Here is a 57,671-nt window from a genome sequence, read left to right as displayed (position 1 = left end):
CGGCTATCCGCCGTCCCCCGGCAAGGCGCCGCAGCGCATCGACGTGTTTGACGAGACTGGCCGTCTGCAACTGATCTACTTCCACCGTATACGCGGCTTCGAGGCCCAGCATCCGGTCGGCGCCGAGCGCTTGATCAGCGGGCGTATCGAAAAATTCGGCCAGCATCTCCAGATGTCGCATCCGGATTACATAGTCGATGAAGCGCGCGCGGACGATATTCCCGCCTGCGAACCGGTCTATCCGGCCACGCTTGATCTGTCGTCGCGCATGATCCGAAAGTTCATCCAGACGGCGCTTACTACCCTGCCCGACCTGCCGGAATGGCATGATAAAGGTATATTAGACAAATACATATGGCCGACATTTGATCAGGCGCTCAAAGCGGCGCACACACCTCAAAGCGAACTTGATTTTTCTCTAGATTCCAAAATCCGGCAACGCCTGGCCTATGATGAAGCCCTGGCACACCAACTGGCGCTGAAAAGCCGGAAACTGCATCGCCAGAATACGCCGGCGCGTGTGGTTGATTTTTACCACCTCTCGGATCAGGCACTTGCCGCCCTGCCTTTTGCCCTGACCGGCGCGCAAGCGCGTGCCCTTCAGGATATCCGTGCGGATCTGCGTTCCGGCCACCGTATGAACCGGCTGGTCCAGGGCGATGTCGGTGCCGGCAAGACGCTGGTTGCGCTTCTGGCCATGATCGATCTGGCGGAAGGCGGCTTCCAGAGCGTGCTAATGGCCCCTACCGAAATCCTCGCCCGTCAGCACTACGAAAAAAGCCTGCCGATCCTGAATGATATCGGTATTACTTCAATTATCATGACAGGCCGCGACAAGGGACGGCTGCGTGAGGAAAAACGGGCTGTCGTCGCCAGCGGCGAAGCCATGATCGTCTTCGGGACCCACGCGGTCTTCCAGGAAGGCGTCGACTTTCAGTCCCTGCAATTGGCGGTCATCGACGAACAGCACCGCTTCGGCGTGGGACAAAGACAGAAGCTGTTCTCGAAGGGCGATTCCGTCCATTACCTGTCCATGTCGGCCACCCCGATCCCCCGCACCCTGGCCCTGACGCAGTATGGCGAAGCCGATCTCAGCATTCTCGATGAAAAGCCAGCGGGCCGCCAGCCGATCCATACGGCAGTCCTGCCGCGGCAGCGTCTGCCCGATGTCATTGCCCGCTTGCGCAGCGCCATCGATTCCGGTTCGCAAGCCTACTGGATTTGCCCTCTGGTCGAGGATACCGCCGAATCGGACCTCATCGCGGTCGAGCTTCGCCATCGGGAACTGGCCGAAGACCTGGGCATGGAAATCGGGCTCGTTCATGGCCGAATGCCTTCCGAAGAGAAGGATGCCGTCATCAACCGCTTTGCCGCCGGCGATATCCGCATTCTGTGCGCCACAACGGTGGTGGAGGTCGGCATCGATGTGCCTACGGCCTCTATCATCATCATCGAACAGGCCGAGCGCTTTGGACTGGCGCAACTCCACCAGTTACGCGGGCGAGTTGGGCGGGGGCGCGACAAGAGCGCCTGCATCCTGCTCTACGATACGCCCCTATCCAAAAACGCCCAGGCCCGGCTGGAACTGCTGCGCGACACCGAGGATGGCTTCAAAATCGCGGAAATGGACTGGAAGCTGCGCGGCGAAGGCGACATTCTGGGTGCCAAACAATCCGGCTTTCCCGATTATCGCTTCGTCGATCCGGTGGCCCATACTCACCTGATCGCCATGGCGGCGCGCGATGCGGTCTATATTCTGCAACACATGGAGTCTTTGCCGGAGGCGCGTCGCAGGGCGATAGAGGTTCTCAGGCAGTTGTTCGACTGGCGCGCAGACAGCCCCGACAAGCAGGATTAAGCCGGCGGCGGCGTGGCCTCGAACAATTGCCACCGCGCCTGAATATCTGCCTGAAGATCACCATAGAAGAGATTGTAAGCATTGACCTTTCTTTGGTCTTCCCACGTCCCGCCATCCTTGAAGGAGGGCGATTTGGGCTTGTCGACAAACAGCAGGCCACCGAGGCAATGCGCCGCCACTTTGCGGACGCTCAGTGCCGGTTCCGTGCCCCATTCTAGCCCCGTCGCATTCGTGGCGCCCTGGGAATGCCGCGCATCCACCTCGTCGTCGGAGGCGATGCCATTCAGGGGATTAACACAGACGCCTTTGCGCGATCCCATAGGCTGCAGGGTTTCCCCCTGCCAATAGACGGCCTTTTGCAATACCTGCAAGGCGACATCCGGCCGGCCCGAATTGATACTGACATAGCTGACAACGCAGCCGACCTGACGGCGCGACAAACAGGCCGGCGTCGGGGCAGTCACGCCAAACTGGCTTTCCGGCACCAGGGTCTCTAGGAAATAGGCCGCAACCAGTTGAGACTTCAGTTCAGGATCGTTCGCCACCACATCGCGGACCAGACGCGACGCCAGCACGCCGCCCTGTTCCAGTCCGACAATGACAAAGCCGCGGCCGCCGCGGCGCACCTTGAGAAACTCGGCAAAGGCCGCGCTTACATCACGATAGGCAAACTGACGTGCCTCACGCGAATCTTCCTTCAGGTTCAACTGGGTAAACAGACTACCCTGCCGGTATTTCGGCGCGTAGACATTGCCCATGATGGCGAAGGGTGCAGCATAGTTAGGTAGTTGCACGCGCTGCACCTCGGCCTTGATGGCATTGCTCGTGGTCGAGCCCAGCCACTGATCGCCGCCATTATAGCTGGTGCCATGAACGAAAAAGACATCCACCTTGCGGGGGTCCGCATAATAATGGGCTGGATTGAGATACCAGCTATCCGCCTTGGTATAGTTGGGCGCGGCTGGCGGACGATAGATCTGGAAAGGAATTTTGGGATCGAGATAGTTGCGATGAATGTCGTTCTGCAAATACAGGAAGGCCAGCGCCAGAAAGCCGCCGATAAGAAGGCCGATCAACAGGCTGAGCCTGCGTTTCTGTAAAATCTGTTTCCACATTCCGTTACAAACTTAAGGGGAGATGCCCCCAAAACAAAGGTCACATCCGTCAGGCCGGTTCACTTTTTGTGACCCCGGATAACAGATCAGTCCCTGCTAACTTTGTATAGTGCATTCGGCCAGCGCTTATGCACCCAAAACCATTCTTCCGGATTATCGCGCACGGCCCATTCGATAAAAGCGCTTATCTTGCATACAGTTGTTTCAATATCCTCAGATTTGTGTCCGGTGTTATTCACCTCAATCGGTTCATGCACCGTGACGTGAAACCGTGCCTTATGCAGCCGACGGATCGTCAGGGGCTGCAACACCGTGCCGAAACGCTGGGCCAGGCGCGTCGGGCCGGGTGCTGTTTCGGCGATATGTCCGAAGAAGGGCGTCGGCACGCCGCGGTTGAACTTCTGGTCGTTCATCAGGCCGACCGATTCGCCTTTTTGCAGGGCGATGAGCAATTCCTTGGCGCCATCCCCGCCCTTGGGCGCGAACATGGTCACGCCATAGGCTGCGCGCCCGGCCCGGATGCGGGCATCGACATAGGGATTATTGGCGGCACGATAGGTGATCATATAGGGCACTTTCGCCGCCAGGATCGCCGCGTTCATGACCTCCCAGTTCGACAGGTGACCGGAAATGAAGATCACCGGCTTGCCGCTGGCGGCAATGGCTTCCAGCTTCTCGAAGCCTTCAATCTCTATGCGCGACGGATCACGGACAATCCGGTCCATGATGGCAAATTCGCCGGCCATGGTGCGGCCGGTATTTTCCCATTGCCGCGTGATCAGACGCTGACGCACCGCTTCACCCATCTCCGGAAAGGCCAGTTCCAGGTTACGTTTCACCGTCTTCTGTACCGGCGTCAACGGTCCCAGGGTCTTGAACAGCCAGCCGCCGAAATCCGAGGCCGTATCCACCGGCAAGGCGCGGGTAAAAGCCGCGAAAGCGTCATAGAGTAAGGCCTCCAGCCGCCAGGCGACATCCTGCATAAAGGAGGGCTTGTCCGCCATCAGGCCGCGTCCTTCGCGGCTTTCTGCGCAGACAGAATCTTGCGCAGGCGGTTCAGCCGCGCTTCGGCCGCCAGATGGCTGCTGTAAAGGCCATCCCAACCGCCGGTAAAATGCGCGCGGAAAATGAAATAGCGGAGGAAAACAAACGGGTATTCAAACGGCAGCCGCAGCCGGATCGCCCAGGCCGGCTTTTTCAGCACCTTGGCCTGAAGATTGGTATAGGAATCGAGCTTGGCGCGAATATGTTCGTAAGAACGAGCCGAAAAATGCATGACCGCACCATGCAACTGCCCAACTGGCTCCGCCTTGGTGTCGACCGTATCGTGGACCAGGCTCTCACGGAAGCGCACAACCCGCCGGTCATACAGCCTGACATAATTATGGTAATCCGCCCACAGGCGCGGCTTGGTCTTGCCGGGATAGACATTCCTGATCCTGAACCTGTAGGCATTAAGTTTGGGGCCGGCGGCCATAAGCGCCTTGATTTCATTGAAAAGCGCCGGCGTGACCACCTCATCGGCATCCAGATTGAGAATCCAGTCGTATGATGCACAGTCTTCACTGTATCGCTTTTGCGGTCCGTAACCTGGCCAGTCGTGATGGATGACGCGGGCACCGAGCCTTTCGGCGACCGCCACCGTATCGTCGGTCGACCCGCTGTCAATGACCACCACTTCGCTTACCAAGCCCTGAACCGCACGAATACAATCGCCAATACGGTCGCCTTCGTTTCGGGCGATAATACAGCAGCTTAAGGGTGTTGGTTCAATTGCGTCCATGCTACCTCTTGTGCCCAAGACCTCCAGAACAGGCAAGCCTTCCTTTTCCCCATGACAGAAAAACACGCCCCGACCGCACCGGTTATCCTCTGGTTTCGCTTCGATCTGCGGCTGCACGACCATGCCGGTGTCCGCGCGGCCCTCGAAAGCGGTCGGCCTGTCCTGCCCCTTTATATATGGGATGAAGATGCGGGAACACGCCCCCTGGGGGCGGCCTCGAAATGGTGGCTGCACCGGTCGCTCGAATCCCTGGATTTGGACCTTCAGACACATGGCTCGCGGCTGATTATCGAGCGCGGCAACAGTCAGATTGTTCTGGCATCTCTTTCCAGAGAATATGACGTAAAAACAATATACTGTTCGCAGACATTTGATCCTAAAAATGAACAATATGATGAGGAACTGGCCGACGAACTGGCGACGGCGGGGATCGAGCTGAAACGTCTGAACACCGCCCTTCTATCTTCTCCCAATGCGCTTAGCACACAGGGCGGTACGCCTTTCCGCGTTTTCACCCCCTTCTACAAAACCCTGCTGGCATCCGGCGCCTGCGATATCGCCGCCCTGCCCAGCCTGCCGGACGTCGCCTGGCCGCAACCAACGACATGGCCAGGCTCACTCACCATTGCCGAACTGGGGCTGCAACCGCAGCAAACCCCATCCGGCAAGGACTGGTCACAGGGCTTCAGCCGCTTCAAGCCCGGAGAGGCCGGCGCACGCGGAGCTCTCAGGTATTTTCTTAAGAACCACCTGCAATCCTATGACACAAATCGGGATCGACCGGATCTGGATATAACCTCGCACCTGTCTCCCCATTTGCGATTCGGCGAAATCAGCCCGCAAAGGATACTGCTTGAAACCCAAAAGGCCGCCGATGCGGATCATCGTCTGCAGGCCGGTGCCGCCAAATTTCGCGCTGAACTGGCCTGGCGGGAATTTTCGTACGGCTTGCTCGCCCAACAACCCCGCCTGCATGAAATCAATTTCCGCCGCGACTTTGACCAGTTCGACTGGCGCCATGACGACACCCAATTTCGCGCCTGGTGCCGGGGCGAGACCGGCTACGAACTGGTCGATGCCGGCATGAGGGAACTCTGGCAGACCGGTTATATGCACAATCGCGTACGCATGGTGGCGGCCTCCTTTCTCGTCAAACATCTGCTGATCGACTGGCGCCGTGGCGAGCAATGGTTCTGGGACTGCCTGCTGGATGCGGATCCGGCCAATAATCCGGCAAGCTGGCAATGGGTCGCCGGTTCAGGCGCCGATGCCGCCCCCTATTTCCGCATTTTCAACCCGATCACCCAGGCCGAAAAATTTGATCCCAAAGCTGATTATCGCGGCCGCTATATACCGGGCTATACACACCTTTCCACAGGTGCAAATAACAGCAGGAAACAGGCAGAACTGTTTGATAAAACGGATAAGGCTTCAAACTATCCACAGCCCATCGTCGATCATACTCAAGCCCGCGAACGCGCTCTGGAGACTTACAAGAATCGCACTGCTTATGAGGAGCAAGAGTCGTGACCACACAGATTGAGCCGCGGGATTTGGCGAAACTGATGGAAGACGGTGCCGTCAAAATTCTGGATGGTAGCTGGGCTCTGGATGGCACCGACATGCGGGCGCTTTATAAGGCCGATCATATTCCCGGTGCGCAATTCTTTGATCTGGAGGCTATAAGCGATCACAGCACGCTCTTGCCGCACATGGCGCCCTCACCTGACCAGTTTTCTGCGGCCATCGGGAATATGGGTATTTCGGAAACCGATCACGTTGTCATCTACGACCGGCTGGGCCTGTTTTCAGCCGCGCGCGTATGGTGGACATTCCGGCTGATGGGACACGAAAAAGTGCAGGTTCTGCGTGGCGGACTACCGGCCTGGAAGGCAGCCGGTTTCCCTGTCACAGATCAGACTTCCATTCCTGACCCGATCACTTACGCAGCAAGCCACACGCCGGAAAACATCATAAATATAAATGACCTACAGAATATACTTAAGGCTGAAGACAGCCTGATCCTCGATGCGCGGCCAAAGGCGCGGTTTGAAGGCACGGCTCCCGAACCGCGCGCCGGGCTGCGGTCAGGGCATATGCCGGGCAGCCGCAGCCTGCCGTTTGGCGAACTGGTGCGCAACGGCGCCCTGAAACCGAAAGAGGAACTGCATGCGATTTTTCAGTTCTGTGGTGTCGGCGATACCGGGCCGATTGTGACGACGTGCGGCTCAGGCGTAACCGCGGCCATCATAAGTATGGCCCTGTTTGAGACGGGCCATACCTCTGCGCGACTCTATGACGGTTCCTGGGCAGAATGGGGCCAGGAAAGCCTGGACAATCCCGTCGTCACAGGTGCCTGACATGACAAAGGCATGGCGACTCCGACAGGGCTCGAACCTGTAACCGTCCGCTTAGAAGGCGGATGCTCTATCCAGTTGAGCTACGGAGCCTCAAACGCAGGAATGCGCTAGTGCGTCCAGCTTTGTCTGCGGCCGAAGGCAAAATTGTCGGCATAGGCCTTGATGATCTTCGGCGGCGCTTCCGGCTCGATGAGACGGAACGGAATGCCATGATGCTCGGCAAAGGCCATGGCCTGGTCCTTGGTTTCGAAGGTCAGGCGCACCTGGGCATCGGTATCGGCAGATGACGACCAGCCCATCAGCGGATCAGGCGTGCGAGCGGATTTCGGTTCAAACTCCAGTATCCAGTCATGGGTCTTGCCACGGCCGGATTGCATGGCGGTTTTGGCGGGTTTGAAAATACGCGCGAACATCATTGTCTCCTGGATACGCTGGGATTCGCTAATCCTCACGTATGTGTCTGTTACTACCAAATACAGCCAACGGTAAAGAGGAAAGGCAAGACATTTAAAAAGCCGGCCCCAGAAGGAGCCGGCTTTTTAAATGGTCGGGGCGAGAGGATTCGAACCTCCGGCCTCCTGCTCCCGAAGCAGGCGCGCTACCAGGCTGCGCTACGCCCCGACTAAATTTAACTCACCAACACAGGGCCCATTGCATGGTGCCGATGTGCTGGTCGGGGCGAGAGGATTCGAACCTCCGACCTGCTGCACCCAAAACAGCTGCGCTACCAGGCTGCGCTACACCCCGTTGCCCGGCCAGTAACCAAGGTCAGCGGCTGAGAGGCGCGCTTCATGCCATTTTCACCAGACCTCCGCAAGCCCTCCTGACATGAAAAATCGCCAAGTTGCTGACTTTTATTGATTTCACCTTGTAGCCCAGGGAAAAAGACGTGGATAACCGAGACCTCACGCTCTTACAGGCATAAAAAACGCGAACAGCATGACCTGTTCGCGCTTTTTGGAATACGACTTATGACAACAGATTATACAAATGCCCTGGGGTGAACCTCGGTAACCACAAGCCCTTTTGGGCCTTCGCCGAAGCGCACCATGATGGTATCGCCCTGCTGGACATCTTCCAGGCCGTAACGGCGCAAGGTCTCGATATGGATGAAGATATCGGTCGGGTCATCGCCGCGCACCACAAAGCCATAGCCCTTGGTGCGGTTAAACCACTTGATGGTTGCGGCCTCGAGGTCGCCCACGCGCACACTGTCATTGACAGCGCGCGAAGCCCGCGGAGCCTGAATATCCGAACGGATGGACGAAGATGCGCCCTCGGCGACAGCTTCCAGGTTATCAATCTCGATTACCTGCCAGCCCTTGGCCCGCTTGGCGATCTTGCAGGTAATCCGGGCGCCCTCATGCGCACTGTCACGCCCCATGTCGCGCAGGCTTGAAATGTGCAGCAGGACATCGCGCATACTTGTCAGCGAAGCATCCTGCGGGACAATGAAGCCATACCCTTTCGCGGCATCAAACCATTTCACATGACCTGAAATCGTTACTAATTCGTCGGCTTCAGTTTTGCTATTGTAATCAAACAAACTCATCTATCCTCACCCATGTCGCCATGAACTTATCAAGTGACACTCTTTATAATAACACGGATATCTCAATTTGGGAGGCAAAAAAGAGAATATATTCGCAAGAATTGAGAAAATACGCCAAAAAATCGCTTTAGGCGAGTGTAATTGTGATCACGCGAGCGCCTGAGACCGTTACCAATTGGTAATTATCTGTGGATAAGTCAGAAGGTGGCCATCAACCCTGGGCAAAAGAATACCGATGAGGGGAAAACCTGGCGGCTTGAATGGCAGTCCCTAGGGGAGTCGAACCCCTCTTTTCAGGTTGAAAACCTGACGTCCTAACCGATAGACGAAGGGACCGCGTTCAAGAGGTGCGCTAGGTAACCGTTCTTATTTCGGGATGCAAGCGCTATTTTCATTTTTTTCCTGGTGTCGGCATACTCACCGGAAATCAGGCCAGGGCTATGTCCTCGATTTCAAGCTGGACCCCTCGTCGCCCCATATAGTCATCGGCTTTCAACCGCCCCAGCACATGAATCAGCCCGACCGGCCGCAAAAGTGCATCTCCAATTGCCGTGCCCTCGGCGCGCCAGATGATGCCTTTCAGCTTCGCCCCGCTGTCATCGCTCAGCTCAAATCGGATATGGCCGCCCTTCATGGCCTGGGCGAAACCAACACGGACGCCGGCGAAGGCCAGTACTGGCTCCGGATTGCCCTGACCGAAGGGCGCCAATAAATCAAAACGGTCATAGAGCGCGCGCGATGCAGCCTTCAAGCTCAATATGGCATCGATCTCGACAGCCTCGATCTGGTCGGCCTCTGACACATGGGTCGTCACATAGTCATTGATGAACCGGCGAAGCTCGCCGATCCGCTCGCGCTCCACGCTCAGGCCCGCCGCCATGGCGTGCCCCCCACCGGAAAGCAGGATGTCGGCTTCGAAGGCCGCGCCAACCGCTTCGCCGAGATTAACGCCCGCCTGCGAACGCCCCGATCCCTTGCCCATGCCGCTGACCGGATCAATGCCTATTATAATGACCGGCTTGTGCCAGCGCTCGCGCAACCGGCCGGCCACGATGCCGATAACGCCGGGATGCCAGTCTTCGCGTGCCACTATAATGACCGGATCATCACTTGGCCACAGTCCCTGCGTTTCCGCGGTCTGCATGGCCTGGTCCAGCACCTCGGCCTCGATATCACGGCGGGTGCGATTCAGTTCATCCAGTTCGTGCGCCAGCGCGGCCGCTTCTTCAGGATCATCCGTCGAGAGCAGTCGGACGCCGAGGTCCGAGCGCCCGACCCGGCCGCCGGCATTGATCCGCGGACCGATGACAAAACCGGAATGGAAGGTGCTCATCAGATTGACCGCGGCGCTCTTGTCACCGGCCACTTCCATCAGGGCCTTGATGCCGGCGTTCTTTAACTGCGACATGACCTTGAGCCCTTGCGCCGCCAGGGCGCGGTTGAATCCAGTCAGGGCCGTAACGTCGCAGATCGCTCCCAGGGCCGACAGGTCAAGCCACTGCCGCAGATCAGGTTTCGGCCGGTCACTGAAAAGACCGCGCTTTTCGGCCTCGCGGTTCAGGCCAGCCAGAACCACGAAAACCACGCCCGCCGCCGCCAGATTTCCCTGCGCGGAGGTGCAACCAGGACGGTTCGGATTGACGACGGCCAGGGCGTGCGGCGGTTCTTCGCGCATCAGGTGGTGGTCAATCACCACCACATCGAGGCCGATACTGGCGGCATAATCAAGCGCCTTGTGCGCCATGGCGCCGCAATCGACCGTAACGACCAGGTCCGTGCCCTGGCGCTTGAGCGTATCGAAGGCGGCATTGGAAGGCCCATATCCCTCTGTCACGCGGTCGGGCACATAGACTTCCAACTCATGCCCCATATGTCGGAACCAGCGCACCAGTTGCGCCGCGCTGGTAGCGCCATCGACGTCATAATCAGCGAAAATACTGATCTTTGCCTTGCGCTCCAGGGCATCAAGCATGGCGCCAACCGCTCTATCCATATCCATGAAGGCGGACGGTTCCGGAAACAGCGCCTTTAGCGTCGGGAAGATAAAATCCTGCAGAGCTTCCGGCGTCACGCCGCGTCCGGCGGCGAAACGCGCCAGCGGCTCGACGAAATCGGCTTCTGCTACGTTCATCAGGCCCAGGCGATGGGTGATCTCACGCAGGGTTTCAGTCGTAACGCCCTTGGCCGCGATACGTTCGCGCCAGGCGCGACCGCTTAAGGACGCACTGACACCGAGATAGGGCGGGACTTTTTGAGCGGGCTTCAGCGGGGAATGGGCATCCATATCGAGTCATCTCTTTGGCAAGACTGGCAGACTAACAGACACACCCATCGGAGCAATGGCGCAATCATCCACGCGGTCACGAAAGCGAGAACACGCGGGGATAAGTCAGGCGCCGGTTGGCAAATCCCGCCACCTGCCATAGGCTAATGGCAGAATCGCACAAATTGGGGGCATAGGGTGGCGTCACATACAGAAACCGACCGGGTGGGATTTGGCCGGATGCTGGCCTTTATCGGTCCCTGCGTGCCCTTTGCTGCCCTGGGTTTGCCGCTTGTCGCCACCCTGCCGGAATATTACGGCACCCAACTCCAGCTCGGCGCGGTGGTCGGCACCGTCTTCTTTATTGTGCGTTGCTTCGATATTCTGGTCGATCCAGTCCTCGGTCACTGGATGGACCGCACGCGCACCAAACTGGGCCGTTTCAAGCTGTGGATGCTGATCTGCCTGCCGATCCTGTTCGTCAGCACCGGTTTTATCTTCCTGGCGCAGAAAGGCGTCGGGCCTGTCTATCTCGGCCTGTGGCTGTTCGTCCTTTATGTCGGCTTTTCCATTGCAGCGCTCAGCCAGGCCAGTTGGGGCACGGTCCTTTCCACCGATTACAACGAGCGCTCACGTATCTTCGCCTGGTGGCAGGTCGGCAATATCATCGGCATCCTGGCGGCGGCGGTCATTCCGGTGATCGTTCAGAAACTCGGCTATAGCTATATTTTCGGCGTCCAGTTGATGGGGGGCTTCATCATGCTCACCCTGCCTGTCAGCATCGGCATTGCCCTGTGGCTGGTCCCGGAAAAAATCTCCAACACAAATACGCACGACCTGAAGCTCAGCCATTATTTCGACATGTGGAAACGCCCCAATGTGCGCAGCATTCTGTATGCCGACCTGTTCATGGGACTGGCACCGGGCGTGATGGCCGCCCTTTTCTTCTACTTTTTCGAGGAAACCAAGGGTTTGACGCGCTTTGAGTGCAGTGTCGCCATGCTGCTCTATTTCGTAGCCGGCATCATAGGTGCGCCCATATGGGTTGTCGCCTCTAAAAAGATGAGCAAACACAAGGCACTGATCCTGTCTTCCGTGATCTTCGCCGTGCTTTACGGCGCCATGTATTTCGCACCTAAAGGTTATTTCATTATCTGCGCCGCCATGACCTTCGCCAACGGCATTCCTTATGCCGCCTCGCTCCTGCTGACCCGCGCCCTGATGGCCGATATCGGTGACGAGGTCATGCTGGAAACCGGCCACGATCATAAGGGCACGCTCATGGCTATTCTCTCGGCCACCACCAAGGTCGGCTACGCCATTTCCGCTCTGACCATCACCATTCTCGGTGTGCTGCACTTCAACGTAAAATCACCAAAGGACAGCCCGCCGGATGCCTTGATGTGGGTTGAAATCTTCTTTATCGGCCTGCCGGTCATCTTCCTGATCCTTGGCGCGGTCTCGATGATGCGCTATTCGCTGACTCCGCAGCGCCATGCCGAAATTATGGTGCAACTGAAAGCAAAGGAAATCCTGTGAGTGAAGGCATCGAAGGTCTGCTCGAAGTCATGCGCCGGCTGCGCGATCCGCAAACCGGCTGCCCGTGGGACAAGGAACAGACCTTCGCCACCATCGTACCCTATACCATTGAAGAATCCTACGAGGTGGCCGATGCCATCCAGCGCAATGACCTGCGCGATCTGAAGGAAGAACTGGGCGACCTGCTGTTTCAGGTGGTTTTCCATGCCCGCATCGCCGAGGAAATGGGCCTGTTTACTTTCGACGATGTCGCCGCCGGCATGAGTGAAAAGCTGATCCGCCGCCATCCGCACGTCTTTGGCGATGCCGGCGACCGCACGGCCGAAGAGCAAAATGCCGCCTGGGAAGTCATCAAGGCCGAGGAACGCAAGGCCAAGGAAAAACATGGCCTGCTCGATGATGTGCCGGTCGGCCTGCCCGCTCTCACCCGCGCCGCAAAGCTGACTAAACGCGCCGCCCGCGTCGGTTTCGACTGGCCTAGCGTCCATAAGGTGCTCGACAAGCTCGACGAAGAGACCGAGGAACTGAAGGCCGAGGTCGCCAAAGGCGATGTGCAGAAATCGCACGAAGAACTGGGGGATATCCTGTTCGTCCTGGCCAATCTGGCGCGCAAACTCGATGTCGAGCCCGAAAACGCCTTGCGGATGACCAATGCCAAGTTCGTCCGTCGCTTTGAGGTCATCGAGGCCGAACTGGCGAAACTCGGCAAGACGCCGGATCAGTCGGATCTCGCGGAAATGGACGCCCTGTGGAATGCCGCCAAGCTGGCCGAGCGTGAAAATTCCTGAGACCTTTGGCGGGAACCCCCTTCCCAGACGGCTGCGTAATACGCTGCTAAGCGTGTTGTTCTGCGGCGGGCTGTTTGTGGCCTGGTACCAGGTGGCCAGCCAGACGCCGATCCCGCCCGATACACACGTTACCTATCAACAGCAGGATCGGTTCCGACTGGATATCGATGCCAGTGGTCAGGTCATCCTGGCAGATCAAACCGGCGTCTATCGCTATAAAATCTCGTCCCTTGCGCTGCGCCGCATCTTGCGAACGTTTCATCGCGTCCAGTGGTTTGACCGCAATATCCTGGCCTATGGCGATGCCCGCTCACAGTGTGTATTGAGCCTGACAGAAGGCTACCGGAAGGCCGCCATTAGGTACAATTGTGAAACGCAAGCATCTGAAATTCTCATGCCTGTTCAGTCCCTTGAGATAACAACGCGCTTCCGGAGGGTGCTACAGGGCGACAAACCGACATTGCGCGATTTCAAGGTGACGGGTGACACAGGCCGGTCGTTTTAAAGATTAAACCAATGACTTGTCATTCGCACTTAATGTACATGCGGCCGCCTCTTAGTTTCAATCCACAAGTCATTTCCACACTCTCTTGCGAATCAAAAGATTAACGCGCATCACTTGCGAATTGCCCGCGAATTATGGTGCCGCGTATGAAAAAACCCGCAAAAGCGCCCCTGTCCAAAAGCGCCCGGAAACCCGCCAAACCCATCAGCAAAGCCGCCGTTCAAAAGGCGCACCGTTCGCTGTGCCCGATCAACCTGACCCTGGAAGCGGTGGGCGATCGCTGGTCCATGTTGATCGTGCGTGACCTGATGTTGCGCGGGCACAGCAGCTATCAGGGCTTCCTGCGCGCGGAAGAGAAGATCGCCACCAATATCCTGGCCGATCGCCTTCTGAAGTTGGAGCAAAATGGCCTGATCAGCAAATCGGCCGACCCCGCCGACAAGCGCCGGTTCATTTATGCCCTGACCGAGCGCGGCGCCGACCTGGCGCCGATCCTGGTTGAACTGGCACTGTATGGCCTGAAATATGAGCCGATGGCAAACATGGCCAAGGAGGTCATCCTGGACATGCAGAAGAACAAGCAGATCTTCGCCCAACGCCTGACACGCAATTTCACGCCGAGACCTGCGGAAAAGCCGGTAAAGAAAAAGGAAGACCCGGTCGAGGAAACCCTCAGCCTGTTCTGACGGCCTACTCCATGGCCGCCAACTGGTCGTGCTCCATCTCTTCCTGTGACAGCTTCTTTTTCGGCGCGGCGATCAGCAGCAGAAGCGGCATGGATAGCAGGCACAGAATGAACATCAACCAGAAATTATCGACATAGGCGATCATGCTGGCCTGGCGATTGACCTCGGCATTAAGCGCCTCCAGTCCAAGCTGGCTTTGCCCATAGGTGCTGCCCATCAACGGGCCATTACCGCTATTCAGGCTGTCGACAATACCGGCATGGGCCTTCTGTGTATTGGCCACCTGCAACGCCTGTACCATGGCGATACCGATACTAGAGCCGATATTGCGCACGAGGCTGTAGATCGCCGTGCCTTCCGGCCGCAGATTTGGCGCAAGCGTTGCGAAGGTGGCGGCCGATAGCGGCACGAACACCAGTCCCATGCCTATCCCCTGGATAATGCCGGGCCAGATAATGTCGTGCTGTGACAGGACGATCGTATAGGTACACATCCAGGCCAGGGAAATCGCGGTCAGGCCGAAACCGGCCGCCAGGATCAGGCGCAGATCGACCTTGCCGACCATTCGTCCGACCACCAGCATGGCCAGCATGGTGCCCAGCCCCGATGGTGCCGTAACGATACCAGCCGTCATGGCGGAATACTGCATCAGCCCCTGAAGCATGGAAGGCATCAGGGCGCGCGTGGCGAAGAGCACCATGCCGACGATGAAAATGAACAACAGGCCGGTGACGAAGTTGCGGTTATAGAGCAGCCGGTAATCGAGGAAGGTCTGGCCGGCCGGACGCGTGGCCGTATGGATGATGAAGCAGCCGAGGCTGATAAAGACGATGATCGCCTCGATCCAGGTTTCCGACGAAGAAAACCAGTCATTCGACTGGCCGCGGTCAAGCAGCATTTGCAGGGCGCCGATGGCCAGGCTGAGCGCCGCAAAGCCGAAGACATCGAAACGGATGCTGCGTTTTGCGATGGTGTGCGGAATGTATTTCCAGATGCCGAAAAAAGCCGCGGCGCCAATCGGCACATTTATGAAGAAGCACCAGCGCCAGTCATAGGCGTCGGTCAGCCAACCGCCAAGCGTCGGCCCCAGAATCGGCCCCACCATGACGCCCATTCCCCAGACCGCCATGGCCGAGCCATGCTTTTCGCGCGGATTGATATCGAGCAGGGTCGATTGCGACAGCGGCACAAGGGCAGCGCCGAATATGCCTTGCAGCAGACGCGCCAGAACGATTTCCGAGAGATTGCCGGCGATGCCGCACAGCATTGAAGCCACGGTAAAACCGGCAATCGAAACCAGAAAGACGTTCTTCAGGCCAAACCGATCGCTCAGCCAGCCGGTCAGCGGCGTGGCGATGGCGGCGGCCACGATGAACGAGGTCAGCACCCAGGTGATCTGGTCGGACGAGGCGTTGAGGCTGCCCTGCATGTGCGGCAAGGCCACATTGGCAATCGTGCCGTCGATCGCCTGGATGATCGTCGCCAGCATGATCGAAATGGTGATCATGGTGCGATTAATCGGCGCGCCGGAAGCGGGCGCAGCAGTAGCGGTACTCATCAGGAATTCTCTATAAGCGCTTGTAATTCTTCCAGAACAGACGTGGCAACGGCGATTTTTTCGGGATCGATCCTGCCGATTAGTTCGCGGCGCAAGTCGTCGCCCCTGGCGCGCACCTGTTCGTAGATGGCCTGTCCTTCTGCCGTTACGACCAGCAATTTGACCCGCCGGTCACTTTCGGATGGCAGGCGCTGCACCAGCCCGGTTTTTTCCAGGCGATCTATCGTGGAGACCATCGTGGCAGCCTCCACCTGAACCAGAGAGGCCAGTTCAGCCTGCGACAGCGGGGATTTTGCCTTGGCGATATAGGCAATGCTGAGCCAGCCGGCTTGGGACACGCCCAGATCCTTCAGGCGACGATCGAGCGCCAGCCGCCAGATGCGGGCGGTCGTATGCAGGGCATTGGAAAAGCGTTCTTCGGCAGACATGATAAGGCGGCTAATAGTTAGAAGGCTAACCATCTACGCCTGAGTTGTACCGAATGCAACCGCCTTTATCAGCCCCCAATCATTTTCTCATAACGCCCATAGGCTTGATCGCTCAGCTTGACACGCAGGTGGACGCGCCCCTCTTCATCTTCCTGGCGGCCAAGCACACGGCCATGCTGATAAAGAAAGGCGATCACGTCACCCTGATGTGGTTCAAGCGTGATATCCAGTTCCTCTCCCGCGGCATCGACCAGCAGGGCAACCTGGCTGAGCAACGCCGCAACGCCCTCGCCGGTTATGGCCGAAACCATCAGTGGCTTGTTACTGGCGCGATCGGTAACGGCGCGGGCATACAGGATGTCCTTGGTTTCATCATCCAGCAGGTCAATCTTGTTCCACACCTCGACCATGCGCGAGCGATCAAGATCCGGCAGGATATGCGCCATGACCTGCTCCACATCCGTCTTCTGCGCCTCGGTTTCCGGATTGGAGACATCGCGGACATGCAGAATCAGGTCGGCCTGTTCCACCTCTTCCAGGGTGGCGCGGAAGGCCGCCACCAGCTCGTGCGGCAGGTCGGATATAAAGCCGACCGTATCGCTCAGAATCGCCGAACGACCATTCGGCAGTTTTAGCGAACGCAGGGTCGTATCGAGCGTGGCGAACAACAGGTCTTTGGCGAAAACCTCTGATTTCGTGAGATTATTGAACAGGGTCGACTTGCCGGCATTGGTGTAGCCGACCAGCGCCACGATCGGATACGGCACCTTCTTGCGCTGGTTGCGGTGCAGGCCGCGCGTGCGTCGCACCTCTTCCAGTTCGGACTTCAACTGCTTGATTTTATCGGCGATCATACGCCGGTCGAGTTCGATCTGGGTTTCACCGGGGCCGCCGGTCGTGCCGGTGGCGCGCTGGCGTTCCAGGTGGGTCCAGGTGCGGACCAAACGCGAGCGTTCATACTCCAGTCGCGCCAGTTCGACCTGAAGCTTGCCTTCGCCGGTCCGCGCCCGGCGACCAAAAATTTCAAGGATCAGACCAGTACGATCGACCACCTTGACCTCAAGCTTCTTTTCGAGATTGCGCTGCTGAATCGGCGTCAAAGACCCATTGACGACGCAAAGTGAGGCTTCAGCTTCCTCGCACAGCACCTTGATTTCCGACACCTTTCCCTCACCGAACAGGGTGGCGGGGTTGAGCTTGCGCACCCGCACGCTCATAGTGCCTACAATCTCAAGATCGAGCGCCATGGCCAGGCCCACGGCTTCTTCAAGACGTGACTCTTCGTACCGGCGCGCGGGCGGAATGTCTCCGCCGGTGCGCACATGCACATCTATGTCGGGATCAACAACGACAGCGCGCACGATTTCCGGCGCGTTGTCATGAAAACGATCGCTCAAGCAACAAATCCCTGATGAATCTTAGTCGTCAAGGTCTTCTTCTTGCTCATAAAGCTGGACCGGCGCGGCCGGCATGATGGTCGAGATCGCGTGCTTATAGACCAGTTGCGATTGGCCATCGCGGCGCAGGAGGACGCAGAAATTGTCAAACCAGCTCACAATACCCTGAAGCTTGACGCCGTTGATCAGGAAGATGGTGAGGGGGGTCTTGGTCTTGCGGACACTGTTGAGGAACGTGTCTTGCAGATTTTGTTTTTTATCGTGGGACATTGTCGGCCCTTCTTGTTTAAAATTTGAGGGGCACAATACCCCTCACACAGACAATAAGTCTCTATTTATGCAAAGATTCCGGGTCTTTTCAACCACACGCCGATAAAATTATTTTACACACCTGCCGATGCGCGGGCCCGTTCGATATAGACTTCCCTTAGCGCACAAGCGATTGGCCCCGGTTTGCCGTCACCGATCTTGTGATCATCTATGGCAATAATCGGCATGACCAGACTGGTCGCCGCCGTGATGAAGACTTCCGAAGCCGCCTTGGCCTCAGCAAGCGTGAAGCTTTCCTCCCGCAGTTCAATTCCGCTTTCCGCAATCAGCGGCAGCAGATTGAGCCGTGTGACACCCGCCAGAATATTGGCGGTCAGGCTGCGGGTTTTGATCACCCCGTCAACCACGATATACACATTGGTCGAGCCGCCCTCTGTCACGAAGCCTTCAGCATCCACGAAAATAACCTCACCCGCGCCCTGCTCTTTCGCCACCTGTTTGGCCAGCACGTTAGGCAGGAGACCGACTGTCTTGATATCGCAGCGACCCCAGCGGATATCCGGCGCACTGATCGCCTTGATTCCCTGGGCGGCCTTGCGGGCGGCAGCCTCCCGATCGACCGGTCTGGCGGTAATCACAATCGACGGACGAACATCCACCGGGAACACATGGTCGCGGGGCGCCACACCCCGGCTTATCTGGAGATAGATCAGGCCTTCGCGGATACGATTGCGGCGCACCACCTCATTCAGCACCACCAGCAGCGAGGTACGCGGCATGGGCATGGCGATCTGCAATTCCGACAGCGAGCGCTCCAGCCGGTTCAAATGCCCGGCGAGGTCCGCCAACCGGCCGTCAAATACCGACCAGACCTCATAGACGGCATCGGCGAACTGGTAGCCGCGATCCTCGATGGAAACAGCGGCTTCACTGGCGCGCTCATAAACACCATTAACATAGGCAATTCTGGGCATTACAGCTTAAACCTCATCCTCGTCGCTGCGGATATGAGCCAGGCCCAGGCTCTTCAGTTTACGGTGCAGCGCCGAGCGTTCCATGCCGATAAAATTGGCTGTGCGCGAGATATTGCCACCAAAGCGCACAATCTGCGACGACAGATATTCACGCTCGAAGACCTCCCGCGCATCGCGCAAAGGCAGGGCGATGATGCGCTCCGGCCGGATGGCGCCGGCGGTTGCTGATTCCACCACTTCCGAAGGCAGCATGTGCGCCGTAATCGGCTCGTTCGGATTACCGGAGGCCAGGATCAGCAGGCGCTCTATATTGTTGCGCAACTGCCTGACATTGCCCGGCCATTCATGGACCTGGAGCGTCGCCATGGCGTCTTCGCTGAGGATGCGTTTCGGCAGCCCCTGCGCCGCGCTGATGCGGTCGATGAAATACTGCACCAGTTCGGCGATATCGCCGCGCCGTTCGCTCAGGCCCGGCACGCGCACCGGCACCACATTCAGGCGATGGAACAGGTCTTCGCGGAAACGCCCGGCGGCAATTTCGGAGGACAGATCCTTCGAGGTCGAGGAAATGACCCGCACATCGACCTGCACGTCCTGCGCGCCGCCGACACGGGTAAAACGTTGCTCGACCAGCACCCGCAGGATGCGGCTCTGGCTTTCCGGCGGCATGTCGGCCACCTCATCGAGGAACAGAGTGCCGCCATGGGCGCGCTCGAACACACCGATCTTGCGCGGACGGCCGCCCTCGCCTTCCTCGCCGAACAGTTCGACATCGAGGCGCTCCGGCGTCATGCCCGCCGCCGAAATCGGCACGAACTCGCACTTGGCGCGCGGGCTGACCTCGTGGATCATCCGCGCCACCAGCTCCTTGCCGGAGCCGGCCGGACCGGAAATCATGATGCGTGAATTTGCCGGCGCCACCTTGGCGATGGTCGATCGCAGCAATTGCGCCGCCGCGGAGTTACCGATCAGTCCGTCCGGCACGACGGCTTGGCTGCGCAGGCGCTTGTTTTCTCGGCGCAGACTGGTCAGTTCAAGCGCCCTCTGAACAACCATGATCAGGCGCTCGGTTTTAAAGGGCTTTTCGATAAAATCGAAGGCGCCCTTTTTTATGGCGGTCACGGCCGTTTCGATATTGCCATGGCCGGAAATCATGATGGCCGGAATATCGGGGTCCAGCTCATGGATGACACTGAGCAGTTCCAGACCATCCAGCCCGCCGCCCTGCATCCAGATATCAAGCACGCACAGGCTGGGCTTGCGCGCCTTGATCGCCCGCAAGGCCGAATTGGAATCGGCGGCCGTCCGGACCGAATAGCCCTCATCCTCCAGGATGCCCGCGATCAGTTCGCGGATATCGGCCTCGTCATCAACAACCAGAATATCAACGCCAGAAGAGACTTTCATCACTTACACCCTCATCATCTTGGGCCCGCTTGCCGGAGCCTCATTCGCAGCCGGGCTTTGTCCCGCCTGCATCCGCGGCAGACGCAGGACAGCCCGCGCGCCGCTTAAATGGACCGCGTCGTTGAGATAGAACTCGCCGCCGTGGTCTTCGAGAATACGCTTTACTATGGCCAGGCCGAGACCCGTTCCCTTTTCCCGTGTGGTGACATAGGGTTCGGTCAACCGATCGCGGTCCTTTTCCGGCAGGCCGATACCGTCATCCTCGACCTCGATGACCAGTTCACCCTCCTGCTGAGACATCTCGACCCGCAGGTGTCCGACAATCCCTTCGGTCGGATCGACCTCGTCAGTGCCGCGATCGCGCATCAGACGCGAAGAAATCGCCTCACCGCCGTTTTTCAGCACATTGCCGAGGGCCTGGCTGAGCATCCGTCCGTCACAGACAACCCGAAATTCCGGCAGCGGTTCGATAATTTCAATGCTGATGTCCGGGCGCGCCACGCGCTGGGCAAAAACCGCCGCGCGCACCATTTCCGCCGCATCCTCTTCGGAAAAATTGGGCGCCGGCATCCGGGCAAAGGACGAAAATTCATCTACCATTCGGCCGATATCGCCGACCTGCCGAACAATCGTATCGGTCAGGCGATCGAAGGTATCGATATCGGTTTCGATCTGCGGCCGGTACTTCTTGCGGATTCGCTCGGCCGAAAGCTGGATTGGCGTCAGCGGGTTCTTGATTTCGTGGGCGATCCGGCGGGCCACGTCCTTCCAGGCCGCGTTGCGCTGGGCCGCGATCAGGCGCGTGATGTCATCGAAGGTCAGAACCGCGCCGCCGGTTTCCAGCGCCGAAATACGAACACGGACACGGCGCGTCTCCCCCTTGCGAACCAGATCGACCTCCTGCTCCTCCACGCGATGCACCGACGCTTTGTCGATAAGCTCAGCAATTTCAGGGGCTAATTCACGGATGTTAACACCCAGCGCATCCTCGGAGGAAATGCTCAGGAAATGGGCGGCATGGCGGTTGATAGCCGAGACATGGCCAAGCACATCGATCCCGACGATACCGGCACTGATTTCCGACAGCACGGTCTCGATAAACCGCCGCCGGCTCTCAGCTTCCTCGCCCGCCGATTTGAGCGCCGCTTGCTGGCTTTGCAGGTCCGAGGTCATGCGGTTAAAGGCGCGCGACAATACGGCGATATCCTCGGACTGCTTGATGGTCATAACCCGCGCATTCAGGTCGCCACCGGCCACTTTGTCTGCCGCCTGCACCAGTCGCGCCACCGGCACGGCAATGCTTTCCGCCGCCGAGGTGCCGCCCCAGATGGCACCAATCAGCACCAGAAGAACCGCTTCAAGATAGGCCATGAAGAAGATGCCCTGGGCGCGTATCTTCTTGTTGGTCGTCTCGCGGTAATCATTGATCGCCTGGTTGGCGGTCTGGATCTTGGCATAGATACCGGGAGGCAGCGGTTTAATGCCGTAAAGCATGGCGCCATTATAATCATCGAGTGAATACAAAAGTCGGATCGCATCGGGGTTGCCGTAAGGATAGGCTTTCGGCCCCGTGGCGGCCACGTCCTGAATGACATCGGACGGTGGTGCCATGTAGACCGGCGCGGTCGGTGATTCCGCGCGCGCCAATACCTGCCCGGTGCGGTCGATGATATAGATCGCGGTCAGTTCGCCGCTCTCTTCCTCCAGAATCTTCTTCAACCCCAACGAAAAAGCCAGGCGATCGGGGAAAAGCGCCCGCCCCTCCGGGCTTTCCACGCGTGTCTGTACCGTTTTCATGGCCGTGCCAGAGGTCCGCATAGCCTCCTTCAGGTAGACACCGGCCAGGTCATAGCCGTTTTCAACAGAGGTCTGAACCCGGTCGGAAAACCAGGTGTCGATGCCCCGATTTAGGAAGGTAAAGGAGAGCGCCACAATGATGGCGGGCGTTACCGCCGCCAGGGAGAACAGGAACACAAAGCGCAGGTGCAGTCGCGCGCCAGCGTCCGCGCCCCGGCTGCGCGCGATGGTGATCACGCGGCGGACGACAAAGAATATCAAACCCAGCAAAAGCGCCAGGTTGAGGAATATCAGGATCAGCAGGTAATCAGCCGTATTGCCGACCGGTCCTTTGACCGTCAGGCCGGTGCCTGGGCTGGCAATGATCAGCCAGACGATGAATGCCGTCGTCAGCATGGACGCGCCATAACCCACCGCCAGGGCGAGCTTCTGCAAGCTCGTCGAGCGGAGCGTTTTCAGGCTGCGCACAAACATGTGCAGCCATCGCCGTCTTGCCGATGCATCCTTCAAGGCTATCGCTTTCATGCACAATAGAGTGACATTTGCGCACTACTGTGTCCGAATATCAACAGCAATGTTGCAAATATCACAATTATTTAATGCTGGATTCAGGCTGCCATCAGGGCGCGAACGGCCGCTTCAATGCCACCGGCATCCTCCATGCGGCACAGGCGCGCCTTGTCCTGGCGGCGGGCCAGCGGATCAGGATCGTGCGTCGAGGCTTCGACATAGGCGCCCAGATGCTTCTTGAACATGCGCAAGCCTAAGCTATCGCCATAAAACGCCATAGACGCCTGCATGTGTTCGATCAGCAGGTTCGCCCTTTCGTTCAAGGCTATCGTCGGCAGAGCCTCATCATTATTCAGCGCCTGGTTCAGATCGCGCGCGAACCAGGGCCGCCCGTAAATGCCGCGGCCGATCATAACGCCATCCGCACCGGATTGCGCCAGCGCCGTTTTCGCGCTCTCCAGATCGGTGATGTCGCCATTGACGATGACCGGGATGGCGACGGCCTGCTTCACCACAGCCACCGCCTGCCAGTTGGCCTCGCCCTTGTAGAATTGCTGGCGGGTGCGACCATGAACCGTCAGGGCGGCAATGCCCAGTTTTTCGGCACGCATGGCCAGTTCGGCGGCATTGTGGTTGTCGTCCCAGCCCAGGCGCATCTTGACGGTCACCGGTCTTGAAGTGGCCTGCAGCGCCGCCGCCATGATCCGCTCGGCCTGGTCGAGATCGCGCATCAGAGCCGAACCGCACAGCACGCCAGTGACTTCCTTGGCCGGACAGCCAAAATTGAGATCAATGATATGCGCGCCTGATTCCTCGGCCAGTTGCGCACCGCGTCCGATATGCGCCTGATCGCGCCCGACCAGTTGCACGATCTTCAGACCATCATGCTCGCCAAGCTGCGCCTTGCGGACAATATCGGGCCGGCCGCTCTCCAGATCAGCACACGCCACCATTTCAGTTGCGGCATAGGGCGCGCCGAGCTTGTGCGCCATCTGGCGAAATGGCAGGTCCGATACCCCGGTCATGGGCGCTATCAGGACGCGTCCAGACACGCTCACCTCGCCGATCTGAAGATTATTTGTGGTCATTGCGCTCCCATACACAGTTTCTGGCTGTTGCACCACTTCGGTTTCACGCTAAACAGGCGCTATGAACACGGACTCACGCCCCTTTCACGCCGTCATCGTCGCCGGTGGCTCAGGCAGCCGCTCCGGTGGTCGGAAACAATGGATGATCCTGGGCGGCCGCACGGTGCTCGACTGGTCGATCGCCGCTTTCGAGGCCGCCGGCGCCGCGCAGATTGTCGTCGTCGTGCCTGCTGAAGATGTGACGCAGGCCCAGACGGCCTATGGCGGGCGCGTCTGGATAGTGGCCGGCGGCGCCCAGCGCGCCGATTCCGTGGTTAATGGCCTGAAAGCCCTGGTGACCGATGGCGACGACATCGTCCTGATTCACGACGCCGCGCGGCCGTTTTTAAAACCACATCATATCAATGCCTTGCTGACCGAACTTAAGACAAAACCGGCGGCGATCCTGGCCCTGCCGATGACGGATTCGCTGAAGCGCGGCGACCACAACCGGATTGTAGAGGCCCCGGCGCGCGACGATCTGTGGCGTGCGCAGACTCCCCAGGCTTTCCGGCTCAACGATATCCTTCGCGCCTACGAACGCTGGCCGGCCGAACAGGTGCCGACGGATGAAGCCATGGTCGCGGCGCATTCCGGTATCAATGTCACGCTTGTGGAAGGTGACATGGCCCTGCACAAGCTGACCTATCCCGCCGATTTTGCCCTGCTAGAAGCGTTAATAATGGCCGATAAGCCTCAGGAAAAAAACATGAAACAGATCAGGATCGGCCAGGGCTTCGATGCGCATCGCTGGGGCGAAGGCCAGAGCGTCTGGCTGTGCGGGGTGGAGATCGTTCACAACCAGACGCTGATCGGACACAGCGACGCCGATGCCGGACTTCATGCCCTGACCGACGCCCTGCTGGGCGCGGCTGGTCTGGGGGATATCGGCGATCACTTCCCGCCCACTGACCCGCAATGGAAAGGCGCGTCCTCCGACCGCTTCCTCAAACATGCCGCCGACCTGATCCGCCTGCGTGGCGGCGAAATTGTCAATGTCGACGTGACGCTCATTTGTGAGCGCCCGAAAATCAAGCCACACCGGGAAGCCATGCGTGCCCGAATCGCCGAAATCATCGGCGTGGATATCGGTCGCGTCAGCGTCAAGGCAACGACAACCGAGCAGATGGGTTTTACCGGCCGCGGCGAGGGCCTGGCCGCGCAAGCCGTCTGCAGCATAGAAATCTGAGGCAATCACTTGTCATTGCTCGACTTTTTTCCGGCTCACGCCCTTTGCCTGAGCTTTTCAACAAAACCCATTGAATTGCTAAGGGTTTTATTGCGAAGCATTCTCACCGCCTTCTGCTATTGAAAACCTGTTTTGCCCCGAATATATGACGGGGGTTCGCGTTTCCTCCCTTAGAGCGGAATGGATTTTGATGAAATCAAACCCCTCGCTCTAAACTTTGTTTTGTCGCGCAATTTCTCCGAAATGTGGCGTCCACTTTTCGGATTGCGCTTATCCAGCCAAGAGGTATTTCCATGGCCTTCGAACTCCCCTCTCTGCCCTATCCCGCCGATGCCCTTGAGCCGCACATGTCGGCCAATACCTTCAGCTATCACCACGCCAAGCATCACAAGGCGTATGTCGACAACCTCAACAAGCTGATCGAAGGCACCGAATTTGCCGGCCTGTCGCTGGTCGAGATCGTCAAGGCGTCGGAAGGCAAGAACCCCGGCGTGTTCAACAATTCCGCCCAGGTCTGGAACCACACCTTCTTCTGGTCGTCGATGAAGCCGAATGGCGGCGGCGCCCCTACCGGCAAAATCGCCGAAAAGATCAATGCCGATTTCGGCTCGTTCGATGCCTTCGTCGAGCAGTTCAAGACCGCCGGCGCCACGCAGTTCGGTTCGGGCTGGGCCTGGCTGGTGCTGGGCACCGACGGCAAGCTCAAGGTGACCAAGACCGGCAATGCCGAAACGCCGTTCACCAAGGGCGACAAGCCGCTGCTGACGCTCGATGTCTGGGAACATGCCTACTATCTCGATTACCAGAACCTGCGCCCGAAGTTCATCGAAACCTTCCTGACCTCGCTGGTCAACTGGGATTTCGCCAACGCCAATCTCGATGCTCCGCTGCATCCGGGCGTCTGATTTTCACTTGTCATTCAGGCTTAAAAGGCGATCCTTGCGGGTCGCCTTTTTCTTTGGAAGCCTCATGAAAACCACCGTTCTCGCCGCCCGCCTGATCGACCTGCTGAAAGCGCAGAAAAAGACCGTCACCACGGTCGAAAGCTGCACCGGCGGGCTGATCGCCGGCGCCATCACCGCCATTTCAGGCTCGTCCGAGGTATTCGAGACCGGCTTTATTACCTATTCCAATGCCGCCAAAACGGCCCTGGTCGGCGTGCCGGAAGCGCTTTTCCCTTTATATGGTGCGGTCAGCGAAGAGGTGGCTTCCGCCATGGCCGAAGGCGCCTTGAGAACCGCTGGCGCCGATATTGCTCTCAGCGTCACCGGCATTGCCGGTCCCACGGGCGGCAGCGTGGAAAAGCCGGTCGGTATGGTTTGCTTTGGCCTGAGCCATGGCGGAAAAACACTGACCCGCACCCGGCAGTTTGGCAATATCGGCCGCGATGCCGTCCGCGCGGAAAGCGTAGCCTATGCCCTGCAATGGGCAATTGATGCCTTAAGCGCCTAACCGGTCTATCTGCCGACCATTCACCCGCACATTTTCGAGGCGCAGGCCGTCGGTATACGTCACTATGCTTGCCTCGGTCACGCCGTCGAAGCGACAATCGCGCAGGACGATGTCGCTGACCGGCGCGCCCGGCAAGCCTTGCGAATCCAGCACGCGCAGGGCGTGTTCCGCCGTCAGGCGCTCGACGACCACATGACGCAGCACCGGTGTGTAAGCCCCTTTTGCGCCCTCTTCATAGTTGAAATCGCAGGTAATGACCGCCTTGCCGACCTGGCCCACGCTGATATCGCGGACATAAATATTCTCTAACACGCCGCCGCGCATGGCATTATTCTTAATGCGCAGCGCGTACCACAGGTCCGGGCTGTCCATCCGGCAATTTTCAGCGAACACCCAGCGCACGCCGCCGGAAATCTCGCTGCCGATCACCACGCCGCCGTGGCCGTCCTTCATGCGGCAATTGCGGATCAGTATATTCTGCGACGGCCGCGCCAGCCGGCGGCCATCGGCATTGCGACCCGACTTGATGGCGATGCAGTCATCGCCGGTATCGAAGGTGCAGTTTTCGATCAGCATGAAATCGACCGACTCCGGATCACAGCCGTCATTGTTCGGTCCATGTCCGAAGACATCGACCCCGCGTACAATGACATTGCGACACTGAACGGGATGAATGTTCCAGCAGGGCGAATTGCGCAGTTTTACGCTTTCAATCAGCACATTTTCGCAGTTGTAGGTCTGAATCAGGTTTGGTCGCAGATAGTGGCCGTCGCCGAAAACGCGTTTCTCGACCGGTATATTATCCTCCGCCATCTGTGCCAGGGCCAGGCGTGCGGCGCGCTGGCTCGGCATCCCTTCCCGCCAGCCAAAGCGCTCGCCGCCGCTCCAGGACCACCAGGCTTGCCCTTGACCGTCGAGTGTACCCGAACCGGTAATGGCGATATTCCTTTCACCGAAGGCATAGACCAGCGGCGAATAATTCATCACCTCCAGGCCCTCATAGCGTGTAAAGACGATCGGATAATCCTTTGAATCCGTGTTGAAGAGGATGACTGCACCTTCACTGAGATGCAGATCCATATTGGATTGGAGATGGATGGCGCCGGTCAGGAAACGACCGGCCGGCACAAACACCTGCCCGCCGCCCGCCTCGGCGCAAGCGGAAATGGCGGCGGCAAAAGCCTGTGTATTCAGCGTCACACCATCGCCTTTGGCACCGAAATCGGTGATGTCAAAACGGCGTATCGGAATCACAGGCGGCTTTACCGTGCGGGCAATATCGGTTGCTTTCACCCACGGATCGCTGTCAGCGGCCACAGCACCAGTAGTCACAAGACTCAGGGCGGCGACGTATTGAAAAAGGTTCCGGCGGGAAAAACGAGTGGACATGGCATTTCCTCTTTTCCGCACCCTACCATCTGTCAGGCGCCTGTCCAGCCATAATGATACCGGTGTCAATTGAGGCGTTTAACGGACTCAAATGATAGCGGCAACGCCTTTAACGGCTATAGGCGCGGGCCGTACAATTGCCTCGCCCGGCTCTCGAAAACCGCCAGCAGCTTGGAGACCGCCAGGTTGAAATTCGCTTTAAAAACAGCATCAAGGATCGGATTTCTGATGTCGATATCGAGATCGAAAGCCACCTTTGTGCCCATAGTTGACGGCGTAAAGGTCCACCGCCCCTGTAGCTTGCGAAACGGGCCGCGGATCAGGTCGAAATCAACCAACAGGGCTTCCGCCGCGCGGGTTACCCGCGTCGAAAACCGCTCGGTCAGCAGCTTGAACCCCACCGCCACATCGGCATCGAAACGAACAATATCCTGATCTATGGCCCGGTTATAGGCGCGCAGGGACTTGATCCACGGAATGAACTCCGGATACCGTTCAACATCGCCGACCATTTCCCACAGTTGCGCCGGCGCATACGGCAGGTCGCGCTCCAGACGCAGCTTGGTCATGGACTATTTCTTGGCTGCACGCGCCGCGCGCAGGCGCTCAAAATCCTCACCAGCGTGATGCGAAGAGCGGGTCAGCGGCGAAGACGACACCATCAGGAAGCCCTTGGCGCGGGCAATGGCCTCATACGCCTTGAACTCGTCCGGGGTCACAAAACGATCTATGGCGGCGTGCTTGCGCGTCGGCTGGAGATACTGGCCGATGGTGATGAAATCAATGCCGGCCGAGCGCATGTCGTCCATGACCTGCATGACTTCTTCGCGCGTTTCGCCCAGGCCGACCATGATGCCCGACTTGGTGAACTGCTGCGGGTCGCGTTCCTTCACGCGTTCCAGCAGGCGCAAGCTATGGAAATAGCGCGCGCCAGGGCGGATCTTGAGATAGTTGCGCGGCACAGTTTCCAGGTTGTGATTGAACACATCCGGCTTGGCGTCGATGACGATCTCGGCCGCGCCTTCCTTGCGCAGAAAGTCCGGCGTCAGAATCTCGATGGTCGTCTTGGGTGATTGCGCGCGGATCTGGCGGATGACCTCAGCGAAATGTTCGGCGCCACCGTCTTTCAAATCGTCACGGTCCACCGAAGTGATAACGACGTGCGACAGCTTCATCAGCGCGACCGTCTCGCCCACGCGGCGCGGCTCGTCAATGTCCAGCGGTTGCGGCAGGCCGGTCTTGACGTTGCAGAAGGCGCAGGCCCGCGTGCAAGTATCGCCCATGATCATGATGGTGGCATGGTTTTTCGACCAGCACTCGCCGATATTCGGGCAGGCCGCTTCCTCGCAGACCGTCACCAGCTTGGCGTCACGCACGATACCGCGCGTCTCGTTATAGCCGGCGGAACCCGGCGCTTTCACACGCAGCCAGTCGGGTTTTTTCAGGATCGGCGAATCAGGCTTGTTCTGCTTTTCCGGGTGACGCACTTCACGCGGGCCGGCTTCAACACGATTTATCAGAGTGACCATGAGACTCAACGGGGATGCAGGGCACAGTTCGCCTCGCCCTAATTGGTCTTTTCACGTCATAATATCAAGTCAATTCCTGCTAATAGTGCGTTGCAAATGTCATAGCCGTGTGCTGGAATCTCCCGTATAGATTGGGGATGGGCGCGTTTCCTTGTCGAAAATCCGTGATATTGACGCTGGCTCTTGGCGTTCTCATCGGCATGGCTGGATGCTCGAAATTCGGCGACCACGACAGGCAGCCCGGCCAAGCCTTTCTCGACAGCCAGATTCCGGCCGGACTGTCGCCACAATACTACCCGCCGGAGGGCTTTGTGTGGGGCGGCTACCGTGCCGGCGCCCTGCCCGAAGCGCGTTATGGCGTGGCATCGCCGCCAATAAATCCCAGGGCCCAGGTGCTGATCCTGGCCGATGCCGATTATCCGGCGGAGGTCTATTTCGAACTGATGCGGCAATGGCTAGACGCGGGTTACGGCGTCTGGCTGCTGGAAAGCCCCGGCCAGGGTGGATCAGGCCGGTATCTTTTGCAAAATCAGAGCGTTTTCATCAAAAGTTATCATGACGGCCAGCTTGTGGCGCGTGATTTCATCCGGGATATTATCAAGCCTTCGCCCAATAAACCCCTGTTCGTTATCGGCACCGGTTACAGCGCCCTCACGGCCCTGTCCCTGTCAACCCTGCTGAAAGATGACAACCTGAAAGGTTTTATCGGCTACGATCCTTATCTCGGTGGCCCGATCGCCACGGGCGAACCCTGGCACCGTGACGCCATCCAGCCCGGCTATTGGGGCGCCATCGCGCAAAGCTGGCAGATGTCCAATCCCGACCTGCGGATGCGCCAGAAAAGCGATGGCTGGCAGAAGCAGATGCAGAAGGCGTATGCCGATCTGAACGGCCTGCACCTGCCCCTCACCTCTCTCAGGAATGGCGCGCAAGTCCTTATAATGGAACCGAAAACAGGCAATACAGGTCAGGCGAATACGGCCAGCGCCCTGTGCGCCCGCCTGCCCCGCTGCATCCTGCAAGCCGGTGGCGATCCGGAAACCCTCGGCGCAAGCGCAAACGCCTTTATTCAGGCGCAGTTGCCGATCATTCACTGATCCGGATCAAGGTCAGGATACTTTGCCAGCATGGCCCGCGTCACACCATTGGTCCAGCCGAAACCATCCTGTAATGGATATTCCCCGCCGCCGCCCGGCCGCCGCGTCTCGACATCGTATTTTTCGAGCATCTTGCCGGTCTCGCGGTAAGTCAGGTCCACCGTGCGGATAAAGCGTGACGCCAGGTCATGCACCTGTTTATCATAACCATAATCACCAAGCCCCTTGACGGCGATCCATTGCAGAGGCGCCCAGCCGTTGGGGCTGTCCCATTGCTGGCCGGTCGGATTCTGTGTCGTGCGCAACCCACCCTGCGCCGTCAGTTGCAGGCGCGTCAGCCGGGCGGTTGCTTTGGCCTGTGCGTCTGTGGCCAGCCCGACAAACAGCGGGTAAAGCATGGCGGCGGAAGCCGTCAGAGTCGGCCGACCGGTGCCGAGATCATAGTCGCCAAAGCGGTGATCGCGCCACAGATAGCGCGTAATCGCCTTTTTCCGCGCCTTCGCCCAATTATCATACTGCGTGGCGCAGACGATATCCACCAGCTTGCGACAGCGCTCGGCGATGATCGTTTCCTGCTTCCATAAGAGACTGTTGAGATCAACCGGCACGATATCCGTGGTGCGGATGCTCGACAAGTCCATCGGCTCCTTCAGCCAGCGCGAACTGAAATCCCAGCCGCTTTCCGCCGCGGCACGCAAGTCCCGATAGACCTCGGCGGCGGGGCGATCGCTTTTGGCCGCGGTGGCCACATCCTCGGCATAGGACTCCTCACGCGGCGTATCTCGGTCGTCCCAGTAGCGATTGAGTTGGCTGCCGTCCGGCATCACCACCACGCGCTGGCAGGGCTTGTATTTGATGGCGCAATAGCTGCCCGCCATCCAGAAATCGTGTTCGCGGCGCAGGGCGGCCAGTTCACGCGACTGTTTGCCGGGGTCATCCGAAGGCTTGATCTCCAGCATCAGGGCGAAGACAGGCGGCTGCGATCGGCTGAGATAATAGCTGCGCGCCCCATTGGGAATATGGCCGTAACGCTCGATCAGGCTTTCGAAATCGGTGAGCATGGATTGGGCCAGGCCGTCTTGTCCGTCCGCATACAGACCCAGCATCGTGAAATAGCTGTCCCAGTAATAGATTTCACGGAACCGCCCGCCGGGCACGACATAGGGTTCCGGCAGCGAAAGCGCCGATGAGCCGGCCTGCGCCTCCAGGGCCGGACGCGCCAGTGGTGGCCACAGGCTGGCGATGTGCGCTTTCAGGGTTAGGCGTTCGCCTGAAACCGCCGGCGTGGACGTTGATTCCGGCGGATCGAAATTGGCCGCCACGAAAGCCGTCAGCGCGTCGCGTGTCTGCGGTGGATGCGCCTGATAATCCGTCATGATGTCGGCGGCGGGCCGTCTGGCCGTCATGTCGACAAAGGTCTTGCCGTCGGGGAATATCTTCTGCGTCTGAACCTGAATGAACAACGGCCCGTAAAGATCGGCGGGCGAAGGTGTCTGCGCAAAAGTCGAGGGCGCCGTAAAGGCCAGCAAAAGGGGCAGGAAATATCGGTGCATCGGTGTCCTCCGTTGCCGCTCCCCTGCCGCACATTAAAGACGAACCTTCACGCTCATGGCAACCCCTTCGCATCTACGAAGATTTTCGTTGACTCAATACGAAGACCTTCGTATATCTTGCCCATGACCCAATCAGATACCCCTGCCCGTAAACCGACCGAAGCCGAACTGGAAATCCTGCGCGCCCTATGGAGCAAAGGCTCCGCCACGGTGCGCGAAGTCTTCGAGGTGCTGTCCACGGAGCGCGAAATCGGTTATACAACCGTCCTGAAAACCATGCAGATCATGCTCGACAAGGGCCTGGTGTCGCGCACCGAAGACGGCAAGGCGCACATATACGCTGCCGCCATGCGCGAAGAAGACATGCAGGGCCAGTTGCTGAAAGACCTGAGTGACAAACTGTTTTCGGGCTCCCCCGCCCTTCTGGCCATGCACGCCCTCTCCCTGCAGCCGGCCAGCGATGAAGAGATTCAACTGATCAAGGCGCTCATCGAGCGCAAAAGAGGTGCGTGATGAATCCCCACATGGAAGCGCTCGGCTTTACCCTGGTTCATTTCTGCTGGCAGGCCGCGCTTATCGCCGCCGCCTATAAGCTGACGGAGCTTTTCCGGCCGAACCTGAGGCCCCAGGCACGCTATACACTTGGACTCGCCGCCCTGCTGGCCATGACCCTGGCCGCCCTGGCGACCTATATCTATGAGGAAATCCGGCTTTACCAGCCGGTGGCCTCCGGCACCGTATCTGCCTCGCCCCTGCTTGACAGCGCTAAAGTCCAGAGCCTGTCGAACTGGCTGCCCTGGCTTGATGCCTTTTGGTTGATGGGCGTTCTGGCCCTGACCTTCCGCATGGCCAGCCGCCTGTGGCAGGTTCATGGCCTGAAAAAGCACGCCCAAGCCGCGCCGATCGTAGTTCAGGATCGTTTCAGCGCTTTGCTCCGCCGGTTCGGCCTGACCGGCAAGGTGCAGATCAGGCTGCACCCGGCGATCACCGGACCGTTCGTCGTCGGCGCCTTCCGTTCGGTGGTGTATCTGCCGCTGTCGGCCGTGACCTCGCTGTCGCCGGCACAGCTTGACGCCGTCCTGTCACACGAACTGGAGCATATCCGCCGCGCTGACTATCTGTGGAACCTGGTCCAGAACCTGATCGAAACCCTGTTCTTCTATCATCCCGCCGTCTGGTGGATCGGCGCCCGCTTACGCGAACAGCGCGAACTGTGCTGCGATGACGCCGCTATCCGCACCTGCGATGATCCGATCACCTATGCCACCGCCCTGCTCAACCTCGAAGAACAGCGCCGCGGTATGCCGGCCAACCTCGCCCCGACCAACCTCGCCATGGCCCTGAACGGCCAGGGACGCCACGAACTGCTGTCGCGTATCTCCCGTATCCTGGGCGAAGCACCAGACTCCCGCCTGAAAGTCCGTCCGGTTGCCTTCGTCCTGCTGCCGGTCATGCTTCTGACCCTGACCGCCTTTGCCGCCGCGCCGGTCACAGAAGCCGCACACAAGATCTGTCCGGAAAAGACGGCAAAGGTCACGGCTACCGCTAATCTTGCCCTGGCCAGTCTGCAGGAGGCCATTACCGGGCATCCGTCGACGGAACCACAGGTCTCGACCACCGCCGCGCCGGCTGATGTCAGTGTGCCGGATGTCAAGCTCAACTCGTCTACGCAGTCCGAAACAGACGATATCGATCCGGACGCCATCGCGGCCCAGGTCCGTGCCGAAGTCATGAAAGCCAGGGCCGATATAGCCAATGCCAAGGATCTCGACATTGATCCCCAGGCACTGGCGGCCCAGGCCCGCGCCGATGCCATGCAGGCCGAAGCCGACATGGAACGCCAGGGCATTGCCCATGATATCGATCCGGATGCCATAGCCGCCCAAGTTCTGGCCGAAACGCAGCGTGCCAAGGCCGATGCGGCCCGCGTGGCCCTGCTTAATATCGACTCGGATGCCATCGCCGCCCAAGCCCGTGCCGCCGCTGTGGCCGCCAAGGCTCAGATGGCCGCCCAAAAGGCCGCCAACAAGGCGGAATGGGCGCGCCAGAAGGCGGAAAGCCAAAGACTGAAGGCGCCTAAGGCGCCGGTCGCGCCGCTTCCGCCTGTGCCCCCCGCCCCGCCAGCACCTATGATGGAGTCGCCTGCGCCCCTGGCACCCGTAGCACCTGAACCGCCCGCCGCCCCACTGCCGCCCTCCGCTGCGGCCTGGATCGAAACCCAAACCTCGCCAGCCGGCCAGATCGTCGCTGTCATCTCCCATCCCAAGGTTAGTGTCCTGGCGCTGCAAACCCTCGACAAGCTGCCCAATGCCCATGCGGTTGCCATTCCATCGCCAGATCCTAAGTCGGATGTCGTCGTGAATGTCCGGACCATCCAGAAGGTGAAGGTCGACACCACGCCCTGATTGGTTTCTTACCGGATAGCCTACATCTTCCCCTTTGACCTATTCAGTTTCCATCGGCTAGTATGGCGAACAGTGGCCATTCCGATCCGAGGGTTGGAATGGCGTGATAATCAGGGGCGCCGGACCTGCCGTGTTGGCGGCGGGCCGTGCCCGAGGGGAGTTTTCGTGCATGAAGCGCGAGTTTAAGGCCAGCGACACCCAGACCTCGCTGTTTGATGCCCTGATCGAGGCGCAGAGCCGGTTCGGCGCCGGCAAGGTCATCATCGAGGACCAGGACCGCAAACCGCTGACCTACGGCCTGTTTATTACCGGTGTTTTTGCTCTTTCACGCCTGTTGAAACGTTATCTTGGCGATGAAAACCGCATCGGCATGATGCTGCCCACCTCGACCGGCGGCGCCGTGTCCTTCTTCGCCCTCCATGCGCTCGGCAAGGTGCCGGTGATGATCAATTTCACTGCCGGCCAGGCCAATGTGAAGGCCGCGATCCAGACCGGCCAGGTCAAGACGGTTTTGTCCTCGCGCCGTTTCGTCGAAAACGCCAAGCTGGAAGACCTGATCGAGAGCATGAAGCCCTATGTGCGCGTCATCTATCTCGATGATATCCGCAAGGAGGTCTCGACCGTCGACAAGCTCTTCGCCGTGGCTGCTTCAAAACTGCCCGGCCTGTTCGTCAAAAAGACGAAAGCCTCCGATATCGGCGTCATTCTGTTTACCTCCGGCAGTTTCGGCACGCCGCGCGGCGTGGTCCTGACCCAGTCCAATCTCGTTTCCAATACACGCCAGATCGAGGCCCATATCGAGCTGAAACCCGATTGGGTCGCCTTTAACCCCCTGCCGATATTCCATTCCCTGGGCCTGACCGGTGGCGTCATCCTGCCCCTGCTGGCCGGCCTGCGCAGTTTCCAGTATCCCTCGCCCCTGCATGTGAAGGTCATCCCGGAACTGCTGCGTGAATCTAAGGCATCCCTGCTGTTCTCGACCGACACCTTCATCAACCAGTATGCCCGCTCCGGTGAGCCGGAAGACTTCAAATCGCTGGAATTCATCGTCTGCGGCGCGGAGAAGGTGCGTGACGAAACCCACAATCTTTTCAAGACCCAGTTCGGCGGTATCCCCATCCTGGAAGGCTATGGCGTAACCGAATGTTCGCCCGTAGTGGCGGTGAACTATCCCGACAATAACCATTACGGCACGGTCGGCGCCATGCTGCCCGAAATTGAGGCCCGGCTTGAGCCCGTGGAAGGCATTACCGGCGGCGGGCGCCTGTGGGTCAAGGGCCCCAACATCATGGGCGGCTACATCAATATCGATCGCCCGGATGTGATCGAGGCGCCTAAGGACGGCTGGCACGATACCGGCGACATCGTCAATATCGACAGCGAAGGCTTTGTCACTATCCTTGGCCGCGCCAAACGTTTTGCCAAGATCGCCGGCGAGATGGTCTCGCTCACGGCCGTCGAGCGCATCGCTGAAGAGGTCTGGCCGGATAACCGCCATGCCGTGGTAGCCGTATCGGATGACAAGAAGGGCGAACGCCTGATCCTGATCACTGATAAGGGTGACGCTGATGTGTCGCGCCTGACGAACTGGGCAAAGGAAAACGGCACGCCGGTTCTGGCTATTCCGAAAAAAATCCTCAGGATCGAAACCGTACCCGTGCTGGGGTCCGGCAAGACGGACTATGTCACCTTGCAGAAAATGGCCGAACTGGCGGCCTGATGCCGCATTGACAGCCGCGCCGCATCCGCTTATGGCGCAAATATGGCCCTGACCTTTTCCACAGGCAAGACACCCCGCGATTCAGAAGTCCGCTTCTGGGCGCTGCTTGCCGTGGTCATGGCCCTGCTCACGCAGATCCTGTTCCCGCCGCAGGTCATGGCCATGCCATCGCCACACGGCGTGCAGATGGTGCTGTGTACATCCGGCATGGACAGCCAGCCGATCGTTGACAAACTGGTCATCAAGTCACCCTTCAAGAAGCCGGGCCTGGCCGGGCTGAAATGTGCCCAGTGCGTTCTGGCCTCGATCACCGCCATTACGACACCGCAGCCGGTTTTCCAGCCGGCCGTCTATACGATATCCCACGCCGATTTCGCGCCCGCCAGCCGCCGCAGCCCCATCAAGGCCCGCGCACCGCCTCGTCCGCATTCCTGCGGCCCTCCGTCCCGGATCTAAGCCTGTCGCCACGCAAGCGGAATGACCGCCTGCGTTCACACGCCTATTTCCGAACGGATAAATTCAAGTGAAAACAAATTACTACCCGGCGCTCTTGATAGCGCTGATGAGCTGTGGCTCGACCCTGCCCCTGATCGCTCACGCCGAAACAGATGCCAGTGACGCCCCCAGGGAAGTCATAGTCGTCGGCCAGAAAAATACCCCGATCACCGTTGTGCCACGCGGTTTGTCGGTCTCTCTCGGTCACGAACAGTTCGATGCCATCAACGCCATAAATGTCGAAGACCTGATGAAATACGCGCCGAACTTCTTCGTGCGAAAACGCTTTGTTGGCGATGACAACGCCGTGGTCGCCTTGCGCGGCGCCAATACGGTCCAAAGCGCCCGTACGCTCGTGCTGGTAGATGGTTATGTCGTCTCCAACTTCCTCGGCAACCGCTACGATTATCCGCCGAAATGGAATGTGGTCGGGCCGGCTGAAATCCGTCAGTTCGATATCGTCTACGGGCCCTATTCGGCGCGTTACGGCGGCAATTCGATGGGCGGCGTGGTCTCGATCACCACGGAAACACCAAAGAAGACCGACATGTACGGCTCCGCCCAGGCGTTCACCATGCCGTTCCGGGAGTACGGCTTCGACCAGACATTCAGCGGCTATTCGGTTGAAGGCGGGCTGGATTACAAGGCGAAAAACAGCGGCTGGTCGGCGCGCGCCTCGTTCCGCCACTTCGAGAACACCGGCCAGTCCATGACCTATAACCTGCTGACCAAATCGAGCACGGCCGGCACCTATACCCCCGTGACCGGCGCTTATGTCGATGATCGTCTGGCCACGCCCGTTTTCGGCGCCGCGTCACCGGTCGATGTCACCCAGGACCAGGCCCGTCTGCGCGTGGGATATGCCTGGGATAATGGCTGGAAGCTCGATACCCTGGCCATGCTGTGGCAAACAAAGCAAAATCTCGACAATCCGGTCTCCTGGCTGGTCGATGCCAATGGCAACACCGTCCTGCCCACTGCTGCCGGCACCAAGGTCAGTTTCAATGGCGTCAACTATGTCGCCAAGGGCACCACATATTCCGGCATGGACCGCCTTGAGACCCTTACGGGCCTGCGCCTCTCCGGAAACTGGAGCGGCTGGGACGTATCGGCCAACCTGTCACATTACGATATCGGCAAGTGGGAAAGCCGCACCTCATTGGATCTGGTCAGCGCCGCCGGCCAGCAGACGCTTTACAACCACCCTGGCTGGTGGACCTTCGACGGAACGATCGAACAGACCTTTGGCCGTCACGATCTGGCTTTTGGCGTGACCTCCAACCTCTACCAGACCGATGCCAGCACCTATAATACAAGCCAATGGCGCACGGCCGCCGATCCGGTTTTTGCCTCCCGCACCCTGGGCAAGACGTCGATTGCCGGAATCTTTGCTGAAGATGCCATTGACTTGGGCCGCGCTGTCCTGACCCTCGGCGGTCGTTATGATGACTGGCGCGCTTTTGATGGTGGCATCAGCTCTGGCGGGCCGCTGCAATATTACCCCAAGCGCCATGACAGCGCCTTTTCGCCCAAGGCCAGCCTGCAAGGCGATGTTGGTGCCTATAACCTGCAGCTAAGCCTCGGCACTACCACACGGTTCCCCACGGTCGGCGAACTCTTCCAGGGCAAGATCAATGCCGGTCAGACAGCCATCGACCCCAGCAGCTTCGATCCAAACCTCAAACCCGAAGTTTCGCGCGATATCAGCCTGATTGCCCGCCGGCATTTTGATCGCATTACCCTGACTGGCAGCCTGTTCAACCAGTCGATTGATGACGCCATCTTCAGCTATCAGGGTATCCTCGATGACGGCACGGTGGTCTCGCGTTACCAGAATATCGACCGTATGAACCAGTCTGGTGTCGAACTGATTTTCGAATCGCGCGACCTGCTCATGGATGGCCTGACGATCGAAGCCAGCGCCTCCTGGATGGATGCCCGCACCGAAAAGAACAGCACCGCGCCGAGTTCCGAAGGCGTTCAGTTCCCTCGCATCCCCAAATGGCGCAGCAATGGCAATCTGCGCTACGCCTTCACGCCGAAGCTGAAAGCCTCCATCGGCTGGCGCTACGGCTCACGGCCAAATTCCGACCTGTTCGGGTTGGTGCGCGGCGATGCCTACGGCTACCAGACGGAATACCTTTTCCTCGATACCCGCCTGAGCTACGACCTGACGAAAACCACCCAGATCAGCTTCGGCATAGATAACGCCAATAACGATCATGCCTATGTGTCGCACCCCATGCCGCAACGCAGCTACATCCTGGAACTGAAGTATCGGAACTAAGGCATGGAAAAAGCAAAACAAAAGATCATTGACTATCGCATGTTCTGGCGCTGGCATTTTTATGCCGGGCTGGTGTGCATACCGTTCATTATCATCCTGTCGATCACCGGACCGATCTATCTGTTCAAGCCACAGATCGAGGCGGCGATCGATGCGAAATACGATCACCTGGCTTTCAGCGGCGCGCCGCAACCGGCGGAAGCCATGGTGAAAGCCGCTATTACCGCAGTGCCGGGATCACGCTTCAAGGCCATCGAGGTCCGGCTGGATGTTCATGATGCGGCACGCGTCATTGTCGTGAAAGGCGACGACAAAATTCGTCTCTATGTCCATCCCATAAGCCTGAAGATACTGAAACAAGTCCCTGAAGAGGCTCGCTTTATGGAGGTCATCAAGACTATCCACGGCGAACTGTTCGCGGGCCGTTTTGGTCAGGTCATTGTCGAACTGGCGGTCTGCTGGGCCATCATCATGATCCTGACCGGGCTTTACCTGTGGTGGCCGCGCGATATCAAAGGCATCGCCGGCCTGCTTTATCCTCGCCTCGATATGGGCAAGCGCGTCTTCTGGCGTGATATTCATGCGGTGGTCGGTATCTACGTATCGGCGCTGGCGCTGTTCCTGCTGCTGACCGGCCTGCCCTGGACCTATGTCTGGGGTAATGCTTTCAAGTCTGTCCGCGCCTTGGCTAGTCCAGTACCTGTCACACAAGCCTGGTCTCAGGGCCGCGCCGACGAGAAGAAAATGCTGAAAGCCGAAGGAACGGTATCCACCGATCTAAGTCGGCTGGATGCCCTGCTTGATACCGCCCGCGCGCTCAACCTGCCGGCCCCGGTCACCCTCAGTGCCCCGGCAAAAGGCGCCACGTTGTGGAAACTAGCCTCGGATACCGGCAACCGGCCACAGCGTGTGACCATGATGATCGACCCGACTATGCTGGAGGTCATTAGCCGCGAAGACTTTGCCGATAAAAAGCCGCTCGACCGGGCCGTTGGTTATGGCATCGCCGCTCATGAAGGCCAGTTGTTCGGTCCGCTCAATCAAGCGCTGGGCGTTCTGACAGCCCTCGGCCTGATGGCCCTGTGCGTCAGCGCCGTGGTCATGTGGTGGCAGCGCCGGCCTGCTGACAGGCTTGGCGCGCCACAGCGTCTGCCCGACGAAAAGCTGGCGCCCGGCCTGGCCCTGATCATTATCGTATTAGGTATCTTCCTGCCGGTGCTGGGCATAAGCCTGATCGTTGTTGGCTTGCTCGAATGGTTGGTTTTACGTCGCATTCCTACGGTGCGTGACTGGCTGGGATTAAAACCATAGTTTTACTCCGGCGATAGCGGTAGCGTGAAATCACCCTGAACATCTGTGTAATCTGTGGATCAAAAAGACCGTTCCGCGAGTTCCGACATCTGCAAGAAGAGTATCCACAGATTGCACAGATATCCCTGATCGTCTCACGCTACCGCTATCGTCTGACGCTGAACTTGCCAATCGAAAAGCCGTCCCGGTCACCCGAGACGGCTTTAAACTCAATACCTTCTGAGTGAATCCTCAGAGATTGATCATCCGGCCATCGGCGTCGAGCGAGGCTTCGAGGATGGCTTCCGACATGGTCGGGTGCGGGAAGACGGTGCCTTGCAGGTCCTCTTCCGTCGCTTCCATGGTAATCGCCAGGCAGAAGCCCTGCACCATTTCCGTGACGTTGGCGCCAATCAGGTGAGCGCCCAAAAGTGCGCCGGTCTTCTTGTCGAAGATCACCTTCACGAAGCCACCCGGCTCGCCGGCGGCAATCGCCTTGCCGTTGGCCTTGAACGGGAAGCGACCGATCTTGACGTCCAGGCCCTTTTCCTTGGCGCCCTGCTCGGTGATGCCGACGGAGGCCACTTCCGGCGTGGCGTAGGTGCAGCCGGGGATCGGCGGATTGAGGTTGGAGAGCTTCTTGCCGGCCATATAGTCGGCAGCGTGAACGGCCTCGTGGCTCGCCTTGTGGGCCAGCCAGGGCGGTCCGGCGCAGTCGCCGATAGCGTACAGCCCCTTGACATTGGTCTTGCCGTGGCTGTCGTTCTTGATGTGACCACGGTCCATCTCGACGCCCAGCTTTTCCAGGCCCAGGTTCTCGGTGTTGGCGACGATACCGACAGCGACGATGCAGCCTTCGGCCTCTAACACTTCGGCCTTGCCGCCGACCTCGACCGAGACCTTCACGCCGGAAGCGGACTTCTCGACCTTGGTGACCTTGGCGCCGATGCGGAACTTGAAGCCGCGCTTTTCAAAAGCCTTCTGAGCTTCGGCGGAAACTTCCTTGTCCTCGACCGGCAGGATGCGGTCCAGGGCTTCCACCACTGTAACTTCCGCGCCTAACGACCTGTAAAAGCTGGCGAATTCGATCCCGATAGCGCCGGAGCCGATGACGACCAGCGACTTGGGCATACGGTTGGGCGACAGGGCATTGCGGTAGGTCCAGATGCGATCGCCATCCGAAACCGCACCGATGGCGGGGATTTCACGCGCGCGCGCACCGACAGCCAGCATGACGTTCTTGGCTTCGACGACCTGTTCGCCGCCCTTGTTCAGCTTCACGCGAACCTTGGGGGCGTCCTTGCCGGGTTCCAGCGTGGCGAAGCCTTCGATCACGTCGATCTTGTTCTTCTTCATCAGGTAGCCGACGCCGCCATTGAGCTGCTTGGCAACAGCACGCGAACGCGCCACGACCTTCTCAAAGTCGAAGCCGGGCTTTTCACCGGTCAGGCCGTAATCACCGAGGTGATTGATCTTGTCGAACACTTCGGCCGATTTCAGCAGCGCCTTGGTAGGGATACAGCCCCAGTTCAGGCAGATGCCGCCCAGCAGTTCACGCTCAACGATGGCGACCTTCAGGCCGTTTTGCGAGGCACGGATAGCGCCTTCGTAACCGCCAGGTCCGGAGCCGATGACTACGAGATCATATGTCATTGTTTTCAGCTCCTTACGCCAACATCTTGATAGGATCTTCGAGCAGGTTCTTCAGCGCCGTAATGTACTTGGCGCCGATGGAACCGTCGACGACGCGGTGGTCGCAGGTCAGGGTCACGGTCATGACCGTAGCCACGGCCAGCGCGCCGTTCTTTACGACCGGACGCTGTTCGCCGGCACCGACCGACAGAATGCACCCCTGCGGCTCGTTGATGATCGAGGCGAACTGCTTGATGCCGAACATGCCCAGATTGGACACCGAGAAGGTGCCGCCCTGGAACTCTTCCGGCTTCAGCTTCCGCTCGCGGGCGCGCGTGGCCAGGTCCTTGGTCTCGCGGGCGATCTGGGCCAGAGACTTGGTTTCGGCCTTGCGGATGATCGGGGTGATCAGGCCGCCATCGATGGCCACGGCCATGGCGACGTCGGCATTGTGATGCAGAGCGATGCCATCCGGAGTGAAGGAGGCATTGGCTTCCGGCACCTGCTTGAGCGCCAGGGCCACGGCCTTGATTACGATGTCATTCACCGAGACCTTCACGCCCTGGGATTCCAGCGCGGTGTTGATCTTGGTGCGCGCTGCCAGCAGGTTGTCGAGTTCGATATCGACAGTCAGCGGGAAGTGCGGGATGTCGCGGAAGCTTTCGGTCAGGCGACGGGCGATGACCTTGCGCATGTTGTCGAGCGGAACCAGATCGTAGGAACCGGCCGGGATGCCCAGTTGCTCCAGCGATTGTACCTTGCGCGGTTCGGCCGCCGGGGCAGCGCCACCAGCGGCCGGTGCGGCCTTGCCGGTGCCCGAAGCCAGGGCGGCTTCGATGTCGCGCTTGATCACGCGGCCATGCGGACCAGAGCCGGTGATGGCCTTCAGGTCGAGCTTGTTGATCTCGGCCAGGCGGCGGGCCAGCGGCGAAGCGGCAACGCGCGGACCAGAAGCGACCGGTGCAGCGGCAGCCGCCGGAGTGGCGGCCACGGGTGCCGGGGCAGCAGCGGCCTTGGGGGCCTCCGCTTTTGGGGCTTCAACAGCGGCAGCTTTAGGCGCCGGTGCGGCTGCATCACCCGACAGGCGGGCGATCGGCGTATTGACCTTCACGCCTTCGGTGCCGGCTTCGACGAGGATGGCCTCGATCGTACCTTCATCGACGGCTTCGACTTCCATCGTCGCTTTGTCGGTTTCGATTTCCGCGATCACGTCGCCGGCGGAGACGGTGTCCCCCACCTTGACGTGCCACTTGGCCAGAATGCCCTCTTCCATCGTAGGCGAAAGGGCCGGCATCAGGATATCAGTCATGCTGGGCTCCCCTTACTTGTACGAGACGTGTTTGACGGCGGCGATGATCTTTTCAACGCTGGGCACGGTCATGGCTTCGAGGTTGGCGGCGTAAGGCATCGGCACGTCTTCCTGGTGGACACGGGCCGGGGGGGCATCGAGATCGTCAAAGGCTTCGGCGGTCACGCGGGCAGCGACTTCGGCGCCGATGCCGCATGGCCCCCAGCCTTCTTCGACCGTAACCAGGCGGTTGGTCTTGCGCACCGAAGCGACGACGGTATCGGTATCCAGCGGACGCAGGGTGCGCAGGTTGACGACTTCGGCGTCGATACCTTCAGCGGCCAGTTGTTCGGCGGCCTTCAGGGCGAAACCGACCATGCGCGAGTGCGCAACGATGGTGACGTCCTTGCCTTCCTTCTGGATCTTGGCCTTGCCGATCGGCAGGACGAAGTCTTCGATCTCGGGCAGGTCGAACTCGTTGCCGTACATCATCTCGTGTTCGAGGAAGACGACCGGGTTCGGATCGCGGATGGCGGCCTTGAGCAGGCCCTTGGCGTCGGCAGCGTCATAGGGCGCGATGACCTTCAGGCCGGGCACGTTGGCGTACCACGACGAATAGTCATGGCTGTGCTGGGCGGCGACGCGCGAGGCGGCGCCGTTCGGACCGCGGAAAACGATCGACGACTTGATCTGGCCGCCGGACATGTAGAGGGTCTTGGCCGAGGAATTGATAATGTGATCAATGGCCTGCATGGCGAAGTTAAACGTCATGAACTCGATTATCGGCTTGAGACCGGCCATGGCCGCGCCCGAACCGATACCGGCAAAGCCCATTTCGGTGATCGGGGTGTCGATGACGCGGCGATCGCCGAACTCTTCGAGCAGGTTACGGGAAACCTTGTAGGCGCCCTGGTACTGCGCGACTTCTTCACCCATCAGGAAGACCTTGTCGTCGCGGCGCATTTCTTCGGCGATGGCGTCGCGCAGGGCGTCACGGACAGTGATCTTGACGGTCGGCGTGCCTTCCGGCCAATCGGGCAGCGATTCCACCGGCGCGGCGGCGGGCTTGGCAGAGGCTGGAGCAGAAACCGGTGCCGCTTGAGGCGCCTCAGCGGCAACAGGCGCAGGCGAGTTTTGCCTGGTGGCGCTTGCCACCCCACCTTCGAGGCGGGCGATCGGCGTATTGACCTTGACGCCTTCGGTGCCGGCATCGACCAGCAGGGCTTCAATCTTGCCTTCATCGACGGCTTCGACTTCCATCGTCGCCTTGTCGGTTTCGATTTCGGCGATCACGTCGCCGGCGGATACAGTGTCGCCAACCTTGACGAGCCACTTGGCGAGCGTGCCCTCTTCCATGGTCGGAGAGAGCGCGGGCATGAGAATATCAGTCATTTCAGTTACGCCTCAAGGTAAACGTCGGTGTACAGTTCGGACGGATCGGGTTCCGGGCTCGTCTGGGCGAAATCAACCGCTTCCAGCACAATGGCCTTCACGTCGTTATCGATCGCCTTGATCTCGTCTTCGGCCACGCCGGCCTGTTGCAGCATGGTCTTGATGTGGTCGATAGGGTCGCGGGTCGCCTTGACCTCATCGACCTCGTCCTTCGAGCGGTACTTGGCCGGATCGGACATGGAGTGACCGCGATAGCGGTAGGTCTTCATTTCGAGGATATACGGGCCCTTGCCCGAACGGGCGTGCTCGGCGGCGCGCTCGGCGGCGTCCTTCACCGCAAAAACATCCATGCCGTCGACCGTTTCACCAGGAATGCCGAACGAGGCGCCGCGCTGCGATAGGTTGACCGTAGCGGAGGCGCGGGCCAGAGAGGTGCCCATGGCGTATTCGTTGTTTTCGATCACATACACGACCGGCAGCTTCCAGAGCTGGGCCATGTTGAAGCTTTCATAAACCTGGCCCTGATTGGCCGCGCCATCGCCGAAATAGGTGAAGGAGACATTGCCGTTTTGGCGATAAAAGTCAGCGAAGGCCAGGCCGGTGCCGAGCGATACCTGGGCGCCCACAATGCCGTGGCCGCCGAAGAAGCCGGCTTCGATGTCGAACATGTGCATCGAACCGCCCTTCCCCTTCGAAGAGCCACCGATCCGGCCGGTCAGTTCGGCCATGACTTCCTTCGGGTCCATGCCGGCAGCCAGCATGTGGCCGTGGTCGCGGTAACCGGTGATGACCTGGTCGCCCTTTTCCGCGGCGGCATACATGCCGACAGCGACGGCTTCCTGACCGATATACAGGTGGCAGAAACCACCGATCAGGCCCATGCCGTAGAGTTGGCCGGCGCGCTCTTCAAAGCGGCGGATCAGCACCATTTCCCGGTAATATTTCAGCAGGTCGTCTTTGGAGACATTGCTCAGCTTCTTGCCAGTATCGGTTTTGCTGTCTTTCTGGGCGGCACGCGCCATGGACATCTCCCATAACAAAAACTACGGCCGATTTATATCCGGCCTTGAAACATAGCGGCCCTCTGCGCCCGCGCGGAAAGCCCGGCGCAGCAAATCAAAGGCTTCCCTCCTTTATGAGAAGCCTGCCTTCGCGTAAAGGGCTAAAGAAAGGTCAGGAGTTAGCGTTCTGAACGATCGGGCCGCGGATAACGTAGGCTTTCGGCTCTGAAAGACCCAACAATACGCGGGCACGCTCTTCAAGTAAATCTTTTGACAGATTATCCGTGCGCAAGTATTTGGCGCGCGCTTCAAGATCAGCGCGTTCTGTTTTAAGCTGCGCAAGATGCTGTTCCTTGACCACCATCTCGTGGTTACGCGCTTCCTGGGAGAAGAATCCTTTATCACCCGTCAGGTACTGAACGCATACATAGGTCAGCACGAGCGTAATTATGGCGGTAGGCAGATATGGCCTCAGACGAAAAAACACTACTCAAGCCCCTTCTGGACTGCGGCAACACGTAATGGCCTTTTTTGAGCCTTCGCGGTTAACATAGTGTTACGAAACATGTCGGGGCACACAGAAGAATTTATCACTGATGTCTTTTGAAAAATCAGACTTATCACGGCGTTTTTATCTTTGTTGTCAAAATGTGAGCACCCGCATGTGCAAGCACCATGTTGATGACAGAAAGCGCCGCCGGACGTGCATGCAGCATACGCGAAAAAGGGTTAATGAAGGCTGAGTTTTGTACCGTGGACTTACGGGGCGTGGGGCCTGTGGCCCCACAAACCTTGCCTTAATCCAAAAGAAAACCCGGCCCCTCAGGGCCGGGTTTTCTTTTGGAGAGAGTAAGACTTGGGGGCACAGCCCCCCCATCACTCGTGAACGCTATACGTTTACTTCGTTCTACCCATAAATCAGCAGCGGATAACGCCGACACCGGCATAAACCGCTTCATCATCCAGTTGCGATTCGATGCGCAGGAGCTGGTTGTACTTCGCGGTCCGGTCAGAACGCGCCAGCGAACCGGTCTTGATCTGACCGCAGTTCATGGCCACGGCCAGATCGGCAATGGTCGAATCCTCGGTTTCGCCCGAACGGTGCGACATGACCGAGGTGTAGCCGGCGCGGTGCGCCATATCGACGGCATCCATGGTTTCCGAAAGCGTACCGATCTGGTTGACCTTCACCAGGATCGAGTTGGCCATGCCCTCGACAATGCCGGTTTCCAGGCGATCCGGATTGGTGACGAAGAGATCGTCGCCCACGAGCTGGATACGGTCGCCCAGGCGGTCGGTCAGTTCTCTCCAACCTTCGTAGTCGTCTTCCGACATGCCGTCCTCGATCGAGCAGATCGGGAACTTGTTGGCCAGGTTTTCGAGATAATCGACCATCTCGACCGGCGTCAGGGTCTTGCCCTCGCCTTCCAGATGATACTTGCCGTCCTTGAAGAACTCAGTCGAGGCAACGTCGAGCGCCAGCCAGAAGTCAGAACCGGCCTTGTAGCCCGCCTGCTCACCCGCCTTCATGATGAAAGAGAGCGCCTCCTCGGCCGAAGCCAGGTTCGGCGCGAAACCGCCCTCGTCGCCGACATTGGTATTGTGGCCGGCGGCCTTCAGGCCCTTCTTCAGGCTATGGAAGATTTCCGCGCCCATGCGCAGAGCTTCCGAGAACGATTCGGCGCCGGCCGGCACGATCATGAATTCCTGAATGTCGATGGGGTTGTCGGCGTGGGCGCCGCCATTGATGATATTCATCAGCGGCACCGGCAGGACGCGGGCGGCCAGGCCGCCGACATACTTGTAGAGCGGCAGACCCGACGACTGCGCGGCGGCGCGGGCCACTGCCAGCGACACGCCGAGAATGGCGTTGGCGCCCAGGCGCGACTTGTTCGGCGTACCATCCAGATTGATCAGGGCCTGGTCGAGGCGGCGCTGGTCGAGCGCCTCAAAACCGGCGATGGCCTCGAAGATTTCGCCGTTGACGGCATCAACCGCCTTGCGGACGCCCTTGCCACCATAGCGCTTGGCATCACCATCTCGCATTTCCACCGCTTCGTGGGCGCCGGTCGAAGCGCCGGAAGGCACTGCCGCACGGCCGAACGAGCCGTCATCGAGGGTGACATCGACTTCAACCGTGGGGTTGCCACGGGAGTCGAGGATTTCGCGGGCGACGACGTCGATAATTTCGGGCATGGGGAATCCTGCTATGTGAAACGGTCTGAAAGCAGGGCTGCATTAGCAAGGCCGGGCTCCGATGACAAGCGCCGCTCATGCGCCATTGGGAAATTACGGCGCGACTCGATAGCCATCCGATGCCGAGACCCACTGCATGACCTGGTCCTGGTCCGGCTTGGGCACGCCGTCGAGCGTCCCCTTGGCGACCAGATTGCCGCCGGAGGGGAGATAGGCGGTGCAGATTTCGTGGCCCACCACGGATGCCATGCCGGAGGCGATACGTGCCAGGACCGGCTGGGCCTGATCCGCCGGCACATCCGTGCCATTGACCGTCAGACGGGCGCCAGAGATATTTTCCTCGCGGATCGTGCCGCAGACGGCGCCATTCCGGATCTCGACATTGGTATTCATCTCCAGAATGGCCGGCGGGCTTTTTGAAATCAGCACGGTCGCCTTATTGGTGAAACTACCGTCGGCATTGAGATGATAGGTCGCCATCGAAGAACAGGTCTTCGCCATCGCGTCAGGCGCATAACACTGCGCCATGCCCTTCCCCGCCGGCGCCAGCGGCCCGACATAGGCGTTTGCAGGAGAAAGGGCGGCGGCCGCCAGTAAAGCCAGGAACATGGTATTACGCCTCGTCTCGAAATAACAGACTCGCGGATCGTCCGCACGTGGCAATAAGACGACCATGAGTGTTCATTTTATGACCCATACGGTAACGATCGAACCACATTGCCCCCTTACCTGGTTGGGCTGACACTGCATCCGCGAGGAGATTGTCATGAAAATCGCCACCTTCAATGTCAATGGTATCAATGGCCGGCTACCGATCCTGTTGCAATGGCTGGCGGAACGCGAACCCGATGTCGTCTGCCTTCAGGAACTGAAGGCACCGGATGAGCGCTTTCCGGCGAAAGCCCTGGAAGATGCCGGTTATGGCGCCATCTGGCACGGTCAGAAAAGCTGGAACGGCGTGGCGATCCTGTCCCGCGACATGAAATTGGTTGAAACGCAGAGGGGCCTTACGGATGATCCTGACGACACACATAGCCGCTATATCGAGGCGGCCGTGAACGGCATAGTGGTTGGTTGCCTCTACCTGCCCAACGGCAATCCGGTCGATACGCCGAAGTTTCCCTACAAGCTGCGCTGGTTCGAGCGCCTGGCGCAACATGCCAATGGTTTGCTGGAAAGCGGCGCGCCAGTGGTGCTGGCGGGCGATTATAACGTCATGCCGACCGATCTGGATGTCTACAAGCCCGAACGCTGGCAGAATGACGCCCTGTTCAAACCGGAGGTTCGTCAGGCTTTCCATGCCCTGGTGGCGCAGGGCTGGACCGATGCCTTGCGGCAGATGCACCCCGGCGAACGCATCTACACCTTCTGGGACTATTTCCGCAACGCCTTCGCCCGCGATGCCGGGCTGCGGATCGACCACCTGCTCTTAAGCCCTGCCCTCGCCCCGCGCCTCGTCCGGGCCGAGGTCGACAGTTTCGTGCGTGGCTGGGAAAAGGCCAGCGACCACGCGCCCGTGTGGATCGAACTGGCGCCGGCGAAATGAAAAAACGCGGCTACGTTTCCGGCGCCGCGTCTAATTTCTGCTTTTTATTTTGCCGCCGTCTTTTACCTGACGGCTGAAGCTAAACCCGAAGGTTTAGTCCTTCTTCGGCGTAATGACCTGACGGCCCTTGTACATGCCGGTCTTCAGGTCGACATGGTGCGGACGGCGCAGTTCGCCGGTGTCCTTGTCTTCGGTGTAGGCATTGGCGCCCAGCGCATCATGCGAACGACGCATATTGCGGCGCGAGGGCGAAACTTTACGCTTGGGAACGGCCATTTCCGTGTCTCTCTTAAGGTCAAAGGCCTGGACCGCAAAGCCAGCAGGCACAAAATAAGGTTGCGACGCACAGTATGTGAGTCAGAAGGCGCGCCTTATGCCCCATGTTGGATATGGGATCAAGGGATAATCGCCCGGAAATGGCGATTTTCAGCCCGAAAGACCATTCGCGCGACTGGCTTCTGCCAGCGGATCGGTCTCCAGCCTGCCCTTGCGCATCTCACTTTCAATCTGCAACCTGGCCTGATCAAGCTCTGCCTTGTCAAAGGATTTTGGTGAAACCAGCCGCCGCCCGTCTGTCAGAATGACAATCCAGCCATGATGGATGCGGCTGCCGGCGCGCTCGTGATCGTAGCTTTCCGGCGTAAGCACCCGGATATCTTCGGCTTTTATATAATGCGTCTTCCGCCATGAGGTCAGGCTCAGCAGACGGATACGAATCTGGCCATCGGACACCCGCCATTCCCGATGACGGCCGATACAGGCCCACAGGATAATGCCGGCTGCCAGAGGCAGGGCCACCATATTGATCAGGACAAAACCAAACGGCGGCACCTTGCCCGCCTCAATCAAGGCCCAGTCATGATAATCACTGCTGATCGCCGCCGCGGCCAAAACTATGCCTATCACAACATAGAGAAACCGTGGCAGAAGTCCGAGTTGGTCTTTCAGAAGCATGACACTGCGCTAAGTCCGATCATGAAAGGAATGCACGTGAAGTCTATAACACTGTCATGGCCCTTTTGGGCAGTCCTGTCAGCGGCTTTTGCCGCATTGACCGCCATCTTTGCCAAGGCAGGCGTGGAATCCCTCAACTCCAACATGGCTACCTTGATCCGTACAGTCGTTATTGTGATCGCCGCTATCGCATTTGTCCTGATAACGCAAAGCTGGCAAAGTCCCGGCAGCATTTCCAATCGCAGTTGGCAATTCCTGATCCTGTCGGGGCTGGCGACAGGGGCGTCCTGGTTCTGCTATTTTCACGCATTAAAGCTGGGGGATGCCGCTCGCGTCGCCCCGATCGACAAACTGAGCGTCGTATTCGTCTCGGTTTTTGCCGTATTATTCCTTGGCGAGAAACTGTCATTCCCGAACTGGATCGGTGTCGGTCTTATCGCTACCGGCGCGATTCTAGTCGCCTGGCGTCTTTAAGAGAGGCAACCGCCCTCTCTTACGCTTCAATCTGGGCCGAGGCCTCGATTTCGACCAGCCATTCCGGATTGATCAGGGCGCTGGTGCCGATAAAGCTGGAGGCCGGACGGATCTCGCCGAACAGTTCGCCGTGGGCTTTAGCTGCGTCCTTCCACAGGCTCATATCGGTGAGGAAGATGCGCGTGCGGATGATGTCCGTGGCCTTGCCGCCGGCCGCTTCCACCGCCTTGATGATGATTTCCAGCGCCGCTTTGGTCTGCTCGTAAGCATCCGTGCCGGCCACCTTGCCGTCGCGGATCGGCGCCGTGCCGGACACTTCGATGCGGTTGCCCGAACGCACAGCGCGGGAAAAGCCGATTTCAGGCTCGAACGGCGAACCGGATGAGATAAGCTGACGGGGCATGGGCAATTCCTCCTTTTAAAGGGAAACCACGAATGAACACCAATAGACACGAATATTCGTGTGCATTCGTGTCTATTGGTGGTTCAGTTTTATACCAGCCGGCTGCGTACCTTGGCGGCGGCGATAAAGCTGGAAAACAGCGGATGCGGCGCGAACGGCCGCGACTTCAGTTCAGGGTGATACTGTACGCCGATGAACCACGGATGATCCGGGCGCTCAACGATTTCCGGCAGCAGGCCATCCGGCGACATGCCGCTGAATTGCAAACCGCAAGCTTCAAGGCGCTCGATATAGTCGCGGTTGACTTCATAGCGGTGGCGATGGCGCTCGGAAACGTCCGTACCGCCATAGATTTCAGCCACTTGGCTGCCTTCCTTCAACTTCGCGTCGAAGGCGCCCAGACGCATGGTGCCGCCCAGATTGCCGCCGGCGGCGCGCTGGGTCAGTTCGTTGCCGTTCAGCCATTCGGTCATCAAACCGACCACCGGTTCGCTGGTATGACCAAACTCGGTCGATGAGGCATCCTTGATGCCGGCCAGGTGACGTGCCGTTTCCAGCACCGCCATCTGCATCCCGAAACAGATGCCAAAATAGGGCACATTGTTCTCACGCGCAAAGCGCGCCGCCTCGATCTTGCCAAGCGCGCCGCGCTCGCCAAAACCACCCGGCACCAGGATAGCGTGGACGTTTTCCAGCCGCTCGATCACCGCATCCGGCGCGCCCTCGAAGGTTTCCGATTCGACCCAGTCGATCTTGACCCGGACATTATTGGCCATGCCACCGTGGTAAAGCGCCTCGATCAGCGATTTGTACGCGTCCTTCAGCACCGTATACTTGCCGACAACCGCGATCGAGACCTCGCCATCGGGATACTGGTAACGCTGGGTGATATCCTTCCACAGGCCGAGATCGGGTGCCGCCGCATCGTCCATGCCGAAGACATTCAGCACCTCGGTATCGAGGCCCTGCTTGTGATAATCAATCGGCACGGCGTAGATGTTTTCCGAATCCATCGCCTGAATGACAGCCGTCTCGCGGACATTACAGAACAGGCCGATCTTGCGGCGCTCCTCGGGCGGAATCTCCTGTTCGCAGCGGCACAGCAGGATATCGGGTTGGATGCCGATGGAGCGCAATTCTTTGACCGAGTGCTGGGTCGGCTTGGTCTTCATCTCGCCGGCCGTCTTGACGAACGGCAGAAGCGTCAAATGGATAAAGCAGCACTGGCGGCGCGGCAGTTCCTGGCCAAGCTGGCGGATCGCTTCAAAGAACGGAAGACCTTCGATATCGCCCACCGTGCCGCCAATTTCCACGAGGATAAAGTCGGCATCGCCCTGATCGGAGACCACAAACTGCTTGATCTGGTCGGTGACGTGCGGAACGACCTGCACAGTGGCACCGAGATAGTCGCCGCGGCGTTCCTTCTCGATGATGTTGGAATAGATACGGCCGGTCGTGATGTTGTCGCTCTTACGTGCGTTGACGCCGGTGAAGCGCTCATAGTGGCCGAGGTCGAGGTCGGTTTCAGCGCCATCGTCGGTGACGAAGACTTCGCCGTGCTGATAGGGCGACATCGTGCCCGGATCGACGTTCAGATAAGGGTCCAGCTTGCGCAGGCGAACCTTGAAGCCACGCGCCTGAAGCAAAGCCCCCAGAGCCGCCGAGGCCAGCCCCTTGCCAAGCGAGGAAACCACCCCGCCAGTGATGAAAACGAAACGGGCCATATCAGATAGTTACCATAAAATCAGAGATAACCCACGGAAGTTGCCCTCCGTGGGTCGGAAACAGGTTTTGAAAATCGGAGGCTTGCGCCCCAGGTCAGTTTACTTCGAAGCCGAAGAAGTGGCGGCGCTGGAAGGCGTAGCCGCGGAAGAGGCGGCCGGCGCCTTTGAGCTTGCCGAAGACGAGGACGCCCAGATGCTTTCCTTGGCCTTTTCGACCTGCTTGGCCGAAACCGAACTCGACACCGAAGAGTTGGCAGGCAGCTTGAGCGGCGCCGGCAGGACAGCCGGCTTGCTGTTCAGAGCCGGTGCGGCCGGCGCGGTCGAAGAGGCAGCAGGTGCAGCCCCCGCCAGGGGCAAATCACTCAGAGACGGCGCGGCCGAGGCGCTGGTCTGAGCCGCCGGCGCCGCCGGTTGGTTGGAGGTGTTGACCGTCAGGCCGCTGGTATCGACCTTGTCAACCGCCGAGGTCTGGCGGGTCGAGAAATTGCCGACAATGGTCAGGCCGATGGAATTGGCGAAGAAGATAAAGGCCAGGATCGCCGTCGCCCTGGTGAGCAGGTTGCCGGCACCGCGGGCAGACATGAATCCGCCACCGCCACCGCCGCCCATGCCGAGCGCGCCGCCTTCGGAACGCTGGATGAGAATCAGTCCCGCCATACTGACGCTGACGATGATTTGGATGGTCAAAAGAATGGCAAACAGCATGTCAGGTCTTTATATTCTCGATCACGGATACGCGCCCGCCACCGGAGGTCCGGCGCGGGAAGTTGCACGCCCTTAGCATCCCTTTACGCGAATGGCTATAGGGCAAGCGGCGATAACACAGCCAAAATATGGCGGACGCGGACGATTACAAGCCCCGCCATAAACAAACACCCGGCATAAACATCAGACCGGTGCGATGTCGGCGGCAGCTATAATGGGCATAAAGTCTTCAACCGTCAGTGACGCACCGCCGACCAGGGCGCCACTGACCCCCTCCAGAGCCAGCACCTGCCCCGCGTTAGACGCCTTTACCGAGCCGCCGTAAAGAAGATGCGGCGCGACGTGAGCGCCAAAACGCTGGTCCAGATACCGGCGTATCAGGGCAAACGCCTCCAGTATCTGCGCGTCCGAGGCAATCAGACCGGTGCCTATGGCCCAGACCGGCTCATAGGAGACCTGGAAAGGCCGGTCCGCCAGTTCATCGGGCAGGCTGTCGGCCAGTTGACGCGACAAAACCGGTATGGTCAGCCCGCCCTGCCGCTGGTCAAGCGTTTCGCCGATGCAGATGATCGGCTCCAGTCCGGCCCGCAGCGCCGCCTGGACCTTCCGGGCCACCAGGGCGCACGGCTCCAGATGGCCATGCCGGCGTTCGGAATGGCCAAGAATGACCATGGAGGCGCCAGCGTCCTTCAGCATGGCGGCGGAAATATCACCGGTATAGGCGCCGGAATCGGCGTGGTGGCAATCCTGGCCACCCAGTATGATATCCGTCCCCTTCAGGACATCGGCCATGAGCGGCAGGAGGGTGGCGGGGGGAAAGAGGGCTACGCGCGCCGAGTGGCTTCGGCTTTGCGCGGCGATCGCTTCGGCAACGGCGAGCGAGGCTTTAACCCCGTTCATTTTCCAGTTGCCCGCGATAAGATGTCGATGTGGCATTAACTCGTCTTATGCTGGTTTGTTTTTTGGCCATCACCCGGAAAAACACCATTACCGCTTCTGGCGAGCGATTGTCCGGCGTCGGGTGCGTGACGTGCGTAAAACATAGACCGCCAGTCGCCTGCAAGCCAAGCGAAACTTCAAGGCTAACTGCAAGGCAGGGCATCCAGGTGCGTTGACAAGAAAATCCTTGAAACGAATAAATTCCCTTTGTAACAGCCTTATTCGTGCCGTAAGACACAGCCACATATGGCGGCCCTGGGGCTGACTGCGACTTGCGAGCCCTGTTCCGGCCTCGTCTACAGGATAGATATAGCGATGATCACCCTCTTCCGAGAATTCACCAAGTCATGGGTTTTTAAAGGCTTGATGGTGTTGCTGGTCGCCTCGTTCGCCATTTTCGGCCTGCGCGACGTCTTCGGCAAGATGGGCGGCGACAAGGTCATCGAAGCCGGCGACCGTTCCGTCTCGGCCAATGAATTCAAGGCCAAGTTCGAACAGTACAAGCAAGGCTATTCCGAACAGAATCAGGGCCAAACGATCAGCAACGACGAATTCGTCGAAAGTGGCCAACATGTGCAGATGCTGAACGAACTGGCTGACCAGACCGCCTTCGCCGCCTGGCTTGATTCGATCGGCGTGAAGCCCTCCGCCAAGATGATCGTCGCTGAAATCGCCAAGATCCCCGCCTTCTTCAACAGTGTGACCGGTCGCTTCGACAAGGACACCTACCGGATGATGCTGGCGCGCAACCAGATGACCGAGAAGCAGCTCGAAGACGAGATCGCCGACCAGATCGCCAGCCAGCAATATTTCACCGCCGCCGTCGCCGGCTTCAAGGCCCCGCGTATCTACGCCGCCTCGCAGGCCGCCATGACCCTGCAAAACCGCGACGCCAGTATCTTTGTCGTCAATGAAAAGAACATCACGATGCCGGCTGCACCAACCGATGCCGACATCGCCGCTTTCTACAAGTCGCGCCTTGAACAATTGCAGATGCCGGAACTGCGTCAGGCTTCGGTCGTGCGTTTCGATCCGAACGACTACCTGAAATCGATCACCATCGATGAAGCCGCCGTGCGCAAGATGTACGATGATCGCCTGAAGACCCTGGTAACGCCGGAAACACGTTCATTTGTGCAGGTCACCACGCAGTCGGCCGGCGACGCCAACGCTATTTCCGCCGCCCTGAAAGCCGGTCAGACGCCCGAACAGGCCGCCAAGGCGCACAAGGGCCAGGTCATCACCTATGACCAGAAGCCGCAGACCGCCGTACCTGATGCCAAGATTGCCGCTGCCGCTTTCGGACTGAAAACCGGTGAGATATCCGGCGCCATCCAGGGCGAACTCGGTTATGCCGTCATCAGGATGGGCGACATCAAGACTGGAGCCACGCCCTCCTATGAAAGCGTCCACGCCCAACTGGCCCAGGACTATGTCAAGGAACAGGCCGCCAACCGCGTCAACAAGGATTCGAACACCTTCTCCGACGCCATCCGCGCCGGCAAGGATTTCAACGCCACGGCCAAAGAACTGGGCCTGACCGTCGTCAAGCTGGAGCCGATGACCGCGCAAGGCCAGACCAACAATCCACAGGTCAACTACTCGAAATTCGCCCCGCTGGTAAAAGCCATCTACGACCTGCCCTCGGCCGGTTCGGCGTCGGATGTCGAGGAACTCGGCGAAGGCCAGTATTTCGCCGTCCGTCTCGACGCCGTGAAGCCCGCCGGCGCCCCGCCGCTGGAGCAGATCAAGGGTGAACTGGCGCAGTACTGGATGGCCGAAAAGGTCGCCGGCCTGGTCCAGGCCAAGGCCGACGAAGCCCTGGCTCGCCTGAAGAAGGGCGAATCCTTCGCCGCTGTCGCCGCCAGCCTCAATGCGCCGATCAAGCCGCTCAATGGCCTGAACCGGGCCATGGTCCAGCAGTCCGGCCTGCCCCAGGCCCTCGCTGGCCGCATCTTCGGCGGCGAAGCCAACGAGAATTTCTCTGTGCCGCTCAATCAGGTCAATATCGCCGTCGGCCATATCGACGCCATCCACCAGGCCGATGCGCAACAGGCCAATGCGATGTCGACCGCCATTCGCGGCCAGATGACACAAAGCATCCAGCGCGATATCGCCCTGACCACGCGTAATGACGCCCGCACGGTTGTCAAGACGCAGCTTTATCCGAACACCGCCGTCGTGGCGCTCGGCGTCACCCCGCCGGACCCCAAGACCATTAAGACCGAAAAGAAACTGAAGTGATCAGAGAGGCCGTGACTTTTGCCGCCAGCGAAGGCGCCTTTACCAAAGCTTATGAGGCCGGCAAGCCCTATATCGTTTGCCGCAAGCTGATCGACGACCTGGAAACACCGGTTTCGGCCTATCTCAAGCTGTCGCGCAGCCGCCCCTACTCCTTCCTGTTTGAATCGGTCGAAGGCGGCGCCCTGTCTGGCCGCTATTCGATCATCACCCTGTCGCCGGATCTCGTCTGGCGCTGCTTCGGCGAAAAGGCCGAACGGGCCACCGGAAACGATATTGCCAAAGCCGTCTATACGCCGGAAGAAAAGCCCACACTGGAGTCCCTGCGTGCGCTTGTCGCCGCTAACCGCATGGATATACCCGAAGGTCTGCCGCCCATGGTCTCCGGCCTGTTCGGTGTCTTCGGATATGACATGATCCGCCTGATGGAACCGCTTGGCGCCGCCAATCCCGATCCGCTAAACCTGCCGGACGCCTGCCTGGTCCGCCCGTCGGTGATCTGCGTCTTCGATAACGTGGCCCACGAGATCCTGCTGGCCAGCCCGGTCTGGCCGGATGACCGCAAGGCCCAGGATGCCTACAGCGCAGCGCTTGGCCGCCTCGATGCCGTCGAGGCCGACCTGCGCGTGCCGCTGGCCGCCCAGCCGACGGCCACCGACCATCGCCAGGAACCGCTGATGTCGCCGACCTCGGCGCTTGATTACGGCCGCATGGTCGAGGCATCCAAGGAATATATCGCCGCCGGCGACATCTTCCAGGTCGTGCCGAGCCACCGCTTCGAAGCGCCGTTCAACCTAGATCCGTTCTCGTTCTATCGTTCCTTACGCCGCCACAATCCCTCACCCTACCTCTA

At 59.2% G+C, this 57,671-nt stretch carries 52 protein-coding genes and 4 tRNA genes (2 of these 56 running past the window's edge); 21 read left to right on the top strand and 35 right to left on the bottom strand.

Features of this window, described 5'->3' with window-relative positions:
* Positions 1-1,858, top strand: the 3' portion of a protein-coding gene (gene recG, locus ACTHND_RS18425; RefSeq protein ID WP_440179424.1) for an ATP-dependent DNA helicase RecG. It extends 209 nt beyond the left edge of the window; the window shows 1,858 of its 2,067 coding nt (coding positions 210-2,067); its start codon lies off the left edge, out of view; the stop codon is at positions 1,856-1,858.
* On the opposite strand, the gene ACTHND_RS18420 is transcribed toward recG, so the two are convergent.
* From ACTHND_RS18420 to ACTHND_RS18410, 3 genes are all read right to left on the bottom strand, one after another.
* Positions 1,855-2,934, bottom strand: coding sequence for a DUF3089 domain-containing protein (locus tag ACTHND_RS18420; RefSeq protein ID WP_440179423.1), 1,080 nt, complete (start codon positions 2,932-2,934; stop codon positions 1,855-1,857). The two genes, recG and ACTHND_RS18420, sit on opposite strands and share 4 nt — an antisense overlap.
* 125 nt (positions 2,935-3,059) lie before the next feature.
* Positions 3,060-3,977, bottom strand: coding sequence for a lysophospholipid acyltransferase family protein (locus ACTHND_RS18415; protein WP_440179422.1), 918 nt, complete (start codon positions 3,975-3,977; stop codon positions 3,060-3,062).
* The gene (locus ACTHND_RS18410) at positions 3,977-4,756 is read right to left on the bottom strand and encodes a glycosyltransferase family 2 protein (RefSeq protein ID WP_440179421.1); all 780 of its coding nucleotides are present in this window, start codon (positions 4,754-4,756) and stop codon (positions 3,977-3,979) included. Before ACTHND_RS18410 ends, ACTHND_RS18415 begins: the two co-directional genes overlap by 1 nt.
* A 51-nt stretch (positions 4,757-4,807) precedes the next feature.
* Between ACTHND_RS18410 and ACTHND_RS18405 the strand changes: the two genes are divergently transcribed.
* On the top strand, positions 4,808-6,286 hold the full coding sequence (locus tag ACTHND_RS18405; protein WP_440179420.1) for a cryptochrome/photolyase family protein: 1,479 nt from the start codon (positions 4,808-4,810) through the stop codon (positions 6,284-6,286).
* Complete coding sequence (gene sseA / locus ACTHND_RS18400; RefSeq protein ID WP_440179419.1) at positions 6,283-7,116, top strand: 3-mercaptopyruvate sulfurtransferase; 834 nt, start codon at positions 6,283-6,285, stop codon at positions 7,114-7,116. Before ACTHND_RS18405 ends, sseA begins: the two co-directional genes overlap by 4 nt.
* A 13-nt stretch (positions 7,117-7,129) precedes the next feature.
* Here the strand turns inward: sseA and ACTHND_RS18395 are convergent.
* From ACTHND_RS18395 to recJ, 7 genes are all read right to left on the bottom strand, one after another.
* Positions 7,130-7,206 (bottom strand) — tRNA-Arg (locus tag ACTHND_RS18395).
* A 17-nt stretch (positions 7,207-7,223) separates the two neighbouring features.
* Positions 7,224-7,529, bottom strand: coding sequence for an ETC complex I subunit (locus ACTHND_RS18390; RefSeq protein WP_090643132.1), 306 nt, complete (start codon positions 7,527-7,529; stop codon positions 7,224-7,226).
* 131 nt (positions 7,530-7,660) lie between these two features.
* Positions 7,661-7,737: transfer RNA gene (locus tag ACTHND_RS18385), tRNA-Pro, on the bottom strand.
* A gap of 49 nt (positions 7,738-7,786) precedes the next feature.
* Positions 7,787-7,863: transfer RNA gene (locus tag ACTHND_RS18380), tRNA-Pro, on the bottom strand.
* Between the two features lie 235 nt (positions 7,864-8,098).
* Positions 8,099-8,668, bottom strand: a complete 570-nt coding sequence (locus tag ACTHND_RS18375) for a cold-shock protein (protein WP_440179418.1) — start codon at positions 8,666-8,668, stop codon at positions 8,099-8,101.
* Between the two features lie 261 nt (positions 8,669-8,929).
* Positions 8,930-9,004 (bottom strand) — tRNA-Glu (locus tag ACTHND_RS18370).
* 91 nt (positions 9,005-9,095) lie between these two features.
* Positions 9,096-10,952 (bottom strand): single-stranded-DNA-specific exonuclease RecJ, encoded by a 1,857-nt coding sequence (gene recJ, locus ACTHND_RS18365; protein WP_440179417.1) that lies wholly within the window; start codon positions 10,950-10,952, stop codon positions 9,096-9,098.
* 177 nt (positions 10,953-11,129) lie between these two features.
* Between recJ and ACTHND_RS18360 the strand changes: the two genes are divergently transcribed.
* From ACTHND_RS18360 to ACTHND_RS18345, 4 genes are all read left to right on the top strand, one after another.
* Positions 11,130-12,470 (top strand): MFS transporter, encoded by a 1,341-nt coding sequence (locus ACTHND_RS18360; protein ID WP_440179416.1) that lies wholly within the window; start codon positions 11,130-11,132, stop codon positions 12,468-12,470.
* Complete coding sequence (gene mazG / locus ACTHND_RS18355) at positions 12,467-13,258, top strand: nucleoside triphosphate pyrophosphohydrolase (protein WP_440179415.1); 792 nt, start codon at positions 12,467-12,469, stop codon at positions 13,256-13,258. The genes ACTHND_RS18360 and mazG overlap by 4 nt, the downstream gene beginning before the upstream one ends.
* On the top strand, positions 13,245-13,763 hold the full coding sequence (locus tag ACTHND_RS18350) for a hypothetical protein (RefSeq protein WP_440179414.1): 519 nt from the start codon (positions 13,245-13,247) through the stop codon (positions 13,761-13,763). Before mazG ends, ACTHND_RS18350 begins: the two co-directional genes overlap by 14 nt.
* Positions 13,764-13,909: 146 nt before the next feature.
* Entirely contained in the window at positions 13,910-14,449 is a 540-nt protein-coding gene (locus ACTHND_RS18345) for a winged helix-turn-helix transcriptional regulator (RefSeq protein ID WP_440179413.1), read from the top strand.
* Positions 14,450-14,453: 4 nt separating this feature from the next.
* Here the strand turns inward: ACTHND_RS18345 and ACTHND_RS18340 are convergent, their stop codons facing one another.
* The 8 genes from ACTHND_RS18340 to dusB all read right to left on the bottom strand — a co-directional run bounded on the left by ACTHND_RS18340 (position 14,454) and on the right by dusB (position 23,878).
* Positions 14,454-16,007, bottom strand: a complete 1,554-nt coding sequence (locus ACTHND_RS18340) for a DHA2 family efflux MFS transporter permease subunit (protein ID WP_440179412.1) — start codon at positions 16,005-16,007, stop codon at positions 14,454-14,456.
* Complete coding sequence (locus ACTHND_RS18335; protein ID WP_440179411.1) at positions 16,007-16,435, bottom strand: MarR family winged helix-turn-helix transcriptional regulator; 429 nt, start codon at positions 16,433-16,435, stop codon at positions 16,007-16,009. Before ACTHND_RS18335 ends, ACTHND_RS18340 begins: the two co-directional genes overlap by 1 nt.
* 68 nt (positions 16,436-16,503) lie before the next feature.
* Entirely contained in the window at positions 16,504-17,832 is a 1,329-nt protein-coding gene (gene hflX, locus ACTHND_RS18330) for a GTPase HflX (RefSeq protein WP_440179410.1), read from the bottom strand.
* Positions 17,833-17,853: 21 nt separating this feature from the next.
* A complete protein-coding gene (gene hfq / locus ACTHND_RS18325; protein WP_018080169.1) occupies positions 17,854-18,102 on the bottom strand; it encodes an RNA chaperone Hfq in 249 nt (82 codons plus the stop codon).
* 113 nt (positions 18,103-18,215) lie between these two features.
* Entirely contained in the window at positions 18,216-19,076 is an 861-nt protein-coding gene (locus ACTHND_RS18320; RefSeq protein WP_440179409.1) for a D-amino-acid transaminase, read from the bottom strand.
* A gap of 6 nt (positions 19,077-19,082) precedes the next feature.
* The gene (ntrX, locus tag ACTHND_RS18315) at positions 19,083-20,483 is read right to left on the bottom strand and encodes a nitrogen assimilation response regulator NtrX (protein WP_090643158.1); all 1,401 of its coding nucleotides are present in this window, start codon (positions 20,481-20,483) and stop codon (positions 19,083-19,085) included.
* Positions 20,484-20,486: 3 nt separating this feature from the next.
* Positions 20,487-22,754 (bottom strand): ATP-binding protein, encoded by a 2,268-nt coding sequence (locus ACTHND_RS18310; protein ID WP_440179408.1) that lies wholly within the window; start codon positions 22,752-22,754, stop codon positions 20,487-20,489.
* A gap of 134 nt (positions 22,755-22,888) precedes the next feature.
* Positions 22,889-23,878, bottom strand: a complete 990-nt coding sequence (gene dusB, locus ACTHND_RS18305; RefSeq protein WP_440179407.1) for a tRNA dihydrouridine synthase DusB — start codon at positions 23,876-23,878, stop codon at positions 22,889-22,891.
* Positions 23,879-23,939: 61 nt separating this feature from the next.
* Between dusB and ACTHND_RS18300 the strand changes: the two genes are divergently transcribed.
* From ACTHND_RS18300 to ACTHND_RS18290, 3 genes are all read left to right on the top strand, one after another.
* Positions 23,940-25,106, top strand: a complete 1,167-nt coding sequence (locus tag ACTHND_RS18300) for a bifunctional 2-C-methyl-D-erythritol 4-phosphate cytidylyltransferase/2-C-methyl-D-erythritol 2,4-cyclodiphosphate synthase (protein ID WP_440179406.1) — start codon at positions 23,940-23,942, stop codon at positions 25,104-25,106.
* Positions 25,107-25,399: 293 nt separating this feature from the next.
* Positions 25,400-26,011: a superoxide dismutase gene (locus ACTHND_RS18295; RefSeq protein ID WP_440179405.1), complete on the top strand. Its 612-nt coding sequence runs from the start codon at positions 25,400-25,402 to the stop codon at positions 26,009-26,011.
* Positions 26,012-26,075: 64 nt separating this feature from the next.
* Entirely contained in the window at positions 26,076-26,558 is a 483-nt protein-coding gene (locus tag ACTHND_RS18290) for a CinA family protein (protein WP_440179404.1), read from the top strand.
* Here the strand turns inward: ACTHND_RS18290 and ACTHND_RS18285 are convergent.
* The 3 genes from ACTHND_RS18285 to lipA form a co-directional block, all read right to left on the bottom strand.
* On the bottom strand, positions 26,547-27,947 hold the full coding sequence (locus ACTHND_RS18285; protein ID WP_440179403.1) for a glycoside hydrolase family 28 protein: 1,401 nt from the start codon (positions 27,945-27,947) through the stop codon (positions 26,547-26,549). The genes ACTHND_RS18290 and ACTHND_RS18285 overlap by 12 nt on opposite strands.
* 116 nt (positions 27,948-28,063) lie before the next feature.
* Positions 28,064-28,516, bottom strand: coding sequence for a type II toxin-antitoxin system RatA family toxin (locus ACTHND_RS18280; protein ID WP_440179402.1), 453 nt, complete (start codon positions 28,514-28,516; stop codon positions 28,064-28,066).
* Between the two features lie 3 nt (positions 28,517-28,519).
* The gene (gene lipA, locus ACTHND_RS18275) at positions 28,520-29,476 is read right to left on the bottom strand and encodes a lipoyl synthase (RefSeq protein WP_440179401.1); all 957 of its coding nucleotides are present in this window, start codon (positions 29,474-29,476) and stop codon (positions 28,520-28,522) included.
* Between the two features lie 170 nt (positions 29,477-29,646).
* Between lipA and ACTHND_RS18270 the strand changes: the two genes are divergently transcribed.
* On the top strand, positions 29,647-30,573 hold the full coding sequence (locus tag ACTHND_RS18270; protein ID WP_440179400.1) for a serine aminopeptidase domain-containing protein: 927 nt from the start codon (positions 29,647-29,649) through the stop codon (positions 30,571-30,573).
* Here ACTHND_RS18270 and treF read toward each other — a convergent pair.
* Entirely contained in the window at positions 30,567-32,126 is a 1,560-nt protein-coding gene (gene treF / locus ACTHND_RS18265; RefSeq protein WP_440179399.1) for an alpha,alpha-trehalase TreF, read from the bottom strand. The two genes, ACTHND_RS18270 and treF, sit on opposite strands and share 7 nt — an antisense overlap.
* A 123-nt stretch (positions 32,127-32,249) precedes the next feature.
* On the opposite strand from treF, the gene ACTHND_RS18260 reads away from it, so the two are divergent.
* From ACTHND_RS18260 to ACTHND_RS18235, 6 genes are all read left to right on the top strand, one after another.
* Positions 32,250-32,639 carry a BlaI/MecI/CopY family transcriptional regulator gene (locus ACTHND_RS18260; RefSeq protein WP_440179398.1) on the top strand — a complete coding sequence of 130 codons (390 nt, stop codon included), beginning with the start codon at positions 32,250-32,252 and terminating at the stop codon, positions 32,637-32,639.
* Positions 32,639-34,531: a M56 family metallopeptidase gene (locus tag ACTHND_RS18255; RefSeq protein ID WP_440179580.1), complete on the top strand. Its 1,893-nt coding sequence runs from the start codon at positions 32,639-32,641 to the stop codon at positions 34,529-34,531. The genes ACTHND_RS18260 and ACTHND_RS18255 overlap by 1 nt, the downstream gene beginning before the upstream one ends.
* 169 nt (positions 34,532-34,700) lie before the next feature.
* Positions 34,701-36,251, top strand: coding sequence for an AMP-binding protein (locus ACTHND_RS18250; protein WP_440179397.1), 1,551 nt, complete (start codon positions 34,701-34,703; stop codon positions 36,249-36,251).
* A gap of 42 nt (positions 36,252-36,293) precedes the next feature.
* Positions 36,294-36,707 carry a hypothetical protein gene (locus tag ACTHND_RS18245; RefSeq protein WP_440179396.1) on the top strand — a complete coding sequence of 138 codons (414 nt, stop codon included), beginning with the start codon at positions 36,294-36,296 and terminating at the stop codon, positions 36,705-36,707.
* Positions 36,708-36,774: 67 nt separating this feature from the next.
* Positions 36,775-39,033 (top strand): TonB-dependent receptor, encoded by a 2,259-nt coding sequence (locus ACTHND_RS18240; RefSeq protein WP_440179395.1) that lies wholly within the window; start codon positions 36,775-36,777, stop codon positions 39,031-39,033.
* A 3-nt stretch (positions 39,034-39,036) separates the two neighbouring features.
* On the top strand, positions 39,037-40,344 hold the full coding sequence (locus ACTHND_RS18235) for a PepSY-associated TM helix domain-containing protein (RefSeq protein WP_440179394.1): 1,308 nt from the start codon (positions 39,037-39,039) through the stop codon (positions 40,342-40,344).
* Positions 40,345-40,575: 231 nt separating this feature from the next.
* On the opposite strand, the gene lpdA is transcribed toward ACTHND_RS18235, so the two are convergent.
* From lpdA to ACTHND_RS18200, 7 genes are all read right to left on the bottom strand, one after another.
* A complete protein-coding gene (gene lpdA, locus ACTHND_RS18230) occupies positions 40,576-41,976 on the bottom strand; it encodes a dihydrolipoyl dehydrogenase (RefSeq protein ID WP_440179393.1) in 1,401 nt (466 codons plus the stop codon).
* Positions 41,977-41,989: 13 nt separating this feature from the next.
* Entirely contained in the window at positions 41,990-43,264 is a 1,275-nt protein-coding gene (locus ACTHND_RS18225) for a pyruvate dehydrogenase complex dihydrolipoamide acetyltransferase (RefSeq protein WP_440179392.1), read from the bottom strand.
* 12 nt (positions 43,265-43,276) lie between these two features.
* The gene (locus tag ACTHND_RS18220; protein ID WP_440179391.1) at positions 43,277-44,635 is read right to left on the bottom strand and encodes a pyruvate dehydrogenase complex E1 component subunit beta; all 1,359 of its coding nucleotides are present in this window, start codon (positions 44,633-44,635) and stop codon (positions 43,277-43,279) included.
* A gap of 5 nt (positions 44,636-44,640) precedes the next feature.
* Complete coding sequence (pdhA, locus tag ACTHND_RS18215) at positions 44,641-45,657, bottom strand: pyruvate dehydrogenase (acetyl-transferring) E1 component subunit alpha (RefSeq protein WP_440179390.1); 1,017 nt, start codon at positions 45,655-45,657, stop codon at positions 44,641-44,643.
* Between the two features lie 151 nt (positions 45,658-45,808).
* The gene (locus ACTHND_RS18210; protein ID WP_440179389.1) at positions 45,809-46,075 is read right to left on the bottom strand and encodes an FtsB family cell division protein; all 267 of its coding nucleotides are present in this window, start codon (positions 46,073-46,075) and stop codon (positions 45,809-45,811) included.
* Positions 46,076-46,554: 479 nt separating this feature from the next.
* Positions 46,555-47,832, bottom strand: coding sequence for a phosphopyruvate hydratase (gene eno, locus ACTHND_RS18205; protein ID WP_440179388.1), 1,278 nt, complete (start codon positions 47,830-47,832; stop codon positions 46,555-46,557).
* A 93-nt stretch (positions 47,833-47,925) separates the two neighbouring features.
* Positions 47,926-48,441, bottom strand: coding sequence for a hypothetical protein (locus ACTHND_RS18200; protein WP_440179387.1), 516 nt, complete (start codon positions 48,439-48,441; stop codon positions 47,926-47,928).
* Between the two features lie 157 nt (positions 48,442-48,598).
* Here ACTHND_RS18200 and xth point away from each other — a divergent pair, with 157 nt between their 5' ends.
* Complete coding sequence (gene xth / locus ACTHND_RS18195; protein WP_440179386.1) at positions 48,599-49,378, top strand: exodeoxyribonuclease III; 780 nt, start codon at positions 48,599-48,601, stop codon at positions 49,376-49,378.
* Positions 49,379-49,471: 93 nt separating this feature from the next.
* Here xth and rpmF read toward each other — a convergent pair whose 3' ends face one another.
* Positions 49,472-49,654, bottom strand: coding sequence for a 50S ribosomal protein L32 (gene rpmF / locus ACTHND_RS18190; protein WP_090643214.1), 183 nt, complete (start codon positions 49,652-49,654; stop codon positions 49,472-49,474).
* A gap of 150 nt (positions 49,655-49,804) precedes the next feature.
* Complete coding sequence (locus tag ACTHND_RS18185; RefSeq protein WP_440179385.1) at positions 49,805-50,332, bottom strand: hypothetical protein; 528 nt, start codon at positions 50,330-50,332, stop codon at positions 49,805-49,807.
* Between the two features lie 36 nt (positions 50,333-50,368).
* On the opposite strand from ACTHND_RS18185, the gene ACTHND_RS18180 reads away from it, so the two are divergent.
* Positions 50,369-50,806, top strand: coding sequence for an EamA family transporter (locus ACTHND_RS18180; protein ID WP_440179384.1), 438 nt, complete (start codon positions 50,369-50,371; stop codon positions 50,804-50,806).
* A 19-nt stretch (positions 50,807-50,825) separates the two neighbouring features.
* On the opposite strand, the gene ACTHND_RS18175 is transcribed toward ACTHND_RS18180, so the two are convergent.
* From ACTHND_RS18175 to tpiA, 4 genes are all read right to left on the bottom strand, one after another.
* A complete protein-coding gene (locus tag ACTHND_RS18175; protein WP_440179383.1) occupies positions 50,826-51,209 on the bottom strand; it encodes a RidA family protein in 384 nt (127 codons plus the stop codon).
* 89 nt (positions 51,210-51,298) lie between these two features.
* Positions 51,299-52,933 (bottom strand): CTP synthase, encoded by a 1,635-nt coding sequence (locus ACTHND_RS18170; protein ID WP_440179382.1) that lies wholly within the window; start codon positions 52,931-52,933, stop codon positions 51,299-51,301.
* Positions 52,934-53,032: 99 nt separating this feature from the next.
* The gene (gene secG, locus ACTHND_RS18165; protein WP_440179381.1) at positions 53,033-53,638 is read right to left on the bottom strand and encodes a preprotein translocase subunit SecG; all 606 of its coding nucleotides are present in this window, start codon (positions 53,636-53,638) and stop codon (positions 53,033-53,035) included.
* A 183-nt stretch (positions 53,639-53,821) separates the two neighbouring features.
* On the bottom strand, positions 53,822-54,574 hold the full coding sequence (gene tpiA / locus ACTHND_RS18160) for a triose-phosphate isomerase (protein WP_440179380.1): 753 nt from the start codon (positions 54,572-54,574) through the stop codon (positions 53,822-53,824).
* Positions 54,575-54,892: 318 nt separating this feature from the next.
* Here tpiA and ACTHND_RS18155 point away from each other — a divergent pair, with 318 nt between their 5' ends.
* Positions 54,893-56,821 (top strand): SurA N-terminal domain-containing protein, encoded by a 1,929-nt coding sequence (locus tag ACTHND_RS18155; RefSeq protein WP_440179379.1) that lies wholly within the window; start codon positions 54,893-54,895, stop codon positions 56,819-56,821.
* An 11-nt stretch (positions 56,822-56,832) separates the two neighbouring features.
* Positions 56,833-57,671 carry the 5' portion of an anthranilate synthase component I gene (gene trpE, locus ACTHND_RS18150; RefSeq protein ID WP_440179579.1) on the top strand. 664 nt of this gene lie beyond the right edge of the window, so only the first 839 of its 1,503 coding nucleotides appear in the window; the start codon lies at positions 56,833-56,835; its stop codon lies beyond the right edge, outside the window.

Origin of the sequence: Asticcacaulis sp. (assembly GCF_051954415.1) — a bacterium.
Classification (GTDB): domain Bacteria; phylum Pseudomonadota; class Alphaproteobacteria; order Caulobacterales; family Caulobacteraceae; genus Asticcacaulis.
The sequence above is the reverse complement of the archived record's forward strand: the minus strand, read 5'-3'. Positions and strand labels throughout refer to the sequence as shown.

Excerpts from the sequence above, each read along its gene's own strand:
- ACTHND_RS18415 (WP_440179422.1), bottom strand. The coding sequence starts at position 3,977 with ATGGCGGACAAGCCCTCCTTTATGCAGGATGTCGCCTGGCGGCTGGAG.
- ACTHND_RS18410 (WP_440179421.1), bottom strand. The coding sequence starts at position 4,756 with ATGGACGCAATTGAACCAACACCCTTAAGCTGCTGTATTATCGCCCGA.
- ACTHND_RS18405 (WP_440179420.1), top strand. The coding sequence starts at position 4,808 with ATGACAGAAAAACACGCCCCGACCGCACCGGTTATCCTCTGGTTTCGC.
- ACTHND_RS18390 (WP_090643132.1), bottom strand. The coding sequence starts at position 7,529 with ATGTTCGCGCGTATTTTCAAACCCGCCAAAACCGCCATGCAATCCGGC.
- ACTHND_RS18375 (WP_440179418.1), bottom strand. The coding sequence starts at position 8,668 with ATGAGTTTGTTTGATTACAATAGCAAAACTGAAGCCGACGAATTAGTA.
- recJ (WP_440179417.1), bottom strand. The coding sequence starts at position 10,952 with ATGGATGCCCATTCCCCGCTGAAGCCCGCTCAAAAAGTCCCGCCCTAT.
- ACTHND_RS18345 (WP_440179413.1), top strand. The coding sequence starts at position 13,910 with ATGAAAAAACCCGCAAAAGCGCCCCTGTCCAAAAGCGCCCGGAAACCC.
- ACTHND_RS18340 (WP_440179412.1), bottom strand. The coding sequence starts at position 16,007 with ATGAGTACCGCTACTGCTGCGCCCGCTTCCGGCGCGCCGATTAATCGC.
- ACTHND_RS18335 (WP_440179411.1), bottom strand. The coding sequence starts at position 16,435 with ATGTCTGCCGAAGAACGCTTTTCCAATGCCCTGCATACGACCGCCCGC.
- hfq (WP_018080169.1), bottom strand. The coding sequence starts at position 18,102 with ATGTCCCACGATAAAAAACAAAATCTGCAAGACACGTTCCTCAACAGT.
- ACTHND_RS18320 (WP_440179409.1), bottom strand. The coding sequence starts at position 19,076 with ATGCCCAGAATTGCCTATGTTAATGGTGTTTATGAGCGCGCCAGTGAA.
- ntrX (WP_090643158.1), bottom strand. The coding sequence starts at position 20,483 with ATGAAAGTCTCTTCTGGCGTTGATATTCTGGTTGTTGATGACGAGGCC.
- ACTHND_RS18310 (WP_440179408.1), bottom strand. The coding sequence starts at position 22,754 with ATGTTTGTGCGCAGCCTGAAAACGCTCCGCTCGACGAGCTTGCAGAAG.
- dusB (WP_440179407.1), bottom strand. The coding sequence starts at position 23,878 with ATGACCACAAATAATCTTCAGATCGGCGAGGTGAGCGTGTCTGGACGC.
- ACTHND_RS18300 (WP_440179406.1), top strand. The coding sequence starts at position 23,940 with ATGAACACGGACTCACGCCCCTTTCACGCCGTCATCGTCGCCGGTGGC.
- ACTHND_RS18295 (WP_440179405.1), top strand. The coding sequence starts at position 25,400 with ATGGCCTTCGAACTCCCCTCTCTGCCCTATCCCGCCGATGCCCTTGAG.
- ACTHND_RS18290 (WP_440179404.1), top strand. The coding sequence starts at position 26,076 with ATGAAAACCACCGTTCTCGCCGCCCGCCTGATCGACCTGCTGAAAGCG.
- ACTHND_RS18285 (WP_440179403.1), bottom strand. The coding sequence starts at position 27,947 with ATGTCCACTCGTTTTTCCCGCCGGAACCTTTTTCAATACGTCGCCGCC.
- ACTHND_RS18280 (WP_440179402.1), bottom strand. The coding sequence starts at position 28,516 with ATGACCAAGCTGCGTCTGGAGCGCGACCTGCCGTATGCGCCGGCGCAA.
- lipA (WP_440179401.1), bottom strand. The coding sequence starts at position 29,476 with ATGGTCACTCTGATAAATCGTGTTGAAGCCGGCCCGCGTGAAGTGCGT.
- treF (WP_440179399.1), bottom strand. The coding sequence starts at position 32,126 with ATGCACCGATATTTCCTGCCCCTTTTGCTGGCCTTTACGGCGCCCTCG.
- ACTHND_RS18260 (WP_440179398.1), top strand. The coding sequence starts at position 32,250 with ATGACCCAATCAGATACCCCTGCCCGTAAACCGACCGAAGCCGAACTG.
- ACTHND_RS18255 (WP_440179580.1), top strand. The coding sequence starts at position 32,639 with ATGAATCCCCACATGGAAGCGCTCGGCTTTACCCTGGTTCATTTCTGC.
- ACTHND_RS18250 (WP_440179397.1), top strand. The coding sequence starts at position 34,701 with ATGAAGCGCGAGTTTAAGGCCAGCGACACCCAGACCTCGCTGTTTGAT.
- ACTHND_RS18245 (WP_440179396.1), top strand. The coding sequence starts at position 36,294 with ATGGCCCTGACCTTTTCCACAGGCAAGACACCCCGCGATTCAGAAGTC.
- ACTHND_RS18235 (WP_440179394.1), top strand. The coding sequence starts at position 39,037 with ATGGAAAAAGCAAAACAAAAGATCATTGACTATCGCATGTTCTGGCGC.
- lpdA (WP_440179393.1), bottom strand. The coding sequence starts at position 41,976 with ATGACATATGATCTCGTAGTCATCGGCTCCGGACCTGGCGGTTACGAA.
- ACTHND_RS18225 (WP_440179392.1), bottom strand. The coding sequence starts at position 43,264 with ATGACTGATATCCTGATGCCGGCCCTTTCGCCTACGATGGAAGAGGGC.
- ACTHND_RS18220 (WP_440179391.1), bottom strand. The coding sequence starts at position 44,635 with ATGACTGATATTCTCATGCCCGCGCTCTCTCCGACCATGGAAGAGGGC.
- pdhA (WP_440179390.1), bottom strand. The coding sequence starts at position 45,657 with ATGGCGCGTGCCGCCCAGAAAGACAGCAAAACCGATACTGGCAAGAAG.
- eno (WP_440179388.1), bottom strand. The coding sequence starts at position 47,832 with ATGCCCGAAATTATCGACGTCGTCGCCCGCGAAATCCTCGACTCCCGT.
- ACTHND_RS18200 (WP_440179387.1), bottom strand. The coding sequence starts at position 48,441 with ATGTTCCTGGCTTTACTGGCGGCCGCCGCCCTTTCTCCTGCAAACGCC.
- xth (WP_440179386.1), top strand. The coding sequence starts at position 48,599 with ATGAAAATCGCCACCTTCAATGTCAATGGTATCAATGGCCGGCTACCG.
- rpmF (WP_090643214.1), bottom strand. The coding sequence starts at position 49,654 with ATGGCCGTTCCCAAGCGTAAAGTTTCGCCCTCGCGCCGCAATATGCGT.
- ACTHND_RS18185 (WP_440179385.1), bottom strand. The coding sequence starts at position 50,332 with ATGCTTCTGAAAGACCAACTCGGACTTCTGCCACGGTTTCTCTATGTT.
- ACTHND_RS18175 (WP_440179383.1), bottom strand. The coding sequence starts at position 51,209 with ATGCCCCGTCAGCTTATCTCATCCGGTTCGCCGTTCGAGCCTGAAATC.
- ACTHND_RS18170 (WP_440179382.1), bottom strand. The coding sequence starts at position 52,933 with ATGGCCCGTTTCGTTTTCATCACTGGCGGGGTGGTTTCCTCGCTTGGC.
- secG (WP_440179381.1), bottom strand. The coding sequence starts at position 53,638 with ATGCTGTTTGCCATTCTTTTGACCATCCAAATCATCGTCAGCGTCAGT.
- tpiA (WP_440179380.1), bottom strand. The coding sequence starts at position 54,574 with ATGCCACATCGACATCTTATCGCGGGCAACTGGAAAATGAACGGGGTT.
- ACTHND_RS18155 (WP_440179379.1), top strand. The coding sequence starts at position 54,893 with ATGATCACCCTCTTCCGAGAATTCACCAAGTCATGGGTTTTTAAAGGC.